Source organism: Tolypothrix sp. FACHB-123 (genome assembly GCF_014697075.1).
Taxonomy (GTDB): Bacteria; Cyanobacteriota; Cyanobacteriia; order Cyanobacteriales; family Nostocaceae; genus Aulosira.
In genome coordinates, this window is the sequence record NZ_JACJRE010000011.1 from 115343 (window position 1) to 159608 (window position 44266).

37 protein-coding genes and 1 pseudogene are annotated in these 44266 nt (G+C 40.1%); 19 read left to right on the plus strand and 19 right to left on the minus strand.

Annotated elements, in window-relative coordinates:
• Window positions 1–221 precede the first annotated feature (221 nt).
• Complete coding sequence (locus H6G41_RS10380; RefSeq protein ID WP_190746114.1) at window positions 222–719, plus strand: DUF6174 domain-containing protein; 498 nt, start codon at window positions 222–224, stop codon at window positions 717–719.
• 85 nt (window positions 720–804) lie between these two features.
• Here H6G41_RS10380 and H6G41_RS10385 read toward each other — a convergent pair whose 3' ends face one another.
• The 4 genes from H6G41_RS10385 to H6G41_RS10405 form a co-directional block, all read right to left on the minus strand.
• Entirely contained in the window at window positions 805–999 is a 195-nt protein-coding gene (locus tag H6G41_RS10385) for a heavy-metal-associated domain-containing protein (RefSeq protein WP_190746115.1), read from the minus strand.
• A gap of 470 nt (window positions 1000–1469) precedes the next feature.
• Entirely contained in the window at window positions 1470–1703 is a 234-nt protein-coding gene (locus H6G41_RS10395) for an EF-hand domain-containing protein (RefSeq protein WP_190746116.1), read from the minus strand.
• A 369-nt stretch (window positions 1704–2072) separates the two neighbouring features.
• A complete protein-coding gene (locus H6G41_RS10400) occupies window positions 2073–3308 on the minus strand; it encodes an LL-diaminopimelate aminotransferase (protein WP_190746117.1) in 1236 nt (411 codons plus the stop codon).
• Window positions 3309–3467: 159 nt separating this feature from the next.
• The gene (locus H6G41_RS10405; protein WP_190746118.1) at window positions 3468–5093 is read right to left on the minus strand and encodes a serine/threonine-protein kinase; all 1626 of its coding nucleotides are present in this window, start codon (window positions 5091–5093) and stop codon (window positions 3468–3470) included.
• Window positions 5094–5709: 616 nt separating this feature from the next.
• Here H6G41_RS10405 and H6G41_RS10410 point away from each other — a divergent pair.
• A complete protein-coding gene (locus H6G41_RS10410) occupies window positions 5710–6270 on the plus strand; it encodes a general stress protein (RefSeq protein WP_190746119.1) in 561 nt (186 codons plus the stop codon).
• A gap of 290 nt (window positions 6271–6560) precedes the next feature.
• Here the strand turns inward: H6G41_RS10410 and H6G41_RS10415 are convergent, their stop codons facing one another.
• The 3 genes from H6G41_RS10415 to H6G41_RS10425 all read right to left on the minus strand — a co-directional run bounded on the left by H6G41_RS10415 (window position 6561) and on the right by H6G41_RS10425 (window position 9686).
• A complete protein-coding gene (locus tag H6G41_RS10415; protein WP_190746120.1) occupies window positions 6561–6848 on the minus strand; it encodes a hypothetical protein in 288 nt (95 codons plus the stop codon).
• 1231 nt (window positions 6849–8079) lie between these two features.
• The gene (locus H6G41_RS10420; protein ID WP_190746121.1) at window positions 8080–9054 is read right to left on the minus strand and encodes an alpha/beta fold hydrolase; all 975 of its coding nucleotides are present in this window, start codon (window positions 9052–9054) and stop codon (window positions 8080–8082) included.
• A 20-nt stretch (window positions 9055–9074) separates the two neighbouring features.
• Window positions 9075–9686 carry a hypothetical protein gene (locus tag H6G41_RS10425; RefSeq protein ID WP_190746122.1) on the minus strand — a complete coding sequence of 204 codons (612 nt, stop codon included), beginning with the start codon at window positions 9684–9686 and terminating at the stop codon, window positions 9075–9077.
• Window positions 9687–9943: 257 nt separating this feature from the next.
• On the opposite strand from H6G41_RS10425, the gene H6G41_RS10430 reads away from it, so the two are divergent.
• On the plus strand, window positions 9944–10432 hold the full coding sequence (locus H6G41_RS10430; RefSeq protein WP_199316118.1) for a biotin carboxylase: 489 nt from the start codon (window positions 9944–9946) through the stop codon (window positions 10430–10432).
• A gap of 93 nt (window positions 10433–10525) precedes the next feature.
• On the opposite strand, the gene H6G41_RS10435 is transcribed toward H6G41_RS10430, so the two are convergent.
• The 3 genes from H6G41_RS10435 to upp form a co-directional block, all read right to left on the minus strand.
• Window positions 10526–10798 (minus strand): YggT family protein, encoded by a 273-nt coding sequence (locus H6G41_RS10435; protein ID WP_190746123.1) that lies wholly within the window; start codon window positions 10796–10798, stop codon window positions 10526–10528.
• A gap of 132 nt (window positions 10799–10930) precedes the next feature.
• Window positions 10931–11284: a hypothetical protein gene (locus H6G41_RS10440; RefSeq protein ID WP_190746124.1), complete on the minus strand. Its 354-nt coding sequence runs from the start codon at window positions 11282–11284 to the stop codon at window positions 10931–10933.
• An 86-nt stretch (window positions 11285–11370) separates the two neighbouring features.
• Window positions 11371–12021 (minus strand): uracil phosphoribosyltransferase, encoded by a 651-nt coding sequence (gene upp / locus H6G41_RS10445; protein WP_190746125.1) that lies wholly within the window; start codon window positions 12019–12021, stop codon window positions 11371–11373.
• Between the two features lie 551 nt (window positions 12022–12572).
• On the opposite strand from upp, the gene crtH reads away from it, so the two are divergent.
• Window positions 12573–14075, plus strand: coding sequence for a carotenoid isomerase (gene crtH, locus H6G41_RS10450; RefSeq protein WP_190746126.1), 1503 nt, complete (start codon window positions 12573–12575; stop codon window positions 14073–14075).
• Window positions 14076–14108: 33 nt separating this feature from the next.
• Here crtH and H6G41_RS10455 read toward each other — a convergent pair whose 3' ends face one another.
• The 4 genes from H6G41_RS10455 to H6G41_RS10470 form a co-directional block, all read right to left on the minus strand.
• Window positions 14109–14618 (minus strand): putative signal transducing protein, encoded by a 510-nt coding sequence (locus H6G41_RS10455; protein ID WP_190746127.1) that lies wholly within the window; start codon window positions 14616–14618, stop codon window positions 14109–14111.
• Between the two features lie 297 nt (window positions 14619–14915).
• Window positions 14916–16805 carry a two-component system sensor histidine kinase NblS gene (nblS, locus tag H6G41_RS10460; RefSeq protein ID WP_190746128.1) on the minus strand — a complete coding sequence of 630 codons (1890 nt, stop codon included), beginning with the start codon at window positions 16803–16805 and terminating at the stop codon, window positions 14916–14918.
• Window positions 16806–16991: 186 nt separating this feature from the next.
• Window positions 16992–18266: a phosphoribosylamine--glycine ligase gene (purD, locus tag H6G41_RS10465; RefSeq protein WP_190746129.1), complete on the minus strand. Its 1275-nt coding sequence runs from the start codon at window positions 18264–18266 to the stop codon at window positions 16992–16994.
• Window positions 18263–18424, minus strand: a complete 162-nt coding sequence (locus H6G41_RS10470; protein WP_190746130.1) for a hypothetical protein — start codon at window positions 18422–18424, stop codon at window positions 18263–18265. Before H6G41_RS10470 ends, purD begins: the two co-directional genes overlap by 4 nt.
• A 5-nt stretch (window positions 18425–18429) precedes the next feature.
• On the opposite strand from H6G41_RS10470, the gene H6G41_RS10475 reads away from it, so the two are divergent.
• The gene (locus tag H6G41_RS10475; protein WP_190746131.1) at window positions 18430–18768 is read left to right on the plus strand and encodes a hypothetical protein; all 339 of its coding nucleotides are present in this window, start codon (window positions 18430–18432) and stop codon (window positions 18766–18768) included.
• A gap of 80 nt (window positions 18769–18848) precedes the next feature.
• Here H6G41_RS10475 and H6G41_RS10480 read toward each other — a convergent pair whose 3' ends face one another.
• Window positions 18849–19571 (minus strand): phytochelatin synthase family protein, encoded by a 723-nt coding sequence (locus H6G41_RS10480; RefSeq protein ID WP_242037872.1) that lies wholly within the window; start codon window positions 19569–19571, stop codon window positions 18849–18851.
• 155 nt (window positions 19572–19726) lie between these two features.
• Between H6G41_RS10480 and H6G41_RS10485 the strand changes: the two genes are divergently transcribed.
• Window positions 19727–20428: a glutathione S-transferase family protein gene (locus H6G41_RS10485; RefSeq protein WP_190746133.1), complete on the plus strand. Its 702-nt coding sequence runs from the start codon at window positions 19727–19729 to the stop codon at window positions 20426–20428.
• Window positions 20429–20507: 79 nt separating this feature from the next.
• Window positions 20508–21644 (plus strand): serine/threonine-protein kinase, encoded by a 1137-nt coding sequence (locus H6G41_RS10490; RefSeq protein WP_190746134.1) that lies wholly within the window; start codon window positions 20508–20510, stop codon window positions 21642–21644.
• A gap of 140 nt (window positions 21645–21784) precedes the next feature.
• Here the strand turns inward: H6G41_RS10490 and H6G41_RS10495 are convergent, their stop codons facing one another.
• Window positions 21785–22825, minus strand: a complete 1041-nt coding sequence (locus tag H6G41_RS10495; protein ID WP_199316119.1) for a hypothetical protein — start codon at window positions 22823–22825, stop codon at window positions 21785–21787.
• A 445-nt stretch (window positions 22826–23270) separates the two neighbouring features.
• Here H6G41_RS10495 and H6G41_RS10500 point away from each other — a divergent pair, with 445 nt between their 5' ends.
• The gene (locus tag H6G41_RS10500) at window positions 23271–23921 is read left to right on the plus strand and encodes a helix-turn-helix transcriptional regulator (protein ID WP_242037873.1); all 651 of its coding nucleotides are present in this window, start codon (window positions 23271–23273) and stop codon (window positions 23919–23921) included.
• Between the two features lie 253 nt (window positions 23922–24174).
• On the plus strand, window positions 24175–25161 hold the full coding sequence (gene cofG / locus H6G41_RS10505; RefSeq protein ID WP_190746135.1) for a 7,8-didemethyl-8-hydroxy-5-deazariboflavin synthase subunit CofG: 987 nt from the start codon (window positions 24175–24177) through the stop codon (window positions 25159–25161).
• 92 nt (window positions 25162–25253) lie between these two features.
• On the opposite strand, the gene H6G41_RS10510 is transcribed toward cofG, so the two are convergent.
• Window positions 25254–26519 (minus strand): sensor histidine kinase, encoded by a 1266-nt coding sequence (locus H6G41_RS10510; protein WP_190746136.1) that lies wholly within the window; start codon window positions 26517–26519, stop codon window positions 25254–25256.
• Window positions 26520–26549: 30 nt separating this feature from the next.
• Complete coding sequence (locus H6G41_RS10515; protein WP_190746137.1) at window positions 26550–28433, minus strand: ATP-binding protein; 1884 nt, start codon at window positions 28431–28433, stop codon at window positions 26550–26552.
• Between the two features lie 403 nt (window positions 28434–28836).
• Between H6G41_RS10515 and H6G41_RS10520 the strand changes: the two genes are divergently transcribed.
• The 3 genes and pseudogenes from H6G41_RS10520 to H6G41_RS35050 all read left to right on the plus strand — a co-directional run.
• Window positions 28837–30168, plus strand: a complete 1332-nt coding sequence (locus H6G41_RS10520; protein ID WP_190746138.1) for an AAA family ATPase — start codon at window positions 28837–28839, stop codon at window positions 30166–30168.
• A gap of 199 nt (window positions 30169–30367) precedes the next feature.
• A complete protein-coding gene (locus H6G41_RS10525) occupies window positions 30368–32245 on the plus strand; it encodes a tetratricopeptide repeat protein (RefSeq protein WP_190746157.1) in 1878 nt (625 codons plus the stop codon).
• Window positions 32246–32266: 21 nt separating this feature from the next.
• Window positions 32267–32482 (plus strand): annotated as a pseudogene (locus H6G41_RS35050) (DUF433 domain-containing protein); the annotation flags it as partial.
• 221 nt (window positions 32483–32703) lie between these two features.
• On the opposite strand, the gene H6G41_RS10535 reads toward H6G41_RS35050, so the two are convergent.
• Window positions 32704–34758 carry an elongation factor G gene (locus H6G41_RS10535; protein ID WP_190746140.1) on the minus strand — a complete coding sequence of 685 codons (2055 nt, stop codon included), beginning with the start codon at window positions 34756–34758 and terminating at the stop codon, window positions 32704–32706.
• A gap of 395 nt (window positions 34759–35153) precedes the next feature.
• Between H6G41_RS10535 and H6G41_RS10540 the strand changes: the two genes are divergently transcribed.
• The 7 genes from H6G41_RS10540 (at window position 35154) to H6G41_RS10570 (ending at window position 43964) form a co-directional block, all read left to right on the plus strand.
• Window positions 35154–36038 (plus strand): lipopolysaccharide assembly protein LapB, encoded by an 885-nt coding sequence (locus H6G41_RS10540; RefSeq protein ID WP_190746158.1) that lies wholly within the window; start codon window positions 35154–35156, stop codon window positions 36036–36038.
• 194 nt (window positions 36039–36232) lie between these two features.
• Window positions 36233–36778 (plus strand): phosphate-starvation-inducible PsiE family protein, encoded by a 546-nt coding sequence (locus H6G41_RS10545; protein WP_190746141.1) that lies wholly within the window; start codon window positions 36233–36235, stop codon window positions 36776–36778.
• Window positions 36779–37105: 327 nt separating this feature from the next.
• The gene (locus H6G41_RS10550; RefSeq protein WP_190746142.1) at window positions 37106–38251 is read left to right on the plus strand and encodes an IS4 family transposase; all 1146 of its coding nucleotides are present in this window, start codon (window positions 37106–37108) and stop codon (window positions 38249–38251) included.
• Window positions 38252–39464: 1213 nt separating this feature from the next.
• Window positions 39465–40742: a glycosyltransferase gene (locus H6G41_RS10555; RefSeq protein WP_190746143.1), complete on the plus strand. Its 1278-nt coding sequence runs from the start codon at window positions 39465–39467 to the stop codon at window positions 40740–40742.
• 4 nt (window positions 40743–40746) lie between these two features.
• Entirely contained in the window at window positions 40747–41721 is a 975-nt protein-coding gene (locus tag H6G41_RS10560; protein ID WP_190746144.1) for a glycosyltransferase family 2 protein, read from the plus strand.
• 66 nt (window positions 41722–41787) lie between these two features.
• Window positions 41788–42660 (plus strand): ABC transporter permease, encoded by an 873-nt coding sequence (locus H6G41_RS10565; RefSeq protein ID WP_190746145.1) that lies wholly within the window; start codon window positions 41788–41790, stop codon window positions 42658–42660.
• A gap of 2 nt (window positions 42661–42662) precedes the next feature.
• Window positions 42663–43964: an ABC transporter ATP-binding protein gene (locus tag H6G41_RS10570; RefSeq protein ID WP_190746146.1), complete on the plus strand. Its 1302-nt coding sequence runs from the start codon at window positions 42663–42665 to the stop codon at window positions 43962–43964.
• Window positions 43965–44266 lie beyond the last annotated feature (302 nt).

The window sequence follows — 44266 nt, forward strand, 5'->3', positions numbered from 1 at the left end:
GTTGAATCCAATACGTTCCTGAGGACAAGGCAATGCCCCTACAAGGGCTGAAAGATTAAGGAATCGTTGTGAAACCTTGGCAAGACTGACTTAAGAATTTCCTTAGGCATCTTTTTACCAAAAAATATGAGCATTTTGCTAATTTTAAGCGCAAAATAACCTTAATTTAAAATATTAAGCGGATAAATATATCCCAGGTTTTTGTAATCAAGTCGAATAATATGCGCTTATCAATTATTCTCAGTGCAGGATGCTTAATACTACTCGGTCTCAACGTACCAGTAATGTCTCAAACTCCCATAGAGATAGCACAATCACCAGTACGTAGTAACTTGAATCAACGGAAATTACAATTTAATCGCCGTTTATGGGAGAAGCAAAATATTGTTAACTATCGCTATACATTTAGTAATGGTTGCTTTTGCATCCCCGACGCTAGAGGCCCAGTAGTCATTGAAGTCCGGAACGGTAAAACAAGATCCATAACTTCTGTAGAGACAGGCTTACGAGTTACTAATCCGGAGTATTTTGAAAATTACAATACTATTCCTAAACTGTTTAATGTGATTCAAGATGCGATCGCTCGTCAAGCCTTCAGCCTAGATGTGAACTATTCTGCAAGATACGGTTACCCGACTCAAATTAATATCGATTACAACGCTCAGATAGCTGATGAAGAACTATATCTGACAATTGAGAATTTTCAAGTACTTCGCTAAATTCTCAAAGCTCAAGCAGCTTACAGTTGTTGACCGTTGACTGTTAACCGTCAACAGTCAACGGTCAACTGTTAACTGTCAACAATTAAACAACAGGATAACCAGCAGCAGCCAACGCTTCCCTAATAGCGGTTTCCGAGGCTTGAGTATCAACACTCACCAATTTTGTTTTAGGATCTGCCTGAATATTAGCATTGGCATCGATGGCTTTAAGTGCATTGGTAATAGTGTTTGCACAAGCAGAACAAGCCATGTTAGGAACAGTGAGTTTTAGTGTCATAAGTTTAAAATCATTGAGGAGAAAATCGATCGAGATCAAGCTTGATACCATTGCTGCATTTGCTGAATTTCAGCAGTTTGCGATTCGATAATAGCTTGAGTCAAACAAATAATTTGTGAGTGAGTAGCTATATTTCAAGCCATCCTCGACATCATCACAGCTATTGAGTGACGCTATTCAGGCGTATCAGTCAAAAATCCTTGACTCAGATTCACCTGACATTCATCCTAAATTCTCCATCCGACTGGAGAGTCCAGTAGGTTTACAAGTTTTTTTGCCAAAGTTCATATTTATTCACAACCTTGTTCTCCTTTGAGACAGTTATTTTCGTCTCGAAGATGGCTATTTTCTTCCTTTAGCTGTTTGATTTGTGCTTGTTGTTCCTCTATCAAGGACTTTATAAATTGCAAATCCCTCAAAGCGTGGGCTAGAGAGGGATTTTGGGTATTGGGTATTAGTTTTTTTGACTCCTAGGTTAAATTACTTGCTTTATCGACTGCTTTCTTTAACTCTTCAAAGGTAATACTACCGTCTTCGTCTAAACCATACCGTACTAGTAACTCCTGGGGGCTACTGGTATTTGTTTCTGATGAGATGATTGCACTTAAGCCAGGACTTAAAAAAAGCTCATGAATGGAGACTTTGCCGTCTTGATCGCGGTCTAAGGTATTAAAAAGAGATTGAAGCTCTTGCTCAGTTGCCATAATTTTGTATCTGAATTAACTTTTCAATTTAATATCTCAAAATTAAATAAACTTATATCCTTAGACATATAAACGGGTATCGCTAGGCTTAGATCAAAAGATATGGCGAGTGAGATTAACCTGCTTTTGTGACTTTAAACAGAGGAAAAGTGGAAATCAGGGTGAGTCTGGAAAATAAAAATTGGGCTTGTGAGGCTATAAAGAATTGCCTTGGAACTACCTCTACATAATGATTATAGCGATGCAATGAACAGTGCCATGCCCTGACGATTATCTGTACCTCACCAACTTGCAATCTGCTGTCAAAGACGATCGCATATTCCCAGATTATCAGGACATGCGATCGCATTATAGTTAACAAAGGTAAGCTTACAAAGACAAGCCAGTGGTAATCCGCTGCATTGCTTCTTCTACATTTTCTCGGCTATTAAATGCAGAGATGCGGAAGTAACCTTCGCCAGCTGCACCAAAGCCTGAACCAGGAGTACCGACAACGTTGACGTTATGCAGTAATTTATCAAAGAATTCCCAACTCGATAAACCATTGGGAGTTTTCACCCAAACATAAGGTGCATTGACACCGCCATAAACTGACAATCCGGCGGCTGTGAGCTTCTCCCGGATAATTTTAGCGTTTTCTAAGTAAAAACTGACTAATCCTTTGATTTGCGCCTGTCCTTCTGGAGAGTACACAGCTTCCGCACCGCGCTGCACAATGTAAGATACGCCATTAAACTTGGTAGATTGGCGACGATTCCACAACTTCCATAGTTCCACATCGGAACCATCAGCAGCTTTGGCTGTCAAAGTTTTGGGAACAACAGTTAAGGCGCAACGAGTTCCGGTAAACCCTGCATTCTTGGAGAAAGAACGAAACTCAATCGCCACATCCTTTGCACCTTCGATTTCATAAATTGAATGGGGAATTGTGGGGTCGGTGATGTAAGCTTCGTAAGCCGCATCAAAGAAAATAATTGAGTTATTCGCCTTTGCATAGTCTACCCAAGCTTTCAGGTGTTCCTTACTTGCAGTTGCACCAGTGGGGTTATTGGGAAAGCAAAGATAAATTAAATCGACTTTCTCTTTCGGTATCTCTGCGGTGAAGTTATTTTCAGCAGTAATGGGGAGATAAACTAAGCCAGCAAACTCGCCTTTGTCGTTAGCGACACCTGTGTTACCTGCCATGACGTTAGTATCTACGTAGACAGGATAAACCGGATCGGTAACTGCGATCGCATTATCATGACCAAAAATTTCTAAAATATTCCCGGTATCGCACTTAGAACCATCAGAAATAAAAATTTCCTCTGCGTCGATATCCGCACCCCTGGCTTGGAAATCTTGCGCCGCAATCTTTTCTCTTAACCAAGCATAACCTTGTTCGGGGCCGTAGCCTTTAAAAGAAGCGCGATCGCCCATTTCCTCTACAGCCTTAATCATCGCTGTGCGACAAGCTTCAGGTAGAGGTTCTGTGACATCGCCAATCCCCAACCTAATAATTTTCGCATCAGGATTGGCTTGGGCAAAGGCATTTACCCGCCGCGCAATTTCGGGAAATAGGTAACCTGCTTTCAGCTTCAGGTAGTTGTCGTTAATGGTTGCCATAGTAGATTGAGAGAAATGCCATCCAACAAGCTTACTGCTAACAGATTACAAATTATAAAGTTTTGCGGTAATTCCCGAATCTTGCACAGCAAATGACATCATCACAAGGGTAATTTTAGTGATGAAGGTTGTAATTATAATTTTTTTAGTTGGAAGTCCCTAATTATTTACTTCCGAAGGCTCATCTGCTGACTTCTCGCTTTTCTGTGAAGGAGTTTCACTACTAGAATTTTGTTTTACCTCTTGGGTAGGTACTACTACAGGAGCGGGTGCAGAACCTTTGGATTCTACTGGTGCTGGTGGGACGACTACAGGATTGGACTGTTTTTCTGATTTTGGTGGAGCAGCATTCTGCGGAACTGAAGGTGAATTATTTGCTGGTGATGGTGAAGGGTTAGCTTTACGAGAACGAGATGAGCGAATTGCGCGTAATGTTTCCACCAGAGAAGGAGAGGGGGAAACTTGAGGTACAGGTGAGGATTGTTCGGACTTTGGTGTGGGTGATGATTCTTCTTGAGAACGCTGATTGCGCCTAGTACTAGTAGATTCTTCTTGATAAACACGGCGATTGCGTCTGCGCCGTGAGGAAGTGGAAACTGATGTAGTTTCGCTAGCAGAAGTGGCTTGCGCTTCTTTAGTGCTATCGGGTGTAGAGTTAACGACGGGTGTTTGCGGGCTGGGACTTGCTTCAATGGTGGGTTGGGAAAACAGCTCCTTTTCTGGTGAGTTTGGCTGAGATTTTGGCAGCATACTAGTAATACCAAAACCTGCGGTAGCGGCTACAACCGCAACGCTTGTACCAATAAATACTTTAGATTTTGCTAGTTTTTGAGCCGCCAATTTGGCATTATTGATGACTGATGATGGATCGATATATTTTTTGGTAGTTCTTGTAAAAAATTCGTCTTGTTCTTGCAGCGATAAATTAATAGTGGCGACTGTGTGAGTTGGTATGGATTGGGGTACAGTATTAACTCCCTCACCTGGTAGCAGTTTTAACCATTCGGTAACCGTCGCTGGACGAAAGCGAGATTCTACCGCCATACCCCGCATCACTGCTTGATTGACAGCAGCGCTGAGATGGGGCTGAAGTTCGCGGGGCGTTGGCATTTGTTCGCGATCGCGTAATAATGCTGGCATGGGCACTTGGGCTGTCAACAATGCATATAATGTAGCTGCCAAGCCATACACGTCTGTGGCGGGCGTACGCGGTGCTTGGGTGAGATACTGTTCGATGGGGGAATAGCCTTCCGAAACCATCCCCGTGTGTGTTTGCCTCACACCACCATTAAATTCGCGCGCTATGCCAAAATCAATTAGTACTACTTCCTGAGTGCCTTGGCGCAAAATAATATTATCCGGTTTCACATCTCGATGGAGTAAACCGTTATTATGTACAACTTGCAATGCTGCGCCAATTTGCCTGATGTAATGGATAGCGGTGGCTTCTGGTAAGGGTATCCCTGGTAAGACAAATGCATCGCCCAAGGTATCACCGGGAATGTACTCCATCACCATGTAAGGCAGCCCAGCTTCGACAAAAAAGTCGCTTACCCGCACAATATTAGGGTGGATACAAGTAGCTAATCTTCTGGCCTCATCTTGGAATTGGCGCTCGAACTTAGCAAAATCAGGATGTTGTCGCAGCCGTTCATTAATGGTTTTAATCACTACTTCCTGACCCAAGTAATGATGCGTAGCTTTGAACGTAATCCCAAAGCCACCACGTCCGATTTCTTGATTTAGGGTATATTTGCCACCCTGTAAAGTTGTACCTGCTAACATAGAGATTTTTGCGTTTTGAGTCCTTAGTCCGAAGTGAGCAGATAAGTACTGAGTCCTGAGTTTTAAAGTACTTCCGAAGAAATAGCTTCCCCCCTCAGTGGGAAAACCTCCCTATTATCGCAACAGTTTTGTCTTTTTCATAATACATTGCCATTTGCCTGAGCGACCTTAAAGGTATGGTGAGGCTGATAAGAACTTATTATGGCAAAACTGAGAGACAGTTCTGCTCAGTGACTGGATTCAGAATAGGCGATCGCATTAAATTTTCCCTAAAAGATTAGGACTTACGCACAGTCTACACATTCTTCTCCCCTTCAAAGACGCTGCGCATTGGCGGAAGCCTCTCGCAGAGAATAAATTTATTGGCTCTGTATCCTTTTTATTTTCGGTAAATTTACATTCAAAAAATATATGTAGGGTAGGCATTGTCCAGAAAAATTTTGGTCTAGTGGACAGTGCCTAAACTTTACTAAATTTTACTTCAATCATAAATCAATATGATTGAGATACTTCTTATGACATTTTTAGACTCACCAAAAGACAGAGAAATGTAATTTTAATAGTTACTAATATTTAAATTAATAAAGGTATTAATCAAATTGTCAAAGAGGAAAATATGATAACTAAAGACTCTACACACGCATTAGGAGTATTTTCTAATCCTCAAAAAATAGAGCAGGCTATTAATGAATTGAAAGCGGCTAACTTTCCGATGGAGAAGGTTTCTATTATTGCTAAAGATGTAGAAAAAGGTGAACAACTGGGCGAAGCGCAAATGAGCGATCGCATCGGTAATCAAGATGTAAATGCGACAGAGCCAGTAGCAAATACACTGACAGCAACTACTTGGGGTAGTATATTACTTGGTTTGAGCAGTCTAGCACTTCCCGGTGTAGGTGCTGTGTTAGCCGCAGGTTCTGTGGGTGTAGCTTTAGTTAGTAGTGTCGCTGGTGTGGCTGTAGGTGCAGCTGCAAATCAGAATTTGGTGAAAGCCTTAGGTGATTTAGGTATCCCCGAAGAACGCGCGCGCGTTTATAGCGATCGCCTCCAACAGAGTTATTATTTACTCATACTCGATGGAACAGAAGCAGAAATTAATCGTTCTGAACCAATATTACGTAGCAACGGTATTGAATATTGGGGTATTTATCATACTCCCCAAACTCAAAATGCCTAGAGAATGCAAGTTAGTAATTTACATATAATCATAGGGCACAACAATGTTGTGCCCCTACTCGTATACCTGATTTACCATCACAGCAATAATTAATTTGTTGAAAAATTGTTGTCATCGAGAATACAACTTTAATTCATAAAATTGCCTTTCCCTGGATAGAAGATTCTACCCATCAACAAAGTTATATTATTTCTAGTCATTAGCTGTTTGAAAATTTCAAAGCTCCTCCATATTTCTGCGAGGAGCTTTATTAATGTTAAGAGTATCTTTGGTTTTTAGCTCATCTGTAATTAATCTTGAGACTCTTCAGAGCTAGTTTCTGCTTCAGTTTCTGGCTCTGTGTTCACATTAATTTTAGGTTTAACGGGTTTTGGCCCCCGCACTAGTGCAGGGCTAACCTGCTGCTTGGTTTCATCACCATAAGATGATTTTTTTCCTTTACCAGAGGAACGATTACCTCTTGCTTTAGAGCTTCTAGGATTGGACTCTGTAGGCTGTACATCATCCAAATTTTCGGAATTTTTGTCAGTATTGGCTTGAGACTGACGTTCTGATTTCTTGATTGGGCGTTCTATCATTGTAGATTTTTGTAAAGCTATCTTTAATGATACATCGGTTTGCTGACGATCAATCTAATAAGTATTATTTGCAATAAATAAGTTTTATTGACAAAAATCACCGACATTTTTCGACTATAAGAGACTTTATACCAATTTGAAAAAAGAATGCAACAGATGCTAGGGAACAGTGCTGTGACCTCTAGAATAGATTGATGTGTCGCCAACATTATTTGAATCGGTATTATTTAAAGTAAAACAATATTTCATTACTATTTTTGATTGTTAAGCGTACACATTTAACAGTCAACAGTTAACGACTTGAAGCAGAATAATTGATTTTTTGCAGTTTGCTAATTCTGGCAAATTATAGTTAGGCTACCCCATTAAGTAATACCAGATTTTTTTAAGAAATCTGGCAGCTAAATTTTCAGCAATAACTTAAGATTTCTATTGTTACTCGATCCGAGACCAAAAATGCATTTTTGGCGTCAGGTAAAGAAAAGCGATCGCCAGCATTAATTCAATTGGTATCAAAGAAAAAAACAGGCTGGAACATAACCAAAAAATAGCAAATAATAAAACTACTATTTGCCCAAGGGAATTGGTAATTTTGGGAGTAATAATCAAACAAAGTAAAGCTAGACCTAGGGCAATCGATGAATAGGCAAAGGTTAACATAGTGAGTAATTAATAATGTTCAAGAACTGAAGATAATTGATGAACTGCAAACCAACCAATGTCTTTCTAGAAAGCTAGAACTGCTACCTATGTCTTATTTTTACAAGACCTCCAGAACATTGTAGAATCAGATCCCCATTTCATCAAACCGTTGTTTTACCCAAAGATGGGATTTTATGACTTCACTATAGTTTGACGAAAATCAGCAAAAAGTTTGTTCGCGATTAACAATAGTGATGCCAACTGTAACTAATTTTATAACTTTTCTGCTGCGGTTTGGATTACGAACCTGGTATCATAATTCTCTATCTTCATTATCAAGATTCATCAATGCTTCCCTATTAGCTAGCATGGTACTTACTCAGGGAAGATGATACTATCTTTTTTTTGGACGTTGTCGGCAACTGAGTTGCAGAAAAAGCCTTTATCTGTTATCCATTGAGAAATTTTTTGCGCAAAAATCACACAAACTCGGCGCTAAAGCCCACTGATTCAAGGGTTGGGATGAGCTTAATTGATAACTCATCGCAGCAATCATTCGCTCCTTGACAATGGCTAACATTCTCTTGATTTAATTGCGATCGCAATTTTTAACAATATGCAAAATCGCCTTTACAATCACCTCTGGTTGATCTATCCAAACAAAATGACTGCTATTTTCAGTTTCAATTTGTACAGAATTTGTGGATAAGTTCATTAATTCAGAGTGCATTTGGTCTCGTAGCTTATTAGCCGCTCTACTAGGTAAAAGTAGCGTCCAAGGAGAAGGATGGAAAAAAGTATTAGCTTTAATATTAACTATAGGTAATCCACTAAAATCATTAGCTGACTTAACTTGGCGACTACTAGTATCTAAATTTAAGATTTCCCGACTCATGGTAATCCAGTGTTTGGGACGACAGAAAGAACGTTTAACTGGTTTGAGAGTTATTTGGGGAAAATTCGCTAATTCACGCTTGATGAGTTCAAATGTGCCAATCAATTTCAGTAATCTAACAATACCGAGAACTGACCCTAAAAAGGACATCACGAAGCCAGAGAGAAAAAATAATTTTAAACATTGTAAATGAAAAGGCATTTTTAACATAGCCGTTTCATGGAGTCCATCGGTAAGTACCATTCCCATAACTTTTTGGGGAAATTGTTGTGCATACAAGCGCACGTTATAGCTACCGAAGGAATTTCCTACAAGAATATAAGGGGGTTCAATTCCGGCTTTTGTTAACAGATAATCGAGTTCTGTAACTATTTGCTGACTGGTTCGCGGATATGGGCTATGATCGCTCCAACCGTAGCCAGCGCGATCGTAGATGCAAACTCGTGTTAGCTTAACTATCTCTGGAAGCAGTAAATAACCTTCAATTCCGCCTAAACTATGTTCGATAACGACTGTCGGGCCAGACTCTCCCGCAGTGTAAAGGTGGAGGTTATAGCCACCCACATCAATCAGCTGACCTGGCGGTGGGTGACGATCTTCTATCAAACAAGCGATCGCCTGATAGCAAATTGTAGCCAACAGTATCATACTGTTGATAGATGGCAACATGTTGTAAATATGTTTGATTATTAGTTTTTAGACCAGCGCCAATTATAACGGTTCCATTCGTAAATTCCTTGAATTTCGTATTCAGCACCATTATGGAAGCGGACAATGCAATTGCTACAGGAAGTATCGCCATTGTTAATTTCCTCAACTTGTAGCACCACACAGGAAAACCATTCGCGCTTACACGGGCCATCATCTTGAACCCATTCCCACATCGCATTGGAAATTTCAATGCGATCGCCTACTTTTAGTTTAAGTGCATCTTCAAAATAAACATATTTATCAAAATGATATGGCTGAAGGCGATTGAGCCATTGTAAACCGTAACGTTCCCGAATAAATTGTACTTCTCCAGAGTCAGACGCATTCAACCAATCATTGAAGAATTGGGCTTTCCAATTACCATTATCTTGTTCGTGTATTTTGACAAACTGCAAAAATGCTGCCAATTCTTCTGAGGTTAGTTCATCCAAGGGATTAGTAATTTCTAACACCCCACAATTAGAATTTCCGGGAATTTGCTCAATTACTTGCAGTAGTATCTGTTTCTGTGTCTCAGTGAGAGGACAGCTGGCTACATCACAACACCTAAAGGCTGCTTGCAAAGCTGCTTGAATCTCATCCGGAGTCATAAGTTAATAGCAAGTTAAGGGTTGTTTTCCCTAATTATTACAAAAGTTAAATGAAAGTCTCCAATATCTTTTGGTTAGTTGTCAGTAGGGGCGGGTTTATAGGAGATCGTCATGGATATTTGAGGATATCTGTGAACCCGCCCGTACAGTTTTCAGTTCACGCTGATTAAGACAGATATACCGATGGCTATGTTAGTGATATATCTAAGAAAATAGCAAACATCCTGTAGGAACCTTAGTAAAATTAGTTTTTAGATATGGAAAAGAAAAGTAGCAGCAAATCTTGGTTAAATTTACTAGACTTAGCTAAGTCATTTTATTCCAGAGAAATAAAGGTAATTTTTGTTTCCTGTCTCATCAGTATTTTTCTCTGGGTATTAACTCCCCCAGCTGTAGCCCTGACACAAATTAAACTCTTTGATATTTCTTATAAAGACTGTCCGCCAGAACTGGCACAAGGCGCAGTAATTAGTAGTGGTTCGGCGGCGGCTAACTGTTTTATAGTGACAGGTAAAGCTGAAAATGCGACTTATAAAACCGTCTACGATGCAGATATTTTCGGACGGATTTATGATGCTAACAACGACCCAGTGTTACAAAACCGGACGCGGTTAGGTTCGATTGCGGAAATACCACCAGGTATCAGTGATTTTGAATTGCGGATTTCTGTAGCTGCAAACCAGCCAACCCCATTGAAGCTGAAGCAGTTTAAAGCTGCTGGGTTTAGCGGTCAGGTGCGTAAGTAAGACTGATTTATTTTAGATTTGTCATCATTAATATTAGGATTGTTAGGGTGGGCGATCGCTCACCCTAACTTTATTCCCACTGTGGCGGAGTTGTTAAAAAATCAATATAGCTTTCAGGGTAGGAAGCAACCAGTCGCCAGCTAATTGCAATACCAAGAAGGCGATGATGGGAGAAAAATCTATCCCGCCTAGTGGAGGAATAATAGAGCGGAAAAGATTGAGATAAGGGTCAGTGATCTGGGCTAAAGCCGCAAATGGTTGACTATAAAAGTCAATATTGGGGAACCAGGTCAAGAGAACCCGAACAATCAGCAAAACAGTATAAATCTGGATGAAAGTAGCCAGTGTTGTAATCAGTAGATTCATGGATAGCTCGGTTTTGGGCTAAGTTGACAAACAAGGTCTTATCATAGATTTTAATTTAGTCTTGGTCATGGCGTCCGCGATAAATGTTGGCATATTGCACCACACTTAAGCGCTGCATCACGTCGTTATTGTCTAAGAATCCTTCGTCAAAGAACGCTCGTTGACTGCTTGCGGTGAAGTGCCATTGACATTGCCGAGTTGCTTTCGTACCTCATCTATTGTGGCATTTAGCTGGGCAATTTTGTCTTCTAGCGATCGCCTTGCTGTTTCCATTTCTAATCCTTCTGTTTGGGAAGGTGTCATCTGACGACGTTTTCCAGCTATCTTGCGGGAATCTTCCAGACTATTTGTCAATTCTGTTTCTTCGTCTGCTGCTAATTCCGGATCTTGGCGAGTAGCAATCAAGGCTCCAACAACGCCACCGACAACACTACCGAAAATTGCGCCGACAAAAAATCCATTGACAAAACCATCACGCTGACTCATATTCTTAACCGCCTTGACGAAACTTTGGGACTTTTACACTAGTGACACTAGTTAAAGTTATTTTCCTACCCTAGCTGCATAGTAGCTTAAGTCCCGTAGGTGCGATCGCCAGCATCTCCCAATCCTGGCACAATAAACCCTCGGTCATTAACTGTTTCGTCAATGGTGGCAGTGTAAATAATTAAACCTGGATAAGCTGCACTGAGTTTTTGCAAAGCTGGCGGAGCTGCTACTACACAAACAATCCTTGTTAGAGATGGATCTACACCCCGTTGTGTCAATTCTGCCATTGCTGCCATCATTGATCCTCCCGTAGCTAACATTGGATCGGTAATTAATACCCGCGTCTGAGGATCGAATTTTTCTGGTAATTTGTTGAGATAACACATCGGTTCTAGTGTTTCCTCATTGCGTACTAAGCCCAGATGATAAATCGAAGCTAAAGGCAACAAAGTCTGCGCACCTTCTAATAGCACTAACCCAGCCCGCAAAATCGGTACTACCGCCACGGGTACTAATGGATCGATCAAAGTAGCAGGCGTAGAATCCAAAGGAGTCTCCACCGTCATTTCTTGGGTCGGTAACCACTCTCTGGCAGCTTCATAAGTTAACCATCTTCCTAACTCCACCATCGCACTCCGGAATAATACTGAAGGTGTGGCGGCATCCCTAGCAACTGCTAACCAGTGCTTGATCAGGGGATGGGGTGGAACATAAACACGCAGTTGTAGCGTCATAGCCAAAAATCGGCGTCTTTAATATATAAGAACTGAACCATAATGATACTCTGTCCTGCCTCTGACTGGCAGCTAAAATCAACAACCTGGCAATTATTGATAATCTTTTGCATTAACAGTTGACAGCAATTCTCAATCAAGGTTATATTATTATCCAGTGTTCTCCTCTCTTTAAGGATCGGCAGACGGGATTAGCCAGCAGTAGCAGGCTTGTCCCTCTTTTTTTTGCGAGATAAATTCACAAATTGAATCAAATTGAATATTTAAAGAGAACAGGAACAGAGAACAGAAAAAATCTAGACTGTTTCTCACATCAAACAGGATTCCTCAATTTAATTAAATTTTCATAGGTACTTTAACTCTTGAATCTCTGCCAGCCAACGATATTAAATCGTTGAAGTAGTTGATTTTGAGACAAAAGTAATATGCGCTACATTTTTTTATAAAAAAATGATGCCAATCCTGACCCTCGGTTTGCCATTACTGAATTTGCATCAATATTAAATTATCAGTATACTGCTCAAGGTTTAAGTTTTGAATTTTGAATTATTATGACTTCTAGTTCCTTATTTGATGTAATTATTATTGGTTCTGGGATTGGGGGATTAGTGACCGCAACCCAGCTAGCAGCAAAGGGAGCTAAAGTGCTGGTATTAGAAAGTTATACAATACCAGGTGGTAGTGCAGGTTATTTTGAGCGTCAGGGCTATCGCTTTGATGTCGGAGCATCCATGATTTTTGGCATGGGTAACAAAGGAACTACAAATTTACTTACCCGCGCCCTTCATGCTGTAGACGTTAGCTTAGAAACAATTGCCGATCCGGTACAGATTCACTACCACTTACCTGATGGTATCGACTTGAAAGTAAACCGAGTTTATGAAAAATTTTTGCAAAATCTTATTGCATACTTTCCTCATGAAAAATATGGTATTCGTCGTTTTTATGACGAATGTTGGGAAGTTTTTAATTGTCTAAACAGCATAGAGTTACTGTCATTAGAAGAACCTCGGTATTTATTGCGGATGTTTTTACAACACCCTTTAGCTTGTTTGAGATTAGCTAAATATTTGCCACAAAATGCTGGCGATGTGGCGCGACGTTACATCAAAAACCCGTTATTGTTGAAATTTATTGATATGGAATGTTATTGCTGGTCGGTCGTTCCAGCCAATATGACACCCATGATTAATGCAGGTATGGTATTTTCCGATAGACATTATGGCGGAGTTAATTATCCCAAAGGTGGAGTCGGAAAAATTGCTCAAGCATTGGTAGCTGGTTTAGAAAAAGTTGGAGGAACAATTAAGTATCAAACAAGAGTAAAGCAGATTATTACTGAAAAAGGCAAAGCTGTAGGGGTAAAACTGGCTAATGGTGAAGTCTATCGGGGTAAACGCATAGTTTCTAATGCTACACGCTGGGATACTTTTGAAAATTTACTACCTGTAGAGTCAATGCCACATAATGAGAAACAGTGGCAACAAACCTATCAGAAATCACCCAGCTTTTTGAGTTTGCACATAGGGGTTGAGAAGTCAGTTTTGCCACAAGGAACCGAATGCCATCATATATTGTTAGAAGAATGGCAACAAATGACTGTAGCCCAAGGCACAATTTTTGTTTCAATTCCGACATTGCTTGACCCCGATTTAGCGCCAGAGGGTTATCATATTATTCATGCTTTTACCCCTGACTGGCTAGAGAATTGGCAGGGATTAAGTGAAAGGGAATATGAGAGCAACAAAGAAGCCGCAGCATGGCGAATAATTGACCGATTAGAGCAGATTTTCCCTGGTTTAAATGCAGGATTGGATTATTTAGAAGTAGGGACACCCCGCACCCATCGCCGCTTTTTAGGGCGAAAAGATGGTACTTACGGGCCTATTCCCCGGCGTAAGTTATGGGGGTTATTGGGGATGCGATTTAATCGGACAGCGATTCCCGGATTGTATTGTGTAGGGGATAGTACGTTTCCTGGTCAAGGATTAAATGCTGTCGCCTTTTCTGGCTTTGCTTGCGCCCATAGAATTGCTGTAGATTTGGGGTTATAGGTCATTGGTCATTTGTCATTGGATTTAGGTTCATTAGGAGAAAATGATCCAGAGGATACTCAGATTGAGTAGGTTTATTAGCAAGGCTGTAATGACTTTCCATTGTCTATTTTGACTGATGCGATCGCGAGTACGAGACAGCAGCAACCGCAATAATAGCCACAGGGAATATAGTTGAAAGGGTAAAAAAATCAGAATTAAACCAATAACAGCGACTTTAAAGGCTCTGTCTGCTGTTTGGTCTGCCCAGGAAACTTTGATAATATCGTCATCATCTGCATCATCAGCTGTAGTTTCCTCACCTTCAGCAGCAGATTCAACTTCTAAGTTGCTTGACCCTAAAATAAACTTAGCTTGTGCTGCGTCTTGTTCGTGAACTTGGAGTTTAATCCAACCGACAGCGACAGTTAAATGCCATGCTAAATCTACGGTAGACTCGTTTGCTAAATAAGAGCTAATACCTTCAGCTTCTAAAAGTTGCTTTGCGAGGTTAGCTTCTAAAGAGTTGTTATAGGTGGCTACTGTAACAAAATTATTAGCCATAGGTTTGCGCTAAATGATTCCGAAAATTGCGATCGCCACTTGCAAATACCTCGATGGATAGTCTACCCTAACGCGCTTTTCGTGCTTAATTAAATATACAGTAGCGTCCGCATAGGAATTATAGCAATTTGCATATACAGCATATTTCAGGTAAATGAGGTATGCGCTTCGGGGCATGGGAGTGCCAGTGCCCCTACAATCTATCGCATTCTTTTTTCAAATTGGTATGACAACCAAATATGAAAATTTCTAGCCCCTAGCCCCTAGTCCCTAGTCCCTAGCCCCTAGCCTTTGATTTCACTCAAATACAGCCAAATCAAACCAAAAAGTAGTGCCAATGCCCACTTCACTCACCAGATGAATTCTACTGTGATGCCTTTCCATAATATTGCGCACAATTGATAAACCTAAACCCGTACCTTCTAGGGTATGCACGCGATTTTCTACACGAAAGAAGCGATCGAAAATTGCTTGTTGGTCTTCTATGGCAATACCAATACCAGTATCAGATATTTCTACACGTACTGATGGCGATGGTTTTTGAGACTCGGATTTAGCATCTAATTGATAGGCGCGAATAGCTACTTTACCACCGGCTGGAGTAAATTTCAGGGCATTACCGACTAAATTCGCTAAAACTTGCAGTAACAAATCATAGTTACCCACAACTAAAGGTACAGGCGGTTTCACTTCTTGAATTAATTCAATACCTTTATCTTTAGCATTGAGTTGGTAAGTCCGCAGGGTTTGTTCAATTGCTTGACCTAAATCTACGCCATCAAAATTGTAAGTCCGCCCAGACTCAAGTTTTGATAAATCTAAGACATCGTTGACTAAGCGTGTCAGGCGATCGGTTTCATGGTTAACTGTTTGCAGAAACTCTTGGCGTTCTTCTGTACTCAAGTCTTCGCCGTAGTCGTGCAAAGTTTCGATAAAAGATTTGATATTAAACAGAGGCGTACGCAGTTCGTGAGATACGTTGCTGATAAATTGGCTTTTAGCTTCGTTGAGTTCAACTTCCCTGGTAATATCTTGGACGGTAATCGCGATACCTTTAACGCTTTCCCGTTGCACATCCAAAACTGTAGTCAAGAGAATGCGGATAGTACGTTGGGTAGGTTGATTTAACGCAATGCGAAATTCCGCACTTTCCGATTCACCGGAAGCCATTTCATACAAGGTACGGCTAACTTCCATTTGCACGGCGGGAGGTAAGTGATGGAGTACGTTACAGCCGACGACTTCATCATTTTCCCAAGAAAATATCCGCTTGGCTGTGGGATTGACCAATATTACCTGCATGTTATTGTCAATCAACACCGCACCGTCGGCAATGGTGGAAACTAGAGTTTCTAGCTTAGCTTTTTCGGCTGTGAGTTCCTCAATATTTTGTTCTTCATAGCTTTCTAATCGCTCTGCCATCTCATTAAAGCTGAGAATTAACTCTCCTAGTTCGCCGCCTAGGGGTAAGTCAATTCGCTGCTTAAAGTTCCCGGCGGCGATTTGTTTCACGCCTACTAACAGTTCTTTAATTGGTTTGGTAATAGTCAGCGCATTTACCACCCCTGCCAACACTACCATTACCCAGATGGTAATAAATACGGCAATGGTGACATCGCGGGTAAAATTGGTAGAAATAACGGCAGTTTGGTTAGGATTGATGCCAATCGCCAAGACACCCAAGTATTTGTTGTCAGCGATGAGGGGCACAAACACATCAGTCACCGACCCATCAGGGGTCATGTGTTGGCGTACCATTGGCTTATCGCTGTCTTTGGCGTAATCTTCTGGTAGTTGAATGCGCCGTTCAATGGTTAAAGAGTTTTTTACCTCTGCTTCCCAAAAAGGTATCCCATAATAGATTTCCCCAGTGTCATCAGCGTAGAGCATATAACGCACACTAGAAGTGCTGCTGTAGAAGCGCTGAGAAAATTGGGCAACTTCTTGGCGTTTGTCTTCAGCAATTAACGGAGTCACATTGGCAGCTAGCAGCAGTCCAAGGTCACGACCGAAGCGGGTATCATTTATTTGTGCATCCTGCTGAATCGTATTCACCGCCCAGAAGGTCAACCCACTCATGACTAAAGATACCACCAATGTCGCCGCAGCCAATAGCTTGGTCTGGAGGGTGAAATCTGACCACCAATTTGCGATCGTTTCTCGGATTGTTTTCAAAAGAGCCAGCATTTTAAATATAAGTTGTTAGTAGTTCTTGTTTTAAACCCCAACAACTAAAAAATTAACAGTTAATTCGACAAATATGCGAATAAGTTAAGCAAGAGTCAAGGAAGAGGCAAGGGAGCAGGGGGCAGGGAGCAGAAGGGAGTATTAATCATACCAATGCCCAATGCCCAATGCCCAATGCCCAATGCCCTAATTCTTAACTCTATGCCCAATATCTCTACGGTAATACATGCCCGCAAAGTGAATGGATTCTAAACCAGTGTAGGCTTGGGCGATCGCTTCCGCAAAATTTGCGCCTGTACCAGTGACGTTTAATACTCGTCCGCCATTGGTGACTATTTCTTGTTGCTGGTTTAATGTTGTCCCTGCATGAAATACAGTTACTCCGGCTGTGTTGGCTTGGGTAATTCCCGTAATTACATGTCCTTTTTCATACTCTCCTGGATAACCGCCAGCGGCAGCAACGACGGTAGCGGCGGCTCCGGGTTTCCAAGTAATTGGTGTTTGGGCTAAACGCTGTTCCACACAGGCTAAAATTAACTCTTCTAAGGGGGTTTCCAACAGGGGGAGTATGACTTGAGTTTCGGGATCGCCAAAGCGACAGTTAAATTCCAACACCTTAAAGTCGCCGTTGGGAGCAATCATTAAGCCGGCGTAGAGTACACCCTGGTAATCAATGCCTTTAGCTTTTAAAGTCGCGATCGCTCTTTCTAAAACTTCTGTTTGCACCCGTGCCATAATCTCTGGTGTGGCAATGGGTGCAGGGGCGTAAGCTCCCATTCCCCCGGTATTATCGCCTGTATCGCCTTCGCCAATCCGTTTATGATCCTGGGCGGGTAATAAGGGGCGAATTGTTAAACCGTCAGTTAAGGCTAACACGGAAACTTCTTGCCCAATCAAGCATTCTTCAATGACAACAAATTCCCCCGCACTACCAAATTGTCCTTGAAATATCGCTTCAATGGCACTGTAAGCTGCGTCTACTGTTTCCGCCACTGTCACACCCTTACCAGCCGCCAAGCCATCGGCTTTGACCACAATCGGTGCGCCCTGGGCTTTGACGTAGGATTTAGCGGCGGCGGCTTCTGTAAACACTGCCGCTTTGGCTGTGGGGATACCTGCTTCTTGCATTAAAGCCTTCGCCCAAGCTTTACTTGCTTCAATTTGTGCCCCGGCTCTATCTGGGCCAAATACCTTCAATCCTTGATTATGGAGATAATCTGTAATTCCTTTAGCTAAGGGTACTTCTGGGCCGACTACAACCAGATTTATCCCATTATTTACAGCATATTTGCCAATACCCTCAAAATCATCTACCGCCAGAGGTATATTTTGGCAATTTGCCATACTTGCCGTACCGCCATTACCCGGTACACAAAAAACTTGCTCAACTTGGTTAGATTGCAGCAGTTTCCACGCCAGAGCGTGTTCGCGCCCCCCATTTCCAACAACTAAAACTTTCACGGATATCCTCTTACTTCCCTTGCCAACAGCGAAGCTACTCGCGGATCAATTTTTTCATCAATGCTTGTGCTTATGCAAGGGGCATTGGTTATTGGGCATGGGGCATGGGGCATTGGGCATGGGGCACTTGTACTGAGCGAAGTCGAAGTATTGGGCATTGGGCATGGGGCATGGGGCACTTGTACTGAGCGTAAAGGCTGCGGCATCGCTTCTAAGTATTTTTCCCGCACTTTTTATAATTTTAAATTGGTATCGTTTTGATCGTCGTCAAAGTCGTTTTGATCGTCGTCAAAGTCGTTTTGATCGTCGTCAAAGTCGTTTTGATCGTCGTCAAAGTCGTTTTGATCGTCGTCAAAGTCGTTTTGATCGTCATCAAAGTCGTTTTGATCGTCGTCAAAGTCGTTTTGATCGTCGTCAAAGTCGTTTTGATCGTCATCAAAGTCGTTTTGATCGTCATCAAAGTCGTTTTGATCGTCATCAAAGTCGTTTTGAGGGATTTTAATGACGGTTTTCTCTGGCTGAACCCGATTTACAGTGAATGCGATCGCACTTTATGAAAAAATACAGCAAATTGCCAGTTGGTTAACTATGAATGCTTACAAATACAAAGCCGCGAGTTTTACCTGAAGTAGTATCATGTGTTGCCATTGCTTTCCACAATTCTTCTGCTTTCACCCAAACAGGCGGATATTTATAACGAGAAACATCCAAAATTAAAAATCTATCTGTTTGTTGATTATAGGCAGCTAAAGGCGAAATATGACCGCCTCTTTCTTGGCCAATTGCTTTGCGTAAATAATTAACAATAATAAAATTACCTGGTTGTTGTAAATTCTCTGCGGCTAGTTTCCGAAAGTTATCTAAACTAATATCAGCCCCATGATAAATTTTAACTTTGACACCATAACTTTCTAATAACCCACCTAATTGTTCTAAAGTCATACCTTTACGCGCAACATCTTCAGCCGAAATTACTTCTTTGGTTTTCTCATTGCTAAAAAAGTTTTCTTGGGTAAATACGCGATATGGTTTATATTGTGGTGCTTCTGGTGCGGTAATTCCTAAACTGTTCAGCACCATTACTATACTAGCTACGCCACAATAGGCTTGATTGTTTTGAGTAATAAACTGACTGCTGAGGGGAAAGAAATCTTCTCTGGCTTGGCTTTCAATTAATAATTTTTCTCCCTCCTTGGAGTTGAAATTAATTAAATTAGGTGCGAGAGTCAGAGTTTGAGCTAATACAGTACTGCCACTCAAGCAAATACCTAATAAAAGAAATTTGATAAATGATTTTAGTATCATATGTTCAGATTTATTTGACTTAGATGAAAGTGCAGATTTAATATATTTAAACTTTAAAATTCTCATTTTTTATGAATAAATATAAAATAATTTATCATTCAATATAGTACAAGGTATGATACTTGCAAGAAATGAAATTAATTATAATTTATAACATGGGGAAAAATTCACTTTTCAAAACATTTGTTAGTGCCAGTGAGATCGCGTTAATTTTTCAGCCCATTGCACCACTCTTAGCTGTACCGCCACAGCCAAGTAATTCTCTACCTGCTACCAATAACCAGAATGCACCAAATAAAGCTAAATTAAAACTCTATGGTGCGCCAAGAACGCGCGTACCAATTGTGCAGTGGTATTTAGCAGAATTAAACATTCCTTATGACTATATTTCACTCAATTTCAATGCTAACGAACAGAAGCAGCCTGAGTTTTTAGCCATTAATCCTATGGGTAAAGTGCCTGCTATAGTTGATGGCAATCTAAAATTATGGGAATCTGGGGCAATTTTGCTTTATTTAGCCGATAAATACAATCAACTGCCTAATTCTGTCGAAGAACGCGCCAAAATTACCCAGTGGGTGATTTTTGCCAATGCTACCTTGGGGCCTGGTTTATTTTTAGCAGATAGGCGGGAAAAAGAAATGCCAACTTTACTCGCGCCACTGAATCAAATTTTGCAGACACAGCCTTTTATCGCCAGTAATAAATTCACTGTGGCAGATATTGCAGTTGCTTCCTACTTGCACTACGCTAAATTACTTTTATCATTAGACTTTAGTAAATATCCTGCGGTTGTCGCTTATCTTGATAGAGTTACTGCTAGACAACCATTTAAAGATACTCTGGGTAAACGTTAATTTTTGATTTTACAATCAAGAATGGCGATCGCAGGGCACAATAAAAACAAACCACAGCGATTTTTAACGCTACGCTACCATGAGCTACTGCCTTAATCCCCATTGTCCAAAACCAGAAAATGCTGATGATGCTAAGTTTTGCTTAACTTGCGGTTCTAAGTTACTCCTCAAAGAACGTTACCGCGCAATTAAACCCATAGGACAAGGTGGTTTTGGGCGTACTTTCTTGGCGGTGGATGAAGATAAACCCTCAAAACCGCGCTGTGTAATTAAGCAATTTTACCCCCAAGCCCAAGGCACTAATAATGTGCAAAAAGCGGTGGAGTTATTTAACCAGGAAGCTGTGCAGTTAGATGAGTTAGGACAACATCCGCAAATTCCTTCATTACTGGCGTATTTTACCCAAGAAGATAGACAGTATTTGGTACAAGAATTTATTGATGGGAGAAATTTAGCTCAGGAATTAGTTGAACAAGGTGCGTTTAATGAAGTGCAGATTCGCCAGTTACTCAATGATTTATTGTCAGTACTGCAATTTTGTCATGCTAGACAAGTAATTCACCGCGATATCAAACCAGAAAATATTATTTTACGCAGTAGCGATAAAAAATTAGTTTTAGTAGATTTTGGGGCTTCTAAATCTGCCACCAGTACCGCCCTCAACCGCACAGGTACAAGTATTGGTAGTCCCGAATATGTCGCCCCAGAACAAATTCGCGGACGGGCAATTTTTGCCAGCGATATCTATAGTTTAGGTGCAACTTGTGTGCGACTATTAACAGAGCGATCGCCTTTTGATTCTTATGATGTGAATAGCGATACTTGGAATTGGCAGCAATACTTAAAAACTCCGGTTAGTAATGATTTGAGCCGCATTCTCAACAAAATGTTAGCCAGTATCCCTGTCAAACGCTATCAAACAGTAGATGAAGTCCTCAAGGATTTGCAAAAGTTACCATTAAACGCCACACCAGCGACATCAGTTAAGCCTGTTACTATCTCACCATCCACACCTCAACCTGCAATTGCTCCGAAAAGTAACAGTCAAATTGAGCGAGAATTAGAAGAAATGAAAACCCTCTTTTTGGGCGGGAATAAGCAGCAAAAAAATCCAGCAAATCCACAAAATCCCAATCCTCAGCCTACTACTAAAAGTATCATTGACGATGAATTAGAAGAATTAAAAAGTAAGTATTTGGGTAATAATAACCCGTAAAATCCTGAGATGATTTCACGTAACCACCATACTTTTTTCAAATTTAGACTTCAGTAGGTATTGAATTTTTCATCCTGCGTCGGTGCGTTGCGCTACGCGACAACACACCCTACAATCTTTGAACAGTCAACCGTCAACAGTCAACCATCAACAAAATGTAGTCCTGATACTGCTTGCTCAATATCTAAGTTTAAATATTTATCTAATGGTAGATACATCCAATTAAGTGCTACTTGGGGGTCTGGGTTGGTTTTGTGAAACCCTAGTGCTGATACTAATTGTTCATTACTTGGATGTATGGTGAGAGCATAGATATCGCACAGGTTAGGAAAATCAGCTTGGATACGTACTAATGTTTTTTGGGTATCCGTTAATAATTCACAAAGGTTATTTAGCTGTTTGTAAGGTAAATCGATTTGCCAACTGCGGACAAAAATCGATGTACAATTGCGATCGCCTATTTGGGCAATTTGAAATGGGTCAATGTCCCAAGTTGCGCTCATGTGCAAGCCTTTACGCGCTGGAATAAAGAAATTGGCTTCTGATTCTCTCGCGACTGGATACAGCACGTAAAAACCCACAGCATCTTGGTTATCACTGCGGCGCAAAACCCTCATCCCTGTTGGATATTGTTCCGCCCAACCCCGGATGATTCTGACAATTCTGTGGGGTAGTGCAGTGGCTTTTTTATTCATCCAGTTGTAATTACGGGCTAAAAAACTCGCAACGGGGACAGCATCGGTGCGGGGATTAAAGTTGTCGGGGAAAAGTTTGATATCTGCTTTGTCTGGGGTGGTATTTTGGGGATTGGGTAATAAAGAACGGATGCGAATACAAGTACTATTACCATCAAAGTCTTTTTCAATCAGCCCCAAAGCCACCAGCTTATCAATCATCATACCCGCAGAGCGATCGCTTCCCCGTTCTTGTTCGCCATAAAAAACTTCTTGCGCTTCCCGATGGGTACAAGGAACAAACCCATCAGGTAAATCCAGTTCTGTCAAAGGTTTGGGGAAATGTTGACCTAATTCTTGCCGTTGTTTAAGTAGTAAATAAACCCACAACTTGACAAAATATTCTGCGCGTCGCCGTGTTATCCCCACTCGCCCTTGCAATTGGGAGACATATTTGCGCTGTAGTTCCAGAGGAAACCATTGTTCAATACTTTGGGGATTTATCATCTCGCAAGACTCCTGACTTTTCCTAACTCGTGCAGTTGAACGGCAGCTACAATTGATTAGTCCCTAGTAGTAGACTGTGTTTGTATAGCCGAACCAGTGCGTTCGGTCGCCAGACTTCTACGTAGCCTAAGGGTGACTGGCGTGCGAAAAAAATTCGCCAGGTTGAGATTCCTGTACCAATCAGCTTTATAAAAACTTCACCCTAATTCAGATAATTTACGCAAACTTCAGCAGCATTACTATAATTACTGCCTACTCATTGCATCAACAGAATCGCGAACCCCAAAATTTAGTTAAACACCTGATTAATATCACAAGTAATTTGTTGACTGTTGACTGTTGACTGTTGACTGTTGACTGTTAGCAGTTAAAAGGAAAAATTACGGTGTTAGATGAGTAACAGCTATCCCTATTTGACTGTCATGCTGAGTTTTGGAGGAAATTGATGATGATATTTTCAAATGACGAAAATAATTTAAATTATATTGCTATCCCTGGAGATAAACAGCATCAAAATACTACCAATCATGATAATTTACAACCTGTAGCTAAAGTTGATTTACTACAAGCTATTATTGAAAGTTTTGTTGATGGTGTTTTGATAGTATCACCTCAAGGAAAATTAATTCATGCAAATGAGTATGCCAGGGCTATCTGCCGACAATTAATGACCAAAGCGACAGCTAATGATGTAATACCAGAAGAAGTTTGGCAGATTTGTCAATCTTTAATTGAAAGCTCCGAATTATTTACCACAGAAAAAATCATTCTTGAGTCGGAAATTCAACCCAAGCCAACAATGAAATTGCGCCTAAGGGTTAGATGGTTGGAACTATCTGCCAATCCAGAGAACTTTTTATTAGTGACTGTTGAGGATTGCAATCAGTATAGCAAAAGTATAGCGATCGCTGATGCTAAAAAATACAATTTGACAGACCGAGAAATAGAAGTTTGGCTACTACGACGGGCTAATCTTTCCTATAAAGAAATCGCCAATAAATTATATATTACTATCAATACAGTGAAGAAGCATTTGCAAAATATCTATGCTAAACAACAAGACATAAATAATATGAATGAATACAACTTTGTTTGAAAAGTAAAATATGCCAAATTGTAGGGTGTGTTATGCCGTAGGCTAACGCACCTTTTTTTATAATTACTATATGTAATTTATATTAATTAAAATAATTTTGTAGCACATCAATGATATTCAAGAAAGCAATAGGACAAAAGGGCAAGGCATTGCCTTGCCCCTACAATCTGCCACTTTATTTTGTTTGATTTGTATTATAATTGTTGAATCAATACTCAACAATTAGATATTTAATTTCTCTAATTTTGCACTTATGCTAAATGAGAATTCCCGGATTGTTACATATAGCCCCGCTTATACAATTGTTCCTACTTATGAATGCTTTAATCGCTGTAGTTACTGTAACTTTCGTAGCGAGCCTGGTAAAAGTCCCTGGTTAACTTTAGCAGCAGCAGCAAGCATTTTACAGAAATTGCCAAGAAAAAATGTCTGGGAAATTCTTATCCTCAGCGGTGAAGTTCATCCTCATTCCCCAAAGCGTGAAGAGTGGTTCCAACGAATTTATGATTTGTGTCAATTAGCATTTTCAATGGGTTTTTTCCCCCACACCAATGCAGGGACGCTTAGCTTTGAAGAAATGCAAAAGCTGAAGCATGTTAATGTTTCAATGGGGTTAATGTTAGAGCAATTAACGCCTAAGTTATTAAATACAGTACATCGCCACGCACCAAGTAAATTACCACAATTACGGTTACAACAATTAGAATGGGCAGGAGAATTACAAATTCCCTTTACTACAGGGTTACTATTAGGGATTGGGGAAACATTTGCCGATTGTGAGGAAACATTAGCAGCTATATCTGAATTACATCAGCGTTATCATCACATTCAAGAAGTTATTTTACAACCCCATAGTCCAGGAAATCAGCAAACTTTTGATGCACCACCTTTTGACCCCCATAAATTACCAGAAATAATTGCTCAAGCACGGCAAATTTTACCGCCAGAGATTACAATTCAAATTCCGCCGAATTTAGTTAAAGATGATCAATGGTTACTTGCTTGTATAGGGGCGGGTGCGAGAGATTTAGGCGGAATTGGGCCAAAAGATGAAGTGAACCCTGATTATCCCCATATTCAAGAGCAAGAATTGAGAGAAATTTTACAGCCTGCGGGGTGGGAATTAGTGCCAAGATTGCCTATTTATCCTCAATTTGATAGTTGGTTATCGGCAAAATTGCAAACAGCAGTCACGTCGCTACGCTCCGAATTCAAAATTCAAAATTCAAGACACATATAAATAAATTTATTGGCTCTGTATCCTGTTTATTTTCGATCAAGCGATCGCGACTTCTCAACAGTCAGCAGTCAACCGTCAACAGTCAACCTAAATTATTCTTGAGGAATAGCGATGGTAAACTCCGTACCTACGCCCAGTTGAGAATTTACTTCCAATGTGCCATTGTGTTTTTCAACGACAATTTGATGGGCGATTGATAAGCCAAGTCCAGTACCTTTACCCACAGGTTTTGTGGTAAATAAAGGCTCAAACAGCCTTTGTTTAAGTCTTTCAGGAACACCCATCCCATTATCACTAATCTGAACGATCGCCCTATTTTGAGAATTTATTTTTGTTGTCACTATAATCTGGGGTACTTTATTGCTCATTTTGCCTTGAAATATAGCTTCATCAATAGCATCAATGGCGTTAGCAAGAATGTTCATAAATACTTGATTCATCTGCCCTAGATAGCAGTTAATTTCTGGTAATTCTCCATAATCCCTAATGATTTCAATACAGGGGCGATCGCCATTATCCTTCAGACGGTGTTGTAAAATCATTAATGTGCTATCTAACCCTTGGTGCAAATCAGCGGGTATTTTGCGATCGCTATCTGCGCGGGTGAAGGTACGCAGCGAATTGGAAACGTTGCGAATGCGTTCAGTGGCGACTTTAAATGACTCCACAATTTTCACTAAATCCTTCAGCATAAATTCCAGATCCAAGTCTGCAATCGCCTTACTAATTGAATCTGCGGGGTGGGGATATTCTTTTTCGTAGAGTTGGAGAATTTCTGTTACCCCGGCAATATATTCTTCTAAAGGTGGAATATTGCTGCTGATAAAGTTGATGGGATTGTTCATTTCATGGGCGATTCCAGCGATTAACTCTCCCAAAGTTGATAATTTTTCGTGCTGTACCAGTTTAACTTGTGCTTGTTGTAAAGCCGCAGTGCGATCGCGTACTTGTTGTTCTAAAGATTCATTTAGGTGCTTGAGGCGTAAATGCACAAACACTCTCGCAATCACTTCTTCTTGCGCAAATGGTTTAGATATGTAGTCTACAGCACCCAGAACAAAACCCTTAGTTTTACTCTCGATATCAGCTAAAGCAGTAGTAAAAATAATCGGAATATTTTCGGTAACAGGATTCGCTTTGAGACGCCGACAGGTTTCAAATCCGTCAATACCTGGCATTTGTATATCCAGTAAAATTAACTCTGGTTGATTGCGTTCGGCTTGAGCGATCGCGCTTTCGCCATCAACTGCAACACGGAAACGCAAACCCTTACTAGTTAAGGCTGCTGACAGGACAGATAAATTTGTAGGATTATCATCCACAATCAAAATAAATCCTTTATTGGCAATCTCATTCATGATTAATATAAAAACTAAAATTACACCAGATTAATTAAGATATTTTTGAATAAAACTTTCCAAGCGTTTCAGTTGGAAATTGCTAGCCAACTGAATGAGTTGGCGAGTAAAAGTACTTAACTGAGCATCAGCTGTAGAAAGTTGTTGGGCTATTTCTACAATTGTTTGAATATCGCCGTCTTGTGCCAATACCAAAAATTCTTGTAAAACCTCATGAGGAGGTAAAACTATATCAGTTGGCACAGAAAAACTATCTACCTCTGGTTTTTTAGCAGTGTTTTTATTTTCTTCATATAACCATTCCACTTGCAAAAATTGCCGCAGTAATTCTAGCAGAGTTTCTACTTCTATGGGTTTGGGAAGAAAGGCATTTGCACCAACATCAATACTTTTATATTGGTCACTTGCAAAGACGCTGGCTGATGAAGCAATGATAGCTGTATGTTTAAATTCTTCAGATTGACGTAAATTTTTAATCAATTCTAGCCCATCCATTACAGGCATAATTAAGTCAGTAATAATCAAGTCGGGTTTGTGATTTTTTACTTGTTCCCATCCTTGTTGACCATTATTAGCTTCTATAACATCAAAGCCCACTGGCTCTAATAAATTGACGATAACTGAACGGTTTTCCCACTTATCATCTAAAATCAAAATTTTGCGCCGTTGTCCTTCATAACCAATAATTGTTCCTTGCTCAACTATTCTGCAAACTTTAGCCCAGTTTTGCGATTCTGGTACTTCTAAATCAAAATAGAAACTGCTACCTTTGCCAAACTCACTTTCTAACTGTATTTGACTACCCATCAAGGAAATAATTTGTTGGCTGATGGCTAATCCTAAACCCGTACCTTCGGTTTGGCGTTTCTGATTTCCTACTTGTTCAAAGGGGAGAAAGATTTTCTTGGCTTGCTCAGGTGTAATACCCGTGCCAGTATCTACTATTTCAAAACGAATTTTATAGATAATTTCTCCTTGACCATGAGATATTTTATTAATGACTTTCACTTTAAAGCTAACACTGCCTTGTTGGGTAAATTTAATAGCATTACCCAGCAAATTAATCAATACTTGCCGCAAACGTTTTTCATCAGCGCGAATCCCTGTAGGTAAATCCTCATCGATTTGCAGATTAAATCCGATTACTTTTTGTTCAGCACGAATGCGACAAATTTCACTTACACTATCCAGAAACGCCGGTAAGTAAAAATCTATCGGATTCAACTCCAGCTTTCGGGCTTCAATTTTGGATAGATCCAGAACATCATTAATTAAGGTTAATAAATGGGAACCACATTGATAAATAACACCAATTCCTTTGCTCGCTTTTTCACTTAAATGTTCTGTGCGTTGCAGGATTTGTGTATAGCCAAGGATACCATTCAGGGGCGTGCGTAACTCATGACTCATATTCGCCAGAAATTCGCTCTTAGCTTTGCTAGCATTCTTCGCCGTCTCCTCCGCTTGGCGTAATTCTTGCTCAACGCGCTTGCGCTCAATAATTTCCTTAAGGAGCGTTTGATTAATCACTTCTAATTGGGCGGGGCTGGGTAATGCGAGAGCTTGCGGCATCAGATTAAATAAAGCAAATGCCGTATATATAGAAATAATCGCTGTTAAAGCTTTGATAGTACCAGAAACCCAGTAATCAGGATGCCAGAGCGTCCAAATTTCCATTAAATGCCCAGTACCGCAGGCAATAATAAACGCACCAAATAATAAGAAGACACCATTAAAAGGAACATCTTTGCGTTGCGAGATAAAGTAAATCAGTAACAGTGGAATAGAATAATAGGCAAGAGCGATCGTGGCATCAGAGATAATGTGCAGCCACACAAGTCCAGTATTCCAGAAATAACAATGTCCGTGGGGGACAAAACCTATTGAGTAGAAAGGGTATGGGAAAGCCAACATGATACTGAAGTTATTGGTGCAATATTTAGTCTATAAACTCAGTATTCCCAAATAATCAAGTCGGCAAGCTTCCTAAAGATTCTTCTCAAAAAAACCCATCTTTTTCCTCAAATCTCCCACACTTCTAGGCTGCTAGCGAATGACTGATTCCAACATCCCACCATCACCCTATAAGAGTGTGGCTAATTTAACAAAGCCTGCCTTTGCAGGCTAATAGATAACATTTTTTATTAACGAGCTTGTGAGCCTCATTATCGAAGTAGGGTGTGTTACGCCGCAGGCTAACGCACCGTCAATTTTAGTAATGCTTGACCCTAAAGTCATAACCCACCCGAAAATTTAATTCTCTACCTATCTCCGTAAATTTGCGATAATATGGCGCTAAAATCGGAAACTCAGATTTATGACTGCGGATTTTGCCCTATTAAAGCGGATATACAATGCTTTTGATCCATTTCGCCCCTTACCCGCAGGAGATCCGGCTTATGTTGATTGTACAGAAGTGCGGGGAGATGGAGACATATTAGTAGAAGTAGGTAGAGAAATTTTGTATTCAGACAGAATGACCTCTCAATTATATGCAGGTCATCGCGGTGCGGGGAAATCTACAGAATTACTGCGTTTACAGAAACATTTAGATGAGCAAGGTTGCTTTGTAGTTTATTTTCCCGCCGATGAACAAGATATCGATCCAGAAGATGCCCAATATACAGATATTCTGTTAGCTTGTACCCGCCATTTACTAGAATCGTTAAAAGATACCACTTCCCCAGCTAGTTTATTAAACTGGTTAGGTGAACGTTGGCAAGATTTAAAAGATTTAGCATTAACTGAAGTTTCCTTACAAAGCTTAAGTATAGAAGGGCAAATTGCCCAATTCGCCAAATTAACCGCAAATTTGCGCACAGAACCCACACAACGCCAAAAAATCCGCGATCGCGTCAATCCCCATACAATTACTTTAATTGCAGCTTTAAACGAGTTTATTCAAGATGCTAAAAAGAACTTACCTTCAGGATATTCTCAACTTGTATTAATTGCTGATAACTTAGACCGGATTGTACCGATACCTCAAGAAGATGGACGCAGCAATCACGACCAAATTTTTCTCGATCGTAGCGAACAACTGCAAGCTTTAGATTGTCATTTGCTGTATACAATACCCATTTCTTTATTGTATTCTAACCGCGCTGCTGACCTAGCCAATATCTATGGAAATACTCAGGTATTGCCGATGATTATGGTACAAACGCCGGATAATCAACCATATCAACGGGGAATTAATAAAGTTACAGAAATCCTGCAAAAACGTCTGAGTTTGATAGATCCAAGTTTATCTATTGTCGATATGTTTGAGCAGCGAGAAGCTTTAGAAAGATTATGCCTCATGAGTGGAGGTCATGTGAGAAATTTATTATTATTAATGAAGGAGGCGATTAAATACACTAACAGTTTACCAATTCCTACCAGAGCCTTACAGCGCTCATTTAGCGAGTTACGAAATACTTATCGCAATACCGTTTTTGCGAATGAATGGGAAGCACTGGCAAATGTGTATCATTCTAAGGAAATAGAAAATGATGCCTTGTATCGAGGTTTATTATTTAATCGCTGTATTTTAGAATATCGTTATTTAAATGGAGATGGAGAAAGTCAAGTTTGGTATGATATTCATCCCCTCATTAAGGGAATTAAAGAATTTCAAGATACCTTTAATCGACTGTATCCAGCATAGAACGCAACACCCTGAAGGGTGTCGCTATACGAACGAAGCCCACCTGCGTGGGCTGTATTATAATTTTATATAAAGATATATACAATTAGAAATTGTGTAGGTTGGGTTGAGGAACGAAACCCAACATTTTCGGCGATTTGTTGGGTTTCACTTCGTTCAACCCAACCTACAATTATCTTTAACTGAACTGTATTGGATTATGACCCTAGAACTGACGGATTGGGATAAAGATTTACCAACAGAAGGAGATGAAGAATATCAAGCCTTAGTCCGCACGCTGAATTTTACAGAAGGCTTTGGCTTATTATTTGTTCGTTGCTCTCCGGCTGAGGGTGAGCAGTTAATTACCAAAGTTAAAGAAGATATTACCAATAAAAATATCGCAGTTCTACGGCTTGAGCAAGCTGTGAATAATTTATATGAAATAATTGAGAATTTAGATAATCAAAAAAAGATAAATATTTTATTTATTACAGGTTTAGAGCAGTCATTTTATGAATATGAAGAATGCAAAAGCCTTGCAGGTTGGAATAGTAGAGATATTTATTCATATAGTTGGAAGGGTGTACCGCCTGTTTTAATTAACCTTAACCAACAGCGAGAACGGTTTAGAGATAACTTTAATATCTGTTTTGTATTCTTGCTACCAATATTTGCAATTAAATATTTTATTCAACGTGCGCCTGATTTTTTTGATTGGCGTTCTGGTTTGTTTGAATTTCCTATAAAATCAGAAATTTTGGATCAAGAGTCATCGCGCATTATTCAGGATGGAGATTATGAAAAATATCTTGCTTTCACTCCCGAAGAAACAACTAAAGAAATACTAAGAATTCAAGAATTAATAGCAGAAAATAATCGAAAATTTGATATCCAAAAGGATTTATTTATTAACCTGGGAAATTTGCAATGCGCTGGAAAAGACTATAAACAAGCACTTATATCTTTCAGCAAAGCACTAGAAATTCAAGCTGATGACTACTATGCTTTAAATAATCGAGGGTATGCGCTAGAGAAGTTAGGAAGTTATGAAGAAGCGATCGCTTCCTTCGACAAAGCGCTGGAGATTCAATCTGATGAGTATGCTTGGTATCTGCGGGGTATTGCGCTAGAGAAATTAGGACGCTATGAAGAAGCGATCGTATCCTTCGACAAAGCACTAGAAATTCAGCCTGAGTTTCATAATGTTTGGTACGATAGAGGGATTGTACTAAGAATTTTAGGACGTTATGACGAAGCGATCGCCTCTTACGACAAAGCACTAGAAATTAAACCCGATTATCATGAGGCTTGGAATAACCGAGGGTATGCACTAGGGATTTTAGAAGTCCATGAAGAAGCGATCACTTCTTTTGATAAAGCACTGTTAATTAAACCTGATTTACATGAAGCTTGGTACAATCGGGGGATTGCACTGAGGATTTTAAGACGCTATGAACAAGCTATTTCGTCCTATGATAAAGCAGTGTCAATTAAATCTGATTACCACGAAGCATGGTACAACAGGGGTATTGCTCTAAGGATTTTAGGACGCTATGAAGAAGCGATATCATCTTATGAACAAGCACTATCAATTAAACCTGATGACTCTTATGCTTGGAATAATCGGGGAATTGCGCTAGCAAATATAGGGCGCAATGAAGAAGCAATCGTATCCTTCAAAAAAGTCTTGGAAATTAAACCTGATGACTACCAAGCTTGGTACAACTGGGGGAATGCGTTAGGAAAATTAAGACATTATGAAGATGCAATTATCGCCTATGAGCAAGCCATCAATATTAAACCGGATTACCAACATGCTTGGGGAAACCGTGGTTATGCATTGCAGAATTTAGGACGTTATAAAGAAGCACTTGAATCTCTTGAAAAAGCTTTAGAAATTCAACCTGATTACTATCCGGCTTGGTATAACAAAGCTTGCTGTTATGCACTTCAAGGTAATATTGAGCAGGCATTAGAAAATCTTCAACAAGCAATTAACCTAAATCCTGAAAAATATCGAGAAATGGTGAAAACTGATTCTGATTTTGATAGCATTCGGGAAGACGAGCGCTTTCAAGCATTGATTCAAGGATAGCTAATGAGCAATATTAGAGCAAAAGGTATCACTAAAACACCTGGCGTTTGTGGTGGAGACGCTTGTATTGCAGGAACTCGGATTGCGGTTTGGCTATTAGTTGAAGCGCGCCGTTTGGGAATTAGTGAAGTTCAACTTTTGCAAGATTATTCTCATATTAGTGCAGCAGATTTAGTTAATGCTTGGATATATGCAGATGCTTATCCTGAAGAAATTGAAGCAGCTATCATTGCTAATATAGAATACACCCGTACCCATGATGCTTTTCTGAACGGCTACGTACCAGAAGACGAAGGGCTTTATGATGATTATCCAATTTTGACACAACAAAAACTATAGAAGCGATCGCTCTTGAGTCAAGTTAAGTTAGGTGCGTTTTATTTCTAGATATTCAATTCAAGAAATCGCCCTGCACAATTCAGCGCAGGGCGATAATTTGAGATTAATGCCAAATCAGATTACTTGCTGTTACCGTTACCATTACTATGGCCATTGCCATTACCAGCAATTACCCTTTCGGCGAGTTTTTCCGGTACTTCTTGCAGATGATCGTATTCCCAATGGAAAGAACCAACACCAAGAGTAAGCGATCGCAATTCAACAATAAAGTCTTGCATCTCGGCTTGGGGAAGGTAAGCTGAGATATTATCCCAACCTTGCCAATCATTTCTGCCTTCATAGCCTAAAATTTGCCCCCGTTTACCGCTCAGTAGTTGCAGGGCTTTGGAGGTAAATTCGCTGGGTGTGGTTACTTCTACTTTGAGAATCGGTTCTAAAAGTGTGGGTTGGGCTTGGGGTACTCCCGTTTGCATCGCCAACCGGGCGGCTTGTTTAAAGGCTTGTTCGGAACTATCAACGTTGTGGTAGGAACCATTGGTTAATGTTACCGCCACATCCACAATTGGGAAGCCTAAAGGCCCGTGGGCGAGAAATTCCCGTACACCCATTTCTACCCCAGGAATATACTGTCTGGGAACGACACCGCCAACTATGGTTTCCCGGAAGTTAAAGCCTTCACCACGGGGTAGGGGCTGAATATCGAGGAAAACATCACCAAATTGCCCGTGTCCGCCGCTTTGGTGCTTGTAGCGTCCGTGAACTGCGGCTACAGGTTTGCGGATTGTTTCTTTGTAGGGAACTTGGGGGAGATGGGTTGTCATGGGGAGGTTATATTTGCGCCGCAGTCTATCTAAGGCGACTTGTAGATGAATTTCCCCTTGTCCCCACAGAATTACTTCGTGGGTATCGCCGTGTTGTTCCCAAGTTAAAGAAGGATCTTCTTCCAACAGTTTAGCGATCGCGCTGCTGAGTTTTACTTCATCGTTGCGCTTTTCGGGCGTAATCGCCAGGGCATACACTGGTTCCAACTGCGCAGCTTGGGGTAATTCTACTTTCGACTGGCCTTGTATGGTCAGGATATCACCTGTTTTGATGCCTTCTAAACGGCTGATAGCGACAATTTCCCCCGCTAATACTTCATTCACTGACTGCTGTTGCTGTCCCATCAACCGATAAATACCACCAGCACGCACACCGTTGAGAACAATACCATCTGTTAATTTACCTTGCCATACACGGACTAGGGAGAGTTTGCCGCCTTGGGGAGTGTAGTAAGTTTTTAATACTTGGGCAATTGGTGTATTGCCAACTTTGCTTAAACGGCGTTCTGCTGTAACTTCTGGTTCTGGTGCTTCTCGTACCAAAGCTTCTAATAAAGGTCTTACACCATAATCTTGTTCCGCCACACCAAAGAATACGGGGACTACTAAATCGGCCCCTAGTTCCATTTTTAAATCTTTGATAATTTCTTCTTGGGGTGGTTCAATATCTTCTAAAAGTTCTTCCAATAAGTGGTCATCAAAATTTGCTAAAGCTTCGAGCATTTCGGCTCGTGCAGTATGTTCTTCTTCTTTTAAATGTTCGGGGAAGGGAATCAAATCAGCCGGTGCGCCTGGATGATATTGATATGCTTGTTCTGTGACCATATCAATAAAGCCTGTGAGCTGTTCCCCTTGCATGATGGGATATTGATGGGCGACTAGGGGACGGCTGGAAACGGCTTTGAGGGCGTGTAATGTTTCGAGAACATGAATATTTGCCCTGTCCATTTTATTCACAAAGACGATGTGGGGAATTTCCCAATCGTCCAGGAATTTAAATAAAGGAGCAAGGGTGTGGACGCGATCGCGGATGGGTTCGCAAACTACAATCGCCGCATCAACTCCCATTAAGGCACTATAGGTTTCTTGCGCAAATTCTACACTGCCGGGACAGTCAATAAAGTTAAAGCGCAAGTCGTTGTATTCAGTGCTAGCGGCGCTAACTTCTACACTCATGTGGCGATCGCGCGCTTCGTTGGCACTATCTCCTACTGTGTTACCATCCTTGACACTGCCTTTTCGGGAAATCGCCCCTGTGACGAATAACAGACTTTCTAATAAAGTTGTTTTCCCACTTAAATAAGGGCCGACAATTGCAACGTTCCGCGAACCCGATTTTACTTTTTCGTTCATAAAACCTCCCTTGCGGTAAGTTACCACTAACCGCATTATCCTGTGTATTCAAGGATAGAAATGGTTCTCTAAAGGAGAATCATCTCCTCTTTAATCAGTTATTATCCTCTCTTTAATCGGTGCAACGAAAAATTGTAGTTTGTTGTAAGATTTAGCTAAAGAAAAGTTAATTAAATCAAACTTTAATAGCAAATGTTTAATTTTTGTTAATTCAAGCGATTTTTATTCAAAAAAATATGAAGAAAAGTTAACTGAACGTGCAAGTTGAAAGTATGATTGATGAAATGAACTTACTCAGGATTTGGAGTCAGCAACCGGGGAGGAAGAAAGAAAACTTAATATCTAAAATGCTTGGCTATTTTCCATCGTTGCATAGTTTGCGCCCAACTATAGCGATGATTTTCATCTTGCTATGGGGTAATATTGTTTATCCTTGTACTAGTTTTGCTATTTCTCCACCTAAAATAATAGCTCAGTCTGGTAATCCGTCGGCGATAGATGTATTAAATCAGGGTTTACAAGCCATTCAAGCGGGGAGAGTGCAAGATGCGATCGCTTTATTTAGAAGAGCAACCCAACTCGATCCCCGATTAGCGCCAGCGCACTATAATTTAGGGCTAGCATTACGCCAAGCGGGACAATTACAACCAGCGGCGGATGCATTTTATCGAGCAACTCTAGCCGATCCTAAGTTTGCGCCTGCTTTTGCAAATTTGGGCGGTTCGTTGTTAGAAGGAAATAATTTACAGTTAGCCAATGATTACTTGCAGCGAGCAATCGAACTTGATGGTAAACTCGGTTTTGCTCACTATAATATGGGCTTGCTGAGAGTACAGCAGAGAGATTGGGAAAAAGCGATCGCCTCTTTTAAAAAAGCGCTGCAATATAGTCAAAATGCACCGGAGCCTGCTTATCATTTAGGATTAGTTTATTTACAACAGGGCAAAATTGATCAAGCCAGAGAAGCTTTTCGCCAAGCGATTAAAATTAATCCTAGATATGCAGAAGCTCACTATAATCTTGGTTCCCTGTGGTTTCAACAAGGTAAATTACCCGAAGCTTTAGAAGCCTTTAGAAAATCTGCGGCTGCTAACTCCAATTATGCCAGCGCTTATTATGGTGCAGGATTAGTTTTTATGCAATTAAAAAAATATGCAGAAGCCGCACAAGTTTTTCAATATGCGCGAGATTTATTTAGTCAACAAAATAATCCTCAATGGGCTAAAAATGCCCAACAATTGTTACAACAAGCACAGAATTTAAATTACCAACCTCGCTGAGGCGCGAATCCTGAAGATTGAGCAACAATAGGGCTATACCAATTCAAAATTAAAAATTAAAAATTCAAAATTAAAAGAATTAGATGCGGTCTGAACTTTTAATTTTGGTATTTTTGGTTAATTTGAGGGAATTGGTATTGTGGAGTAGACTATCTGGCGTGGTCTAAGCCTAACCCATCGCAATGGTATTGTAAATGCAAAAGCGCGTCAAAAGTCGGTTTTTATTTTGCGATCGCTGGTTTGATCGTCACGCGATCGTGCGGAACATGGAAGCGTTTCAAGACTTAATTGTCATAGTCTTGTGTTTAGGTTTATTTGCTGTGATGTTGTTGCAATTGTGGGGCATTTTTATTGCCATTACCCAGCCATTAGATTACAAATTAGTCACAGCAAAAATACTCTTTGTCTTAATTTTGGTAGAACTATTTCGGCTGTTGATGATTTACCTGCAAGAGCATAGTATTGCTGTTGGTGTAGCAGTCGAAGTTACAATTGTCTCCGTCTTGCGAGAAGTAGTAGTTCACGGGGCGTTAGAAATTTCCTCAATTCAGACAGCCGCAATTTGTGGTTTATTATTCATTTTGGGCGGCTTACTCATAGTGTGTGCCAAAACACCCCACATGGATTGCATCAGTGCGAATACAAAATTTTGCCCCATTGCTTATACAGGAACTAGGGACAAGCAAAACCTAGAATTTCACTATTCTCGACAATGTGAGGATAATCAGCAGCTTTCGTAAATGGGCATGGGGCATTGGGCATTGAGAATTTCTCTTTCCTTGCTTGATGCTCAAGTAACCTAGGAGTGCGATTAGGGGTAAAACTGTTGGCTGATCCCAAAATTCCGCTGTTACCTCTGGGTGCGGCTAATTGTCTAAAACCCAATACGGTTCAGTTAAGACTGAAAGTCGTGTAAATTAAGCATTGTCCCAAGAATGAAAATGAGCGTGTGGTGCATCTCAAAGATTTCTCATTGGTGTCTCCAGATATACAAAGTGGTAACATACTGAAAGCAATCGAAACAGCGATTCCATCTGTTGCCATCGAACAGGCGATAAGCCTACGGCATGGCTTCGCTTACCGCTAATACCAAAACTGAAGAGGAACGCAGGCGATCGCTACCAGCACAATTAGTGGTTAGTCTGGTAATAGCAATGAGTCTTTGGTCTAAAGACTCGATGCGTGATGTACTAAAAAACTTGATTGATGGACTAAGTGAGGCATGGATTAAGGTTGGTAAATATTGGCGAGTACCTTGTAAGTCAGCCATTACACAAGCCCGACAGCGATTAGGTGCAAGGGTAATGAGCCAATTATTTCATCAATTAATAAGACCAATAGCGACACAGGAGACATTAGGAGCGTTTATCAATGGGCTAAGAATTGTCGTCATTGATGGTACGTGTTTCGATGTCCCAGACAGCGATGAAAATGCAAGAGTTTTTGGTCGCCCTAGTAGTCGTCCAGGTACACAGGCAGCGTTTCCCAAAGTTAGATTAGTCATATTGGTAGAAGCAGGAACGCACATAATATTTGATGCTTTAATGTGTCCATATCGTATTGGAGAACGAGTGCGGGCATTGAAATTATTACGCTCTGTACAATCAGGGATGTTGTTGATGTGGGATAGGGGATTGCATTCATATGCAATGGTAAAGACAACAGTGTCTAAGGGATGTGACTATTTAGGAAGAATTCCTGCCAATGTGAAATTTCTTGCAGAAGAACCTTTAGAAGATGGCTCTTATCTGTCATATATTTATCCATCGGGCAAGCTCAGAAAAAAAGGTTGTCAACCAATATTGCTACGAGTGATTGAATACACAATTGAGCATCCAGAAAACCCTAGTGAACAACTTACATATCGCTTAATTACAAGTCTATTAGATATTGAAAAATTCCCCGCAGAGTTATTAGCCAGAGAATATCATCAGCGATGGGAAGTCGAAAATACAATTGATGAATTGAAAATACACCTTTTAGGACGAAAAACTCACGTTCGTTCCCAAAAACCACGGGAAGTCGTGCAAGAAGTATACGGTTGGTTGTTGGGGCATTGGTCAGTCAGGGTATTAATGTTTCAAGCTGCAACCAGTGCTGGGGTTCCACCATTACGCCTGGGTTTTACAGGAACATTACGAGTCATCCGTCGTGCCATTCCTAAGTTTCAACGCTTACAACCAGAAGAATTCCCTTTTTTTTCGATTGGCTAACCCTGGAGATTTTAGATACGTTATTACCCGAACGAGTTCCACGTAATAACCCCAGAGTTGTCAAAAAACCTGTCTCAAAGTTTCGTTCTAAAAAGCCAAAACACAGAGGTACTGGACAACGAGTTGAAGCTCTTAAATTTCATATCACTAATCAGTCTTTCAGCCTTAACTGAACCGTATTGGTCTAAAACCCACCTATGTGGACTGAATTCTTTAGCCCACGCAGGTGGGCTTCGCATTAATAGCCACAGGCTTCTAAGCTGTAGGCGGTATATTGGTTAATACCAATTCAAATAATGTTTGCGACAAATCAATATATTCTACGCTGAAAGATATCCCGCAGATGATAATAGGGCGGTTCATTGAAAGCGACAGGAAACTCCATCCTCTCATGGAAGGACAATCTAAATTCTTCACTATACCCAATACTCAAAAACTCCATCCTCTTATGGTTAGAGTTTTTCATATTTTTCTCTTGCCAGAGTCACAAAAGCGGAATTAATTCTTGTCCTTGTTCGGCAATTTGCTCCACATCTGGAAATTACTTCTGGCAATTACTTAAGTAAAATAACTATAAATTTAGTATAAAAAAATGCAACTTAATTCAATGTTTTTGCTCATTAAACTCTTATTAAAATGTGTTTAAAAGCAGTTTAGAATCAACTTATAACTGCTTTTAAATGTAACAAATAAGGCGATTTTACTAGCTAAAATCTTATTTAGAAAAACTGAAAGAGCAAAATATGCTGGTAATATTTTGTACAGATCTTGGCTAAAAAATAAAAATGAGAACATAGAAGGTTCTAGCAATTGGTGAAGCCAAGTTTTTTTTGCAGCAAATGTGTGTTTTTTTTACAATCTTTTTTGTAAGATTGGGAATAAATGTCTGCTAGGATAGAATGCAAATACGTAAAAATAACTATGGTTATAAGTCATAAATTCTTATGAACAAGTAGTTAGCAAATAACCTGATAGAATATCCAAGACTCAAGTCTTAATTAAAAAATAAGGGGTGAATTAAATCACGTCTAATTTGAAAATCGTAGTTTTCGGAATTTCGATAGTACAGATTTATACTTAGCGGGAAAAAGACAAGATTTGGCGATCGCTACCCTCTGGGGAGGCTTTGTCTATATCGTTGTTGCTAGCTGCACAGGTTACTGAGTATGAAAATCCAGGTTTCAAAATTGACGAGGTTTAATGAGGTTTAATAATGAAAATAGCCTTTATAGTTGGAAAATTTCCGCTAATATCAGAAACATTTATTATTAATCAAATTACAGGTGTACTTGACAGGGGGCATGAAGTTGATATTTACGCTTACCAGCCAAGTAATAGTTCCAAACTAAATCCCAATGTCAAAAAATATCAATTATTAAATCGAACTTTTTACCAACCATTATTACCTCGGAATCGTTTTTTGCGGTTACTGAAAGCAATTAAATTTATAATTGAAAATATAGATAAAAAACCCTTAGTATTACTGCGATCGCTAAATTTTTTCAAATATGGCAAACGAGCAGCTTCCCTGCAATTACTATACTCAGTCATACCATTATTAAAATCTCAACCATATGATATTATCCATTGTCAGTTTGGCACCCTTGCCAAGGAAGGTATAGTTTGGCGAGATCTGGGAGCTATTCAAGGAAAGTTAATCGCTTCCTTTCGCGGCTATGATATCAGTTCATTTGTGCAGGAATATGGTGAAAATATTTATAATGAACTCTTTGCTAAAGGGGATTTTTTCTTAGCGAACTGCAAATTTTTTCAAAAAAAAGCTATTCAATTAGGTTGTGATGCCGATAAAATTGTTGTGCTTGGTTCGGGAATAGATTGCAACCAGTTTAAGTTTAAATTCAGAGTCCCTCCCCAACCAAATGATAAATTTTACATTCTGACAACTGCTCGTCTCGTGGGTAAAAAAGGCTTAGAATACAGCATTCGGGCTGTGGCTCAGGTAGCAAAGATTTACCACAATATTGAATACAACATCATTGGTGAAGGACTGTTAAAAGCAGATTTACAGCAATTAATTCAAGAATTAAATATTGCCGATAAAATCAAGCTTGTAGGCTGTAAAAATCATCCAGAAATTATTGAATTTTTAGAGAAATCTCACATTTTTATCGCTCCTAGTGTCACAGCCAGAGATGGAAATCAAGATGCTCCCGTGAACACGTTAAAGGAAGCAATGGCTATGGGTTTACCAGTTATTGGTACGCGACATGGCGGGATTCCCGAACTGGTAGAAGATGGAATTTCTGGTTTTCTCGTTCCTGAACGAGATGTAGATGCGATCGCTCTAAAATTAACTTACCTGTTAGAGCATCCAGAGATTTGGGCAAAAATGGGTCAAGCAGGCCGTGCTTACGTAGAAAAACACTACGAAATCAATAAACTAAATGATGAACTAGTAGCAATATATCAACGAGTCAGGAGTAATAATTTACAGATTCCCGAAAAAACCTTAGCTGTCACAGGAATGTAAAAAAATGAATTCATCAACCATCGCAGATTCTCTAGTGACCATTGTAGTTGCGCCACGAGAGCGTTTTAGCTACAGCCGCGAATCTTTAGAAAGTATCTATGAGCATACACAATATCCCTTTAACTTAATTTATGTAGATGGGAATTCACCGGCGCATATTCGAGATTATTTAGCAGCGCAAGCACAGCAAAAGCAATTTCAACTAATTCGCCAAGATACCTATTTATCTCCAAATCGCGCTAGGAATATTGGACTCAAAGAAGTTAAGAGTAAATATGTAGTATTTATCGATAACGATGTAGTTGTTAGCCCCAATTGGCTCAAACCATTGGTAGACTGTGCAGAAACCACTCAAGCAACTATAGTTAGTCCCCTTTTGTGTCAAGGTACACCCATACACCAAGAAGTACATTGTGCGGGTGGCGAAAGTGGGGTGCGCATAGACAATGACAGACGCAGAATTATCGAGAAAATTTACGATCAAGGGCGAAAAGTAGCTGATGTGCTTCCCAAGTTAAACCAGCAGCAAACTGGCTTAGCAGAGTTTCACTGTATGTTGGTACGCACAGAGATATTTGCGCAGATTGGTTTTTTGGATGAAGCACTGCTTTCTACCAAAGAACATGTTGATTTATGCATGTTAGTAGCTAAAGCCGGTGGTACGATTTACCTAGAACCAGCATCTGTAGTAACTTATGTACCAGGCCCGCCACTAGAGTTAACAGACATACACTACTATATGCTGCGGTGGAGCGATCGCTGGGAGTTAGCCAGTTTAAAACACCTCCGCGAAAAATGGAACCTAAGTGAAGATGAGTATTTTCAAAGAAAATACAAACGTTTGGGATCGAGAAGACAGATGACAATTATTAGTCCTTTCGCACGCAAATTATCCCTAGGGAACTTTGGCTTTCGAGTCGTTAATTACATTCTGCGACGGATAGATAAAGTATTGAATCGTTGGATTACTAGTTGGTAAAGGGATATTGAACTGTGGCTGAAATGCGATCGCATCCTCAAACCCAAAGGTAAGAAAAAATCAACCATGAAACAGCATCAGCAATCGAATTCTCAGTTAACAGAAGTCATATACACGCCCGAAAGTCGGTTAAGAAAACCGATAAAATTGGCTCAACAAATGTGGCGGGATTTATTAGGTTCTCGTGAACTTGCTTGGCGATTGCTGGTACGAGATATTAGCGCCCAATATCGTCAATCTTTTTTCGGGATAGCTTGGGCTTTTTTACCGCCGATGATTATGGCGTTAGGATTTACTTTAGCCAATGATGCCAAAGTAATTAACATCCAAGCTACCGATTTACCCTATCCAGCTTATGTCATGTTTAGCACTGCATTATGGCAAACATTTGTCGAAGCTTTAAATAGCCCGATACAAGCTGTAATGGTAGCTAAACCGATGTTAGCTAGAGTCAACTTTCCGCGAGAAGCCTTGATTTTAGCAAAACTGGGTGAAGTATTTTTTAACTTTGCCATCAAGTTAATTTTAATCGCGGCATTTTTTTTGTGGTTTCAAATTCCGGTGAATTGGACAGTGATTATTGCTCCCGTAGCACTAATTCATTTAGTCTTACTAGGAACATTTTTAGGAATTTTATTAGCTCCTTTGGGGATATTATATCAAGATGTATCGAGAGGACTGACTTTAATTACTAGCTTTTGGCTATTTCTCACTCCCGTAGTTTATCCAGTACCCAAGCAGGGAGTATTTAGCTTTTTAGTCCAGCTAAATCCAGTCACTCCTTTATTAGTAACAACGCGAGAATTAGCCACCACCGGAGTCATATCAGATCCTTATCGTTTTTGGGTTGTCAGTGCAATTAGCATATTTGGTTTAATTATCACCTGGGTTGTCTTCCGTTTGGCTATGCCTTTTGTAGTAGAAAGAGTCAGTTCTTAATAATGATTAATATCAAAGATGATTCTGAATTACTAATTTCGGTTGAGGAAGTTTCTAAGAAATTTTGCCGAAATTTAAAACGGTCTTTATTATATGGTGTCCAAGATATTTGTACAGAATTAACTGGTGGTAGTCGAAATGGTAACAGTCTCCGTCCCAAAGAATTTTGGGCGTTAAAAGATGTCAGCTTTCAACTGCGACGCGGAGAAGCCTTAGGCTTAGTGGGAGCCAATGGAGCCGGCAAAAGTACATTACTGCGGATTATTAGCGGACTGATTAATCCTGATACGGGAACTGTAAAAGTTAGAGGGAGATTAGCACCATTAATTGCTTTAGGTGCTGGTTTTAATCCCGTTTTAACAGGGCGAGAAAATATCTATGCAAACATGTCGATTTTAGGGTTATCGACTAAAGAAATAGAAAAAAGATTTGCCGATGTCGTCGATTTTGCGGGAATTGAAGATGCAATTGATGCACCAGTGCAAACCTATAGTTCGGGGATGGCGGCTAGATTAGGGTTTGCTTGTGCCGTTCACATAGAACCTGATATTTTACTAATAGATGAAGTGTTAGCAGTTGGCGATATTAATTTTCGCGTTAAATGCTACCAGAGATTAGCAAAACTGCGAGAAGCAGGTACAGCTTTTGTTTTAGTTTCCCATAATCCCCATGTAGTTTTAAATGTATGTGAAAATTCCGTTTACTTGGCGAAGGGAGAATTAATTAAATATGGCGAAACAGAAGCGGTAATTCGTCAATATGAAGAAGATTTAAGTTTGGCTGGGGTAGACACATCTTTAGGAATGATGTTTTTACCAGAAAAACCGGAAAGTGAAAGCTTAGGTATAGATATTGTTTCTGTGTGTTTTAAAGATGAGCATGGTAATATTTTGGCGGCTCCCCGTTGTGGGGAATTAGCTTATTTATGTGTAGAATGCAAAGCTTATAAGCAAGTTGATCATGCCAATTTAGGTATATCTATTACAGCTTTATCTGGACAGAATGAGCGAATTTTATATATAACTTCCGCCAGCGATCATGAACCATTGCAGATTCTCCCAGGAAGGCTAGAAATTCAAATGCAGATGCCTTATTGTTGCCTATTACCCGGTTTATATAGTGCGAAAATATATATCAAAGAAGGTGTATGTTCTTTTGATATAGTTGAATCTTTTAGATTTATGGTTAAAGCTAGTAAAATTACTAGTCGTTCCTTATTTTATCAGCCTCGAAAGTGGGAAGTTATCAATCACAAGGCAGAAGGCAAAAGACAAAGGGAAGAAGGGAATATATATCAAGGATAAGGAACTACCAAGTAGAAAAATATTCCTTAATCAAGGATGAGCTAATCTGTCTGCATCAGGAGGTTATTTTAACAGCTAAAAAATAGCTTCCTCTACAGTTGTAAAAACTCTTAAATCAGGCAATTTCTCCAACTTTGAGCCTTGCAAGGCGCACCTAACCCAATACCGTTCAGTTAGCGCCAAAAACCTGAAAATGCGTAGTAGCGCGGCAACCTTAAAATGTTTGGTTGATTAATGATATTATTCCGCAATTATGGCATTTCCATTTTTTGAACCCAACAAATTAGACTAGACGCGCTACT

What these genes read in the sequence shown, in the direction of transcription:
- H6G41_RS10380 (WP_190746114.1), top strand. Translation starts at nt 222, where the DNA reads ATGCGCTTATCAATTATTCTCAGTGCAGGATGCTTAATACTACTCGGT.
- H6G41_RS10385 (WP_190746115.1), bottom strand. Translation starts at nt 999, where the DNA reads ATGACACTAAAACTCACTGTTCCTAACATGGCTTGTTCTGCTTGTGCA.
- H6G41_RS10395 (WP_190746116.1), bottom strand. Translation starts at nt 1,703, where the DNA reads ATGGCAACTGAGCAAGAGCTTCAATCTCTTTTTAATACCTTAGACCGC.
- H6G41_RS10400 (WP_190746117.1), bottom strand. Translation starts at nt 3,308, where the DNA reads ATGGCAACCATTAACGACAACTACCTGAAGCTGAAAGCAGGTTACCTA.
- H6G41_RS10405 (WP_190746118.1), bottom strand. Translation starts at nt 5,093, where the DNA reads ATGTTAGCAGGTACAACTTTACAGGGTGGCAAATATACCCTAAATCAA.
- H6G41_RS10410 (WP_190746119.1), top strand. Translation starts at nt 5,710, where the DNA reads ATGATAACTAAAGACTCTACACACGCATTAGGAGTATTTTCTAATCCT.
- H6G41_RS10415 (WP_190746120.1), bottom strand. Translation starts at nt 6,848, where the DNA reads ATGATAGAACGCCCAATCAAGAAATCAGAACGTCAGTCTCAAGCCAAT.
- H6G41_RS10420 (WP_190746121.1), bottom strand. Translation starts at nt 9,054, where the DNA reads ATGTTGCCATCTATCAACAGTATGATACTGTTGGCTACAATTTGCTAT.
- H6G41_RS10425 (WP_190746122.1), bottom strand. Translation starts at nt 9,686, where the DNA reads ATGACTCCGGATGAGATTCAAGCAGCTTTGCAAGCAGCCTTTAGGTGT.
- H6G41_RS10430 (WP_199316118.1), top strand. Translation starts at nt 9,944, where the DNA reads ATGGAAAAGAAAAGTAGCAGCAAATCTTGGTTAAATTTACTAGACTTA.
- H6G41_RS10435 (WP_190746123.1), bottom strand. Translation starts at nt 10,798, where the DNA reads ATGAATCTACTGATTACAACACTGGCTACTTTCATCCAGATTTATACT.
- H6G41_RS10440 (WP_190746124.1), bottom strand. Translation starts at nt 11,284, where the DNA reads ATGAGTCAGCGTGATGGTTTTGTCAATGGATTTTTTGTCGGCGCAATT.
- upp (WP_190746125.1), bottom strand. Translation starts at nt 12,021, where the DNA reads ATGACGCTACAACTGCGTGTTTATGTTCCACCCCATCCCCTGATCAAG.
- crtH (WP_190746126.1), top strand. Translation starts at nt 12,573, where the DNA reads ATGACTTCTAGTTCCTTATTTGATGTAATTATTATTGGTTCTGGGATT.
- H6G41_RS10455 (WP_190746127.1), bottom strand. Translation starts at nt 14,618, where the DNA reads ATGGCTAATAATTTTGTTACAGTAGCCACCTATAACAACTCTTTAGAA.
- nblS (WP_190746128.1), bottom strand. Translation starts at nt 16,805, where the DNA reads ATGCTGGCTCTTTTGAAAACAATCCGAGAAACGATCGCAAATTGGTGG.
- H6G41_RS10470 (WP_190746130.1), bottom strand. Translation starts at nt 18,424, where the DNA reads ATGCCCAATACTTCGACTTCGCTCAGTACAAGTGCCCCATGCCCAATG.
- H6G41_RS10475 (WP_190746131.1), top strand. Translation starts at nt 18,430, where the DNA reads ATGGGGCATGGGGCACTTGTACTGAGCGTAAAGGCTGCGGCATCGCTT.
- H6G41_RS10480 (WP_242037872.1), bottom strand. Translation starts at nt 19,571, where the DNA reads ATGATACTAAAATCATTTATCAAATTTCTTTTATTAGGTATTTGCTTG.
- H6G41_RS10485 (WP_190746133.1), top strand. Translation starts at nt 19,727, where the DNA reads ATGGGGAAAAATTCACTTTTCAAAACATTTGTTAGTGCCAGTGAGATC.
- H6G41_RS10490 (WP_190746134.1), top strand. Translation starts at nt 20,508, where the DNA reads ATGAGCTACTGCCTTAATCCCCATTGTCCAAAACCAGAAAATGCTGAT.
- H6G41_RS10495 (WP_199316119.1), bottom strand. Translation starts at nt 22,825, where the DNA reads ATGATAAATCCCCAAAGTATTGAACAATGGTTTCCTCTGGAACTACAG.
- H6G41_RS10500 (WP_242037873.1), top strand. Translation starts at nt 23,271, where the DNA reads ATGATGATATTTTCAAATGACGAAAATAATTTAAATTATATTGCTATC.
- cofG (WP_190746135.1), top strand. Translation starts at nt 24,175, where the DNA reads ATGCTAAATGAGAATTCCCGGATTGTTACATATAGCCCCGCTTATACA.
- H6G41_RS10510 (WP_190746136.1), bottom strand. Translation starts at nt 26,519, where the DNA reads ATGAATGAGATTGCCAATAAAGGATTTATTTTGATTGTGGATGATAAT.
- H6G41_RS10515 (WP_190746137.1), bottom strand. Translation starts at nt 28,433, where the DNA reads ATGTTGGCTTTCCCATACCCTTTCTACTCAATAGGTTTTGTCCCCCAC.
- H6G41_RS10520 (WP_190746138.1), top strand. Translation starts at nt 28,837, where the DNA reads ATGACTGCGGATTTTGCCCTATTAAAGCGGATATACAATGCTTTTGAT.
- H6G41_RS10525 (WP_190746157.1), top strand. Translation starts at nt 30,368, where the DNA reads ATGACCCTAGAACTGACGGATTGGGATAAAGATTTACCAACAGAAGGA.
- H6G41_RS10535 (WP_190746140.1), bottom strand. Translation starts at nt 34,758, where the DNA reads ATGAACGAAAAAGTAAAATCGGGTTCGCGGAACGTTGCAATTGTCGGC.
- H6G41_RS10540 (WP_190746158.1), top strand. Translation starts at nt 35,154, where the DNA reads ATGATTTTCATCTTGCTATGGGGTAATATTGTTTATCCTTGTACTAGT.
- H6G41_RS10545 (WP_190746141.1), top strand. Translation starts at nt 36,233, where the DNA reads ATGCAAAAGCGCGTCAAAAGTCGGTTTTTATTTTGCGATCGCTGGTTT.
- H6G41_RS10550 (WP_190746142.1), top strand. Translation starts at nt 37,106, where the DNA reads ATGGCTTCGCTTACCGCTAATACCAAAACTGAAGAGGAACGCAGGCGA.
- H6G41_RS10555 (WP_190746143.1), top strand. Translation starts at nt 39,465, where the DNA reads ATGAAAATAGCCTTTATAGTTGGAAAATTTCCGCTAATATCAGAAACA.
- H6G41_RS10560 (WP_190746144.1), top strand. Translation starts at nt 40,747, where the DNA reads ATGAATTCATCAACCATCGCAGATTCTCTAGTGACCATTGTAGTTGCG.
- H6G41_RS10565 (WP_190746145.1), top strand. Translation starts at nt 41,788, where the DNA reads ATGAAACAGCATCAGCAATCGAATTCTCAGTTAACAGAAGTCATATAC.
- H6G41_RS10570 (WP_190746146.1), top strand. Translation starts at nt 42,663, where the DNA reads ATGATTAATATCAAAGATGATTCTGAATTACTAATTTCGGTTGAGGAA.